The 54800-nt window shown below is 38.2% G+C and carries 55 protein-coding genes (1 of these 55 running past the window's edge); 32 read left to right on the top strand and 23 right to left on the bottom strand.

Going from position 1 to position 54800, the window contains the following annotated elements; translation table 11 throughout:
• The 4 genes in view from dmpG to AN161_RS05425 are tightly spaced (at most 17 nt apart) and all read left to right on the top strand, a layout consistent with a single transcriptional unit that may run on beyond the window.
• A protein-coding gene (dmpG, locus tag AN161_RS05410; protein ID WP_053593339.1) for a 4-hydroxy-2-oxovalerate aldolase crosses the window boundary here: on the top strand, positions 1-938 show its 3' portion. Its footprint begins 76 nt before the window's first position; the window shows 938 of its 1014 coding nt (coding positions 77-1014); its start codon lies off the left edge, out of view; it ends in the stop codon at positions 936-938.
• A gap of 17 nt (positions 939-955) precedes the next feature.
• Positions 956-1747: a fumarylacetoacetate hydrolase family protein gene (locus tag AN161_RS05415; protein WP_053593340.1), complete on the top strand. Its 792-nt coding sequence runs from the start codon at positions 956-958 to the stop codon at positions 1745-1747.
• A gap of 17 nt (positions 1748-1764) precedes the next feature.
• Positions 1765-1959, top strand: a complete 195-nt coding sequence (locus AN161_RS05420) for a 4-oxalocrotonate tautomerase (RefSeq protein ID WP_053593341.1) — start codon at positions 1765-1767, stop codon at positions 1957-1959.
• Positions 1960-1975: 16 nt separating this feature from the next.
• Positions 1976-3451: an aldehyde dehydrogenase gene (locus AN161_RS05425; RefSeq protein WP_053593342.1), complete on the top strand. Its 1476-nt coding sequence runs from the start codon at positions 1976-1978 to the stop codon at positions 3449-3451.
• 103 nt (positions 3452-3554) lie between these two features.
• Here the strand turns inward: AN161_RS05425 and AN161_RS05430 are convergent, their stop codons facing one another.
• The 8 genes from AN161_RS05430 to serA form a co-directional block, all read right to left on the bottom strand.
• Entirely contained in the window at positions 3555-4478 is a 924-nt protein-coding gene (locus tag AN161_RS05430) for a hypothetical protein (RefSeq protein ID WP_053593343.1), read from the bottom strand.
• On the bottom strand, positions 4465-4962 hold the full coding sequence (locus AN161_RS05435; protein ID WP_053593344.1) for an RNA polymerase sigma factor: 498 nt from the start codon (positions 4960-4962) through the stop codon (positions 4465-4467). The genes AN161_RS05430 and AN161_RS05435 overlap by 14 nt, the downstream gene beginning before the upstream one ends.
• 98 nt (positions 4963-5060) lie before the next feature.
• The gene (locus AN161_RS05440; RefSeq protein WP_053593345.1) at positions 5061-6191 is read right to left on the bottom strand and encodes an ABC transporter permease; all 1131 of its coding nucleotides are present in this window, start codon (positions 6189-6191) and stop codon (positions 5061-5063) included.
• Position 6192: 1 nt separating this feature from the next.
• Positions 6193-7428, bottom strand: a complete 1236-nt coding sequence (locus AN161_RS05445; protein WP_053593346.1) for an ABC transporter permease subunit — start codon at positions 7426-7428, stop codon at positions 6193-6195.
• Positions 7425-8306: an ABC transporter ATP-binding protein gene (locus tag AN161_RS05450; protein ID WP_053593347.1), complete on the bottom strand. Its 882-nt coding sequence runs from the start codon at positions 8304-8306 to the stop codon at positions 7425-7427. Before AN161_RS05450 ends, AN161_RS05445 begins: the two co-directional genes overlap by 4 nt.
• On the bottom strand, positions 8300-9058 hold the full coding sequence (locus tag AN161_RS05455) for a hypothetical protein (protein ID WP_053593348.1): 759 nt from the start codon (positions 9056-9058) through the stop codon (positions 8300-8302). The genes AN161_RS05450 and AN161_RS05455 overlap by 7 nt, the downstream gene beginning before the upstream one ends.
• Positions 9018-9605 carry an RNA polymerase sigma factor gene (locus AN161_RS05460; RefSeq protein WP_053593349.1) on the bottom strand — a complete coding sequence of 196 codons (588 nt, stop codon included), beginning with the start codon at positions 9603-9605 and terminating at the stop codon, positions 9018-9020. The genes AN161_RS05455 and AN161_RS05460 overlap by 41 nt, the downstream gene beginning before the upstream one ends.
• Before the next feature lie 154 nt (positions 9606-9759).
• Complete coding sequence (gene serA, locus AN161_RS05465; protein WP_053593350.1) at positions 9760-11367, bottom strand: phosphoglycerate dehydrogenase; 1608 nt, start codon at positions 11365-11367, stop codon at positions 9760-9762.
• A gap of 785 nt (positions 11368-12152) precedes the next feature.
• On the opposite strand from serA, the gene AN161_RS05470 reads away from it, so the two are divergent.
• Entirely contained in the window at positions 12153-13805 is a 1653-nt protein-coding gene (locus tag AN161_RS05470; protein WP_053593351.1) for an FAD-binding dehydrogenase, read from the top strand.
• A gap of 245 nt (positions 13806-14050) precedes the next feature.
• Here the strand turns inward: AN161_RS05470 and AN161_RS05475 are convergent, their stop codons facing one another.
• Positions 14051-15022, bottom strand: a complete 972-nt coding sequence (locus AN161_RS05475) for a rhodanese-related sulfurtransferase (protein ID WP_053593352.1) — start codon at positions 15020-15022, stop codon at positions 14051-14053.
• A 138-nt stretch (positions 15023-15160) separates the two neighbouring features.
• Between AN161_RS05475 and AN161_RS05480 the strand changes: the two genes are divergently transcribed.
• Positions 15161-15943, top strand: coding sequence for an enoyl-CoA hydratase (locus tag AN161_RS05480; protein ID WP_053593353.1), 783 nt, complete (start codon positions 15161-15163; stop codon positions 15941-15943).
• Between the two features lie 59 nt (positions 15944-16002).
• Here AN161_RS05480 and AN161_RS05485 read toward each other — a convergent pair whose 3' ends face one another.
• Positions 16003-16188: a YhzD family protein gene (locus AN161_RS05485; protein ID WP_053593354.1), complete on the bottom strand. Its 186-nt coding sequence runs from the start codon at positions 16186-16188 to the stop codon at positions 16003-16005.
• Between the two features lie 347 nt (positions 16189-16535).
• On the opposite strand from AN161_RS05485, the gene AN161_RS05490 reads away from it, so the two are divergent.
• The 3 genes from AN161_RS05490 to yhaM are packed head-to-tail and all read left to right on the top strand — an operon-like array spanning position 16536 to position 21584.
• Positions 16536-17750, top strand: coding sequence for a DNA repair exonuclease (locus AN161_RS05490; RefSeq protein WP_053593355.1), 1215 nt, complete (start codon positions 16536-16538; stop codon positions 17748-17750).
• A gap of 10 nt (positions 17751-17760) precedes the next feature.
• Positions 17761-20652 (top strand): AAA family ATPase, encoded by a 2892-nt coding sequence (locus AN161_RS05495; protein WP_053593356.1) that lies wholly within the window; start codon positions 17761-17763, stop codon positions 20650-20652.
• Positions 20649-21584, top strand: a complete 936-nt coding sequence (gene yhaM / locus AN161_RS05500) for a 3'-5' exoribonuclease YhaM (RefSeq protein WP_053593357.1) — start codon at positions 20649-20651, stop codon at positions 21582-21584. Before AN161_RS05495 ends, yhaM begins: the two co-directional genes overlap by 4 nt.
• Positions 21585-21758: 174 nt before the next feature.
• Here the strand turns inward: yhaM and AN161_RS05505 are convergent, their stop codons facing one another.
• Positions 21759-22739 carry a peptidylprolyl isomerase gene (locus AN161_RS05505; protein ID WP_053593358.1) on the bottom strand — a complete coding sequence of 327 codons (981 nt, stop codon included), beginning with the start codon at positions 22737-22739 and terminating at the stop codon, positions 21759-21761.
• Between the two features lie 143 nt (positions 22740-22882).
• Between AN161_RS05505 and AN161_RS27360 the strand changes: the two genes are divergently transcribed.
• Positions 22883-22993 (top strand): YjcZ family sporulation protein, encoded by a 111-nt coding sequence (locus AN161_RS27360; protein WP_075807180.1) that lies wholly within the window; start codon positions 22883-22885, stop codon positions 22991-22993.
• Between the two features lie 273 nt (positions 22994-23266).
• Here the strand turns inward: AN161_RS27360 and AN161_RS30505 are convergent, their stop codons facing one another.
• From AN161_RS30505 to AN161_RS05535, 6 genes are all read right to left on the bottom strand, one after another.
• Positions 23267-23452, bottom strand: a complete 186-nt coding sequence (locus tag AN161_RS30505) for a hypothetical protein (protein WP_008173337.1) — start codon at positions 23450-23452, stop codon at positions 23267-23269.
• 70 nt (positions 23453-23522) lie between these two features.
• The gene (locus tag AN161_RS05515) at positions 23523-24068 is read right to left on the bottom strand and encodes a DUF3267 domain-containing protein (protein WP_053593359.1); all 546 of its coding nucleotides are present in this window, start codon (positions 24066-24068) and stop codon (positions 23523-23525) included.
• 217 nt (positions 24069-24285) lie between these two features.
• Positions 24286-24846, bottom strand: a complete 561-nt coding sequence (locus AN161_RS05520) for an HTH-type transcriptional regulator Hpr (RefSeq protein WP_053593360.1) — start codon at positions 24844-24846, stop codon at positions 24286-24288.
• A gap of 156 nt (positions 24847-25002) precedes the next feature.
• Positions 25003-25398, bottom strand: a complete 396-nt coding sequence (locus tag AN161_RS05525) for a YtxH domain-containing protein (protein WP_053593361.1) — start codon at positions 25396-25398, stop codon at positions 25003-25005.
• A gap of 141 nt (positions 25399-25539) precedes the next feature.
• The gene (locus tag AN161_RS05530; RefSeq protein ID WP_053593362.1) at positions 25540-26070 is read right to left on the bottom strand and encodes a tryptophan transporter; all 531 of its coding nucleotides are present in this window, start codon (positions 26068-26070) and stop codon (positions 25540-25542) included.
• Positions 26071-26220: 150 nt separating this feature from the next.
• The gene (locus tag AN161_RS05535) at positions 26221-26634 is read right to left on the bottom strand and encodes an HIT family protein (protein WP_053593363.1); all 414 of its coding nucleotides are present in this window, start codon (positions 26632-26634) and stop codon (positions 26221-26223) included.
• Between the two features lie 104 nt (positions 26635-26738).
• On the opposite strand from AN161_RS05535, the gene AN161_RS05540 reads away from it, so the two are divergent.
• On the top strand, positions 26739-27488 hold the full coding sequence (locus AN161_RS05540; RefSeq protein WP_053593364.1) for an ABC transporter ATP-binding protein: 750 nt from the start codon (positions 26739-26741) through the stop codon (positions 27486-27488).
• The gene (locus tag AN161_RS05545; RefSeq protein WP_053593365.1) at positions 27472-28656 is read left to right on the top strand and encodes an ABC transporter permease; all 1185 of its coding nucleotides are present in this window, start codon (positions 27472-27474) and stop codon (positions 28654-28656) included. The genes AN161_RS05540 and AN161_RS05545 overlap by 17 nt, the downstream gene beginning before the upstream one ends.
• A gap of 122 nt (positions 28657-28778) precedes the next feature.
• Here AN161_RS05545 and AN161_RS28575 read toward each other — a convergent pair whose 3' ends face one another.
• Positions 28779-29015 (bottom strand): hypothetical protein, encoded by a 237-nt coding sequence (locus tag AN161_RS28575; RefSeq protein ID WP_143114616.1) that lies wholly within the window; start codon positions 29013-29015, stop codon positions 28779-28781.
• A 739-nt stretch (positions 29016-29754) separates the two neighbouring features.
• Between AN161_RS28575 and AN161_RS28580 the strand changes: the two genes are divergently transcribed.
• Positions 29755-30615 carry a hypothetical protein gene (locus AN161_RS28580; protein ID WP_053593367.1) on the top strand — a complete coding sequence of 287 codons (861 nt, stop codon included), beginning with the start codon at positions 29755-29757 and terminating at the stop codon, positions 30613-30615.
• 302 nt (positions 30616-30917) lie between these two features.
• On the opposite strand, the gene AN161_RS05560 is transcribed toward AN161_RS28580, so the two are convergent.
• The gene (locus AN161_RS05560) at positions 30918-32078 is read right to left on the bottom strand and encodes an amidohydrolase (protein WP_053593368.1); all 1161 of its coding nucleotides are present in this window, start codon (positions 32076-32078) and stop codon (positions 30918-30920) included.
• Between the two features lie 114 nt (positions 32079-32192).
• Here AN161_RS05560 and AN161_RS29465 point away from each other — a divergent pair, with 114 nt between their 5' ends.
• Together AN161_RS29465 and AN161_RS28590 are read left to right on the top strand one after the other, a co-directional pair.
• On the top strand, positions 32193-32420 hold the full coding sequence (locus AN161_RS29465; protein ID WP_158002979.1) for a hypothetical protein: 228 nt from the start codon (positions 32193-32195) through the stop codon (positions 32418-32420).
• Complete coding sequence (locus AN161_RS28590; RefSeq protein ID WP_143114620.1) at positions 32417-32647, top strand: hypothetical protein; 231 nt, start codon at positions 32417-32419, stop codon at positions 32645-32647. The genes AN161_RS29465 and AN161_RS28590 overlap by 4 nt, the downstream gene beginning before the upstream one ends.
• On the opposite strand, the gene AN161_RS05565 is transcribed toward AN161_RS28590, so the two are convergent.
• A complete protein-coding gene (locus tag AN161_RS05565; RefSeq protein WP_053593369.1) occupies positions 32607-33125 on the bottom strand; it encodes an antibiotic biosynthesis monooxygenase in 519 nt (172 codons plus the stop codon). The genes AN161_RS28590 and AN161_RS05565 overlap by 41 nt on opposite strands.
• 247 nt (positions 33126-33372) lie before the next feature.
• Here AN161_RS05565 and hemE point away from each other — a divergent pair, with 247 nt between their 5' ends.
• From hemE to hemY, 3 genes are all read left to right on the top strand, one after another.
• Complete coding sequence (hemE, locus tag AN161_RS05570) at positions 33373-34422, top strand: uroporphyrinogen decarboxylase (RefSeq protein ID WP_053593429.1); 1050 nt, start codon at positions 33373-33375, stop codon at positions 34420-34422.
• A 172-nt stretch (positions 34423-34594) separates the two neighbouring features.
• Positions 34595-35515, top strand: coding sequence for a ferrochelatase (gene hemH / locus AN161_RS05575; RefSeq protein ID WP_053593370.1), 921 nt, complete (start codon positions 34595-34597; stop codon positions 35513-35515).
• 14 nt (positions 35516-35529) lie between these two features.
• Positions 35530-36963: a protoporphyrinogen oxidase gene (gene hemY, locus AN161_RS05580; RefSeq protein ID WP_053593430.1), complete on the top strand. Its 1434-nt coding sequence runs from the start codon at positions 35530-35532 to the stop codon at positions 36961-36963.
• 154 nt (positions 36964-37117) lie between these two features.
• Here the strand turns inward: hemY and AN161_RS05585 are convergent, their stop codons facing one another.
• Both AN161_RS05585 and AN161_RS05590 read right to left on the bottom strand, forming a co-directional pair.
• Positions 37118-39253 carry a collagen-like protein gene (locus AN161_RS05585; RefSeq protein ID WP_143114622.1) on the bottom strand — a complete coding sequence of 712 codons (2136 nt, stop codon included), beginning with the start codon at positions 39251-39253 and terminating at the stop codon, positions 37118-37120.
• Positions 39254-39446: 193 nt separating this feature from the next.
• Positions 39447-40532: a glycosyltransferase family 2 protein gene (locus AN161_RS05590; RefSeq protein ID WP_053593371.1), complete on the bottom strand. Its 1086-nt coding sequence runs from the start codon at positions 40530-40532 to the stop codon at positions 39447-39449.
• A 190-nt stretch (positions 40533-40722) separates the two neighbouring features.
• On the opposite strand from AN161_RS05590, the gene AN161_RS05595 reads away from it, so the two are divergent.
• From AN161_RS05595 to AN161_RS05625, 7 genes are all read left to right on the top strand, one after another.
• Positions 40723-41691 (top strand): YncE family protein, encoded by a 969-nt coding sequence (locus tag AN161_RS05595; protein WP_241774507.1) that lies wholly within the window; start codon positions 40723-40725, stop codon positions 41689-41691.
• Positions 41688-42371: a response regulator transcription factor gene (locus AN161_RS05600; RefSeq protein ID WP_075807181.1), complete on the top strand. Its 684-nt coding sequence runs from the start codon at positions 41688-41690 to the stop codon at positions 42369-42371. The genes AN161_RS05595 and AN161_RS05600 overlap by 4 nt, the downstream gene beginning before the upstream one ends.
• A complete protein-coding gene (locus tag AN161_RS05605) occupies positions 42368-43756 on the top strand; it encodes a HAMP domain-containing sensor histidine kinase (RefSeq protein WP_053593372.1) in 1389 nt (462 codons plus the stop codon). Before AN161_RS05600 ends, AN161_RS05605 begins: the two co-directional genes overlap by 4 nt.
• Positions 43757-43760: 4 nt before the next feature.
• Positions 43761-44267 (top strand): FixH family protein, encoded by a 507-nt coding sequence (locus tag AN161_RS05610; RefSeq protein ID WP_053593373.1) that lies wholly within the window; start codon positions 43761-43763, stop codon positions 44265-44267.
• 144 nt (positions 44268-44411) lie between these two features.
• Positions 44412-44984, top strand: coding sequence for a TetR/AcrR family transcriptional regulator (locus tag AN161_RS05615; protein ID WP_053593374.1), 573 nt, complete (start codon positions 44412-44414; stop codon positions 44982-44984).
• Between the two features lie 124 nt (positions 44985-45108).
• On the top strand, positions 45109-47298 hold the full coding sequence (locus tag AN161_RS05620; protein WP_053593375.1) for a YhgE/Pip domain-containing protein: 2190 nt from the start codon (positions 45109-45111) through the stop codon (positions 47296-47298).
• A gap of 52 nt (positions 47299-47350) precedes the next feature.
• Positions 47351-47530 (top strand): hypothetical protein, encoded by a 180-nt coding sequence (locus AN161_RS05625; protein ID WP_053593376.1) that lies wholly within the window; start codon positions 47351-47353, stop codon positions 47528-47530.
• A 101-nt stretch (positions 47531-47631) separates the two neighbouring features.
• Here AN161_RS05625 and yhfH read toward each other — a convergent pair whose 3' ends face one another.
• Entirely contained in the window at positions 47632-47757 is a 126-nt protein-coding gene (yhfH, locus tag AN161_RS27365) for a protein YhfH (protein ID WP_012292204.1), read from the bottom strand.
• Between the two features lie 143 nt (positions 47758-47900).
• On the opposite strand from yhfH, the gene AN161_RS05630 reads away from it, so the two are divergent.
• The 7 genes from AN161_RS05630 (at position 47901) to AN161_RS05660 (ending at position 54233) form a co-directional block, all read left to right on the top strand.
• The gene (locus AN161_RS05630; RefSeq protein ID WP_053593377.1) at positions 47901-48893 is read left to right on the top strand and encodes a lipoate--protein ligase; all 993 of its coding nucleotides are present in this window, start codon (positions 47901-47903) and stop codon (positions 48891-48893) included.
• A gap of 183 nt (positions 48894-49076) precedes the next feature.
• Positions 49077-49310 carry a hypothetical protein gene (locus AN161_RS29470; RefSeq protein ID WP_158002980.1) on the top strand — a complete coding sequence of 78 codons (234 nt, stop codon included), beginning with the start codon at positions 49077-49079 and terminating at the stop codon, positions 49308-49310.
• A gap of 97 nt (positions 49311-49407) precedes the next feature.
• Positions 49408-50112 carry a response regulator transcription factor gene (locus AN161_RS05640; protein ID WP_053593379.1) on the top strand — a complete coding sequence of 235 codons (705 nt, stop codon included), beginning with the start codon at positions 49408-49410 and terminating at the stop codon, positions 50110-50112.
• The gene (locus tag AN161_RS05645) at positions 50112-51095 is read left to right on the top strand and encodes a sensor histidine kinase (RefSeq protein WP_053593380.1); all 984 of its coding nucleotides are present in this window, start codon (positions 50112-50114) and stop codon (positions 51093-51095) included. The genes AN161_RS05640 and AN161_RS05645 overlap by 1 nt, the downstream gene beginning before the upstream one ends.
• Positions 51096-51106: 11 nt before the next feature.
• A complete protein-coding gene (locus AN161_RS05650) occupies positions 51107-51541 on the top strand; it encodes a hypothetical protein (protein ID WP_053593381.1) in 435 nt (144 codons plus the stop codon).
• Between the two features lie 12 nt (positions 51542-51553).
• Entirely contained in the window at positions 51554-52330 is a 777-nt protein-coding gene (locus tag AN161_RS05655; RefSeq protein WP_053593382.1) for an ABC transporter ATP-binding protein, read from the top strand.
• On the top strand, positions 52302-54233 hold the full coding sequence (locus tag AN161_RS05660; protein ID WP_053593383.1) for an ABC transporter permease: 1932 nt from the start codon (positions 52302-52304) through the stop codon (positions 54231-54233). The genes AN161_RS05655 and AN161_RS05660 overlap by 29 nt, the downstream gene beginning before the upstream one ends.
• Positions 54234-54800: the final 567 nt, after the last annotated feature.

Below are 54800 nucleotides of genomic sequence, written 5' to 3' on the forward strand. Positions count from 1 at the left end.
AAGTGAGAGATGTAGCTCGTGGTTTAAAGAAGGCAAAGGTGAAATATTTTGAGGTATCCCATGGAGATGGATTAGGGGGCTCTTCTCTACAGTATGGCTTTTCGAAAGTAGATGAGCTGAAGTTAATTGAAGCGGCGCAAGAAGAATGTGGTGATTCGGCTATTTCTGTTTTAATTTTACCTGGCATTGGCGTAAAGGAAGATTTAAAAAATGCAGTGAAGGCTGGAGCAAAAATGGCCCGTGTGGCAACTCATGTAACCGAAGCAGATGTTGCTGGTCAACATATTTACTTAAGTCGAGAGCTAGGATTGAAAACAGTTGGATTTTTAATGATGGCGCATATGGCACCAACGTCTGTAATAGTAGAACAGGCGAAGTTATTTGAAAGTTACGGCGCTGAAATTATTTATGTGACGGATTCAGCAGGTGCCATGCTACCTCATGAGGTCAAGGAACGAGTAGCTGCATTAAAGTCGCATGTTTCTTGTGAAATTGGTTTCCATGCTCATAATAATTTATCACTTGCCATGGCAAATACGATAGCTGCTGTTGAAGCAGGTGCTACGTATGTGGATGGTAGTTTACGCTGTTTAGGTGCTGGTAGTGGTAATACACAAACTGAAGTAATGGTTGCTGTTTTCGATCGTCTTGGCTATGAAACAGGGATTGATTTATATAGTGCAATCGATGTTGCAAATGAAGTAGTTGCACCAATTATGCCACGTCCGCAAGAGATAACAGGCTCTAGTTTAATGATGGGCTACGCTGGTGTCTACTCTAGCTTTTTATTATTTACACAGGAAGCAGCGAAAAAATACAGCGTAGATGAACGTGAAATTTTAGTGGAACTTGGCAAAATGAAAGCGGTAGGTGGGCAAGAGGATTTAATAGCAGAAATTGCTCGTAAGATAGCCAATCATAATCAGACAGTATATTAGAAACGGAGGAACGAGCGATGATGAAAACCGATACGCTAGATCAAATTGCGTATGAGTTGTATAAAGCAGAGCGAGATGTGTCTGAGGTCACGAAATTTGTCGATCAATATCCAGAGCTGACGGTGGAAACAGCCTATAACATTCAAGACAAACTAATTGAACTAAAGTGCATGCATGAGCAAACAACCGTTTCAGGGTTAAAGCTTGGCTTAACGAGTAAGGCTAAACAACAAATGATGGGTGTACATGAGCCTTCTTACGGCGTGCTGTTAGCGAATATGGAGTTAAACGCACAACTGCCGATTTCCTTAAAATCTTTAATTCATCCGAAAATTGAGCCGGAGATTGCCTTTGTCTTTAAGCAGGATTTATTTGGTCCGATTGTGACCGTCGCACAAGTATTGGCAGCAACTGAGTATATTGCACCTGCAATGGAAATTATTGATAGTCGTTATTTAAATTTTAATTTTACTTTACCGGATGTAATTGCTGATAACTCTTCTTCTTCGCGTTACATAGTGAGTTCGGAAAAGTATGCGGTGAACGAAGTGGATCTTGTGAATATGGGCTGTATTTTCACGCAAAATGATGACATCTTTGCTACGAGTACAGCAGGTTCAGTTATGGGTCATCCAGCACGCGCCATCGCATGGATGGCAAATAAATTAATCGCTCGTGGACAATACGTTCGAGCTGGAGATATTGTGCTAAGTGGTGCGTTAACAGGCTCTGCAACAATGCATGCAGGGGATAATTTTTCGGTAAGCTTTGACGGAATGGAGTCGTTAATAATTCAAGTAGACCAATAGAGAAGGAGGAAGGTGAAATGCCATTTATTCAAGTAACATTTATTGAAGGTCGTACACCAGAACAAAAGGAACGGTTAATTGAAGAAGTAAGCAAAACCGTTTCTTCTGTATTCGACGCACCACTTGAATCGGTTCGTGTGTGCTTAAATGAAATCCCAAGCTCTCATTGGGGAATTGCAGGGAAGTCCATCCAACGTCGACAAAATGAATAATAAGGAGTGGTCTACTATGGGGAATACACAAGCGAAATTGAAAGAAGTTAAGCTATTTATTAATGGGGAATATGTAGAATCTTCTTCTCAAACATTGTTCGAGGTGAAAAATCCTGCGACCCAAGAGATTATTGCAAAAGTCCATGAAGCAAGCTTTGAAGACGTGGATCGGGCGTGTGAAGCAGCACGGCAAGCTTTTGAAGAAGGGCCATGGCGTACAATGCCTTTATCTGAGCGTTTGGCGAAAATTCGTCGGATGGCAGAAATTATTCTAGAACGCAAAGAGGAGTTAGCGCGCCTAGAAGCTTTAGATGTAGGTAAGCCCTATCAAGTAGCATTAGAACGTGAAATTCCACGGGCCGCAGAAAATTTGAAGTTTTTTGCTGATTTTATGGAACAGCAAGGCGGCGAAGTATACCCGATGGATGATGCTTATTTAAATTATACGCGCTATGAGCCAGTTGGGGTTGCTGCGTTAATTACCCCTTGGAATTTACCGTTTATGCTGACAACGTGGAAGCTTGGTCCATGCTTAGCTTCAGGGAATACAGCGGTCATAAAGCCAGCAGAAATTACACCATTAACCGTATCGTTACTTGGCGAGATTGCACAACAGGCGGGCATTCCAGACGGCGTGGTTAATGTTGTTCATGGCTTTGGAGTACAATCAGCGGGGGAATTTATGACGACACATCCTGAAGTCGATTTAATTTCCTTTACGGGGGAAACATCGACAGGGAAAGCAATAATGAAAAACGGTGCTGATTCATTGAAAAAAGTTTCCTTTGAATTAGGTGGTAAGGCGGCAAACATTATTTTTGAAGATGCGAATTTAGAAAAAGCCATCCCGGTATCGATTCAAGCAGCATTTATGAATTCCGGTCAAGTTTGTCTAGCGGGGTCACGCATTTTAGTGCAACGGACGATCTTGGATGAATTCCTTACGCGTTTTAAAGAAGCGGCTGCTGCATTAGTCGTTGGTGATCCGCAAAACGCAAAAACGAATATGGGGCCAGTTGTAAGTGAAACACATTATAACAAGGTAACAAGCTATTTAAGTATAGCTGAATATGAAAATTCTACGCTTATTTATGGCGGTGAACGTCCTGAATTACCAGCGCATTTAAGTACGGGTTATTATTTGCAACCGACAATTTATTTACAAGAAAATCCGCAAGCCCGCATTTGCCAAGAGGAGATTTTCGGCCCTATCGTGACAATTATCCCGTTTGATACGGAGGAAGAGGCACTTGCGATAGCAAACGGAACAGAGTACGGATTAAATGCAGTTGTCTGGACCGAAAACTTACAGCGTGCACACCGTATATCACATGATGTACGAGCAGGTACAATTTGGGTAAATTGCTGGTTTGTGCGCGACTTACGTGCTCCGTTTGGAGGCTTTAAAAAGAGTGGTATAGGACGTGAAGGAGGTCACCATAGCTTGGAATTTTTCACAGAAGCAAAAAATATATGTATTGCGTTGAAATGAAGGCTAGCAGTACCTGATTCGGAGGTGGTATCTCAGATTTTTTCTGGGATACTTTTTTTATTTGGTGTGAAAAAGCTGTCCAAGAACTTATTGGACAGCTTCTTTAATATAAGGAAATATATAGAAGTGTAAAGGCTGTTGCTATACATAGTTGAACAACGGCACTAGCTATTAGGTATCCTCGGGGTTCACCTGCTTTTTTACGATAGTAAATTTGCATAATAGAGTAGAGCGTAAATAAGCTGTATATACTTGTCGCGTGTATGGAATGCTTCAGTAAATAGATAGCAAATAAAATACCTGCAAATAATACTAACATAATAGCATTTGCGATGGCATGCTCAACTGTAGCTGCAAAAAAGCGTCGTTCAGTATGAGGCATTCTTTTTTTAGCCAGCCATAGTGTGAATTTTGTAAGTAATATAAAGATATTTGCTAAAATGATCTTGGTTGAACGTTTATCATCGTAGTAATACACTAGTGAATCAAATGAAGTGTCGAATTGAATTGCTTGCTCTGTTACGACATTAAAGAAGGTATCGTCATTTAGTTCCTTCCATTTCTCCTGAGTACCATCAGAATAGACAATCAACACGTCTTGAGGTGTAAAGTAACCATTAGCCTCCCACTGTTGAGCTGTTACTGAAACTGAAGATGCATGTTCCATTTGTTCTTGTAGCTGAGCTAAAAGTTGTTTTTTAGTATAGCATTGCTGAGGTACATAAAGGCATGAAGCTTTTGCTATAAACGTTTCTTTGTTTTCATTATTGTATACATAGACTTTAGTAATGGTTTTGTTTGTATCTACTGTGAGTGGAGAGTTCGCTGGCCCTTGGACAAAGGACAAAATTAAAATAGAAAGAACTGTGATAAAAAGCAGAGTCACTGCAGGTATTTTCCAAGCTTTTTTAATGGGTCGTTTTTCTACTGGATTAGGTGTAGTAATATGGTGCAGTATTTTTTCCTGCTGCTGCTTTGTTAACTTTAGGTCACGTAAATGTTGCCAGGATTCCTCATTGTTCTTCATCAAATTCACCTCCAAGCTGCTTTTTTAATGCAACAAGTGCACGTTTTAATGTGTTCTTTACCTTTCCTTCAGTCCAGCCGAGTACATCACATGTTTCCTGAATGGATAAGCCCTCGATTTTGCGTAAAATAATGACGTCTCGATAGGCGATCTTAAGTTTACTGATTGCAAGATAAAGCATCTTTGCATCCTCTTGCTGAATTAGCCATTGGTGTGGTGAGGTAGGCTCAAGCTCCTCATGATAGTTTAAAAACGGTACAAATTGAATAAGCCTTTTCCGACGGTAATGATCGTAGGCTAGATTGCGTGCAGTTCTCCTAAGCCAAGCGAGCTCTGCACCTTCTTTGATTGTCTGCTGATATTTGAAATAGCGGACAAATGTCTCCTGTGTGAAATCCTCCGCTAATTTCTCATCATTGAGTAAGTAATATAAGTATTTAAAAATGGTTTGATTATGTAAGTAAAATAGCTCTTCAAACGTCAAAATGTGCACCTCCTTTCTCTTAAAGACGAATAACTTGCCAAAAAGTATCGTTTTATCCAAAAAACGTACTTGCCAAAAATGGCTAAGTACGCAATTTTTTATAAAATATCTTTATGTGATTCACGTCGCCAAGCATAGAGCGTAAATATTACTGTAAGACTAATCAGAAGAATGTATCCAGCTGGTGCAAGCCATTTAGGATGCAAAACCCAAATAATGTCTGTAATCATATACTTTGTAACCCCAGCTATCATGCCAAACATAACAATAATTTGAATGCCAATCATTGCAATTGTATTGTGGACAAAAACCGAAATAGCCATCGATACTATTCCTAAAAGTACAGATACTATAAATATTGCTACAATTGTTAAAATGATGTATTGTAAAAATGTCATATCATACCAGTAATAGTACCAGCTAAATGAAGACAATGGTAAGTCGAAATGGGAATAAGTGTTATTTGTAGCATACATAGTTAAATAAATAATCATTAATACAATTGTTATAAATACTGCACTGACGAGCCCTGCAAGCCATTTTATCCAAAATGTTTTTCGTCCTTTTTTCGATGTATATTGCAATGGAATAATAGATGTTACCTTGTCTCTAAGAAAAATAGGAGATAGCAGAATAGCAATGCTGAATAATATAATAATAGCTAAATTTTCTGTAATACTCTGGAAATTGTCTAATACAATGCCAGAGTATATCGTATGCTTTCTGTCATTCAATAACTCCTTAAAGCGCTGCTGTTGTGCCCCAGATGTGTGTTCAATTTCTGATTGAAGTGCTTTTGATTGGTAACGTTCGATAAAACTTTCCCATGCTTGCAATACCCAAGGGAAATCTTCTTTGCTATGAAAAACTAGATAACTATAATATTCCCACTGCAATTCATTTTCATGATCAACATTACTAAATTCCTCATATGTTGTTAAACCAACCTCTTGGGCTTTAGGGTCATGAGCTAAAAAATCATTAGCTTTTTTTACTTCCTGTTCGTACATAGAGACCAAATCTTTATACTCTTCTTCATCTATATCTGCCCCGTATTTTGGAATAAGCTGTTGCTCAATCGCAAATATATCTCCCGAAGGCCGACCATTCGGAAAGTAGGTTATATTAAACTCTAACAATGCCCAATAGAGAAGTACATTCACAAAAACAATTAACGCTACAATCTTCCACGAAAATATTTTTCTCATTTCCATCCAAAATAGCTGCATATTACACAAGATCCTTTCTATTAAATCGTCTGAAAACGTATGTAACACAAAGTAAACTAATGAGCCCCCATAAAACTAATGTCCAAACCTCGTGGTATTCAAACATCATCAAATTGGACACACCTGAAAAATACTGATGGGGGTTGAGTAAAAGTAGTGTTAAATTAAAATGCATAAGTAGCAATAGTGTAGGCATACCATTGAAGAACATAGGTACAACAAACATGCTTACGAGAATTGATATACAAAGTATCCAAGTGAGATAACTATTTCTTAAAAATGTACTAACGCAAAATGTAAGAAGCGATATAATAAGTAAAGCGATAACAAGTATAGTAATTGTTAAAAATAAATACTTCCACAGCTCGATTGGCCACCATGTTATATAGGGCCACTTATATTCCCAGTTCAAGCCACTGGTAATAGGTGCTGTCCATACGCCAGAATAATCATATACCGTGAAAAAGGTTACTAATGATATTCCAAACAACGGCAATAAGATAAGGAGAGTCGTTAAAACGCTTGCAATTAGTTTATGCCGCATCAATAGACGTCCTTTTTTCGTTGCGTATGTTACAAGCTGTGTCCGATGTTCGAATTCATAATTTGTAATAAGTGCTGTGAGAAGTACGACTAGTAGTACACCTTCCATAGCGACTTTTCTTATAAGATTCTGAAATAATTCACTATGCATTCGATAGGCACTTGCGAAAAACCACTTTTTATACTCCTTAGTTTCCTTCATTTCTGTGAAGCGATCATTTAATTTATCGAACTCCTTTGTGATAACGTCAGCCGACCAGTTTGTTAAGCCGAAATCAGCAATTGTCCCTTCCTTTAGTGTCTCGATATTAAGCTTAGCGTAACGTTCATCTAAACTCTTTCCAAGATTAATATATAATTGCATCAAATGTATTCCATCAATTTCATGTTGCTCAGCTAAAGTAGAATTTTGATATTTTTCATCATTCATGGAATTGATAAAAGCATTTACATCTTGAAACTGTGGATTAAGTTTTTTAACGTCTACATTCAAGTCTTCCTGCATCTTACCCAAAATATCATCATTAAAGGTTTCACCGTACTTTTCAATAATGTCATTTGCTATTTTTAATTCGTCTCTTACATAAGAATTACTAATAATCGTGAAAATATTAAAAATAGAAAACAACACGAGTAGTATTAGAATGGTTGGTGAATATAATGCTTTTTTCATTTCAAGCCAAGTAATGTTCATTTGTTACCACCACTCGTATTTTCATGTGCATATTCCACTAGAAATACATCCTCGAGCTGTGGTTCAACTGACTTCCAGAATGACTCTGCTATTTCATCAGCGACAAAGCGCACAATCATCTTTCCTTGCTCTTGCTTTTCTGCCAGTGTCACATAACTCTTGCGGAATTCGATAAAGTCTTCGTATGTCATTGTTGTTTCAAACACTTTTCCAGAAAGTGTTGCACAAATATTAGTCACAGAATCTTTATAAGAAATAACGTTATTTTTTATCATGATAATTTCATTCGCGATAGATTCGATGTCTGATACAATATGAGTCGAAATGATGATAATTCGGTTACGCGCAAGCTCTGAAAGCATATGTCTAAAGCGAGCACGCTCCTTTGGATCAAGTCCTGCTGTCGGTTCATCGAGTACAATAATTTTTGGATCACTTAAAAGTGCTTGTGCAATGCCAACACGTTGAATCATCCCTCCTGAAAATTTCCGCATTTTTTTATTTTTCACATCACTAAGTGCTACCATATCGAGTACTTCATCAATTCGACTGGCTACGGTTTGCTTGTCCATCCCTTCTAATGCTGCCAAATAACTTAAATATTGTTTAGGAGTAGAATGTTTGTAATAACCAAAATGCTGAGGTAAATAGCCAACCTGCTCACGATATGATTGACCAAGCATTTTAATAGGTTGTCCTTGATAAAAAATGTCGCCAGTTGTTGGACTAATCAATGTTACAAGCATTTTGATAAGAGTTGTCTTGCCAGCCCCATTTGGAGCGAGTAAACCGAATATACCGTTGCCAAACTGTAAATTAATATTATGCAATGCTGTAAAATCCCCGTACTTTTTTCCTACATCTTGTACGACTAACATTCAAAAACTCCTTCCTGATTTTTTGTCATTAAACGTTTAAATGAATAAAGGTATAGTGCTAGTACACCAATAAGTAAGACACTGTACACTGCAATTGGTAAGTTGTCTAAAATTCGTGCATATTGTTGACCTACTGTTATAAGTAAAAGTGTATTTCCAAATATCCAAGCTATGATAAATACCATACTACGTTTGAAGACCTGTCCATTGTAAAGTGATAATAGTAAACCTGCTGAGAATAAAAATAACCCTGTTAAAGATATAAGTAATAGTCGGAATATATCAATCTCGACCTTAAGTGATAAGATTAAGATAAATGACATATTAACTAAAATAGCTATTCCACTAAAGAAAAGCATACGGCATATGAGTAACTGAAAGACTGTATATTTCATCGTCATTTCTAATTCAAACGTATTATTCGACCGTTTTTGATAATATGCATATGCTGTTAGGCTTAGGAAAACAAGTGGTGAGAGCATAAAAAACATACCATTAAACATAAAAGACTCCGTTGTTATGTCATCAGCTATTAGCCATATATAGCTGAAGATAATTAATGTTATAAGTCCACTAAATAATGCCTCACCATAGCTAAGGAAGACATATTTCCAGCCAATTTGACGCTTTAAGTCAAGCAGTAAATGTATGAAGCTTTGTTTTACTGGTAGCCCTTGCTTGATAATAAAAGCTACGTGCTGTTCAATCTCTTCATCTGTTGGATACGGAATCTCCCATTTTTCGTTTTCCATTTAAGTTAGCCTCCATTTCCTCTCTTAGTTTTTTTAACACTGCATAATATCTTGTCTTGACCGTCGATTCTGACAAATTTAAAAGCCCTGCAATCTCTTGAAAAGTCAGCTCTAAAAACAGTTTGTAACGAAGAATTTGCTGGATCTGTACTTCATACTTATAAAGTAAAAGATTTACTTCCTCTAAATCTTCCTTTTTAATAAGGTAACTTACTATATCTACTGCATCAATAAGTTCAAGATCCTCTACATAGTTTGTTAGCTGGCCAGCTTGATACGATTTCGAGCGAAAATAATCGATGCAATGATTGGAAGCTATACGATAAAGCCACGTGCGAAAAGCTGCTTTCTTCTTATTAAAATTAGTAATAGCCTGCAGCATGCGTATAAAAATTTCCTGTGTCAAATCTAAAGCTAATTGTTCGTCTAAAACTTGCTTATAAACAAAAGAGAAAATTTCTTTATAATATTTTTTAACAAGTAAATTAGCACTTTCTTCATGAGCTGATTGCTGCACACGCCTAATCCATCGGCTTTCAAAATCCATCCATTATCACATCACTTTCATCGCCTCATTTATATATTCGAAAAGTTCTTTTAAATAGTTTTGATTTTCATAAAATTTTTTTGCGAGGTGAATAAAAAATGACCTGAGCTGTTGAACTCAGGTCATGTAAATACAATATATCAAATTATCAATATTATAGGTTAATCGCTCTTACTTCATCAATATTTTCAAGCTGTGCAACGAATGTCAGATCTTCTTCTGTTACAGCATTGTCGATTGTTAGCATCATGACAGCTGTTCCACCAACTTGTGCACGACCAACTTGCATTGTTGCGATGTTGATATCTTTTTCTGCTAGCTTTGTTGCTACGCGGCCGATTGCACCTGGTTTGTCAGTATTTTTAATGTAAAGAAGGTGACCTTGTGGAATAACGTCAACAACATAGTCCTCTACTTTGACAATACGTGCACCTAGACCATTTAATAATGTACCAGCCACAGTGTGTGTTTCGTTTGCTGTTTTAATTTCAATCGTAATTAAGCTAGTGAAGCCTTTGGCAGTTGTTGTTTTATGCTCATTAATTTTCATGCCGATACGTTCAGCTAAGTAGCGAGCATTTACGTCATTTACATGATTACCGTGGTTTTTAGATAATAGGCCTTTTAACGCGTTTGATGTTAATGGACGTACATCATAATTTGCTACATCACCCGCATAAGATAAGTTGATTTCTTTCACAGGCTCAGTTGTAAGTTGAGATAAGAATGAACCAAGTTTTTCAGCTAATTCGAAGAAAGGTTCAACTTGTGCAAGCAACTCTTTTGGAATAGATGGCATGTTCACTGGGTTAGTTACAGTACCTGTTTTATAGAATTTAATGATATCGTTTGATACGTCAACAGCTACAGACTCTTGTGCTTCAATAGTAGATGCACCTAGGTGAGGTGTTGCGATTACTTGTGGTAAAGTAAGTAGCTTATGATCTGTTGCAGGCTCAGATACGAATACATCTAGTGCAGCACCTGCTACTTTACCTTCTACGATTGCATCATATAAATCATCCTCATTGATAATACCACCACGTGCACAGTTAATGATACGAACGCCATCTTTCATCATAGCGAATTTTTCTTTGTTAATAAGATTGCGTGTTTCAGGAAGAAGCGGTGTGTGTACTGTAATGAAATCTGCAGCTGCACAAATTTCTTCAACTGTTGATTTTGTTACCCCTAACTCTTTAGCACGTTCATCCGTTAGGAATGGATCGTATGCCATAACGTTCATGCGTTGACCTTTTGCACGATAAGCAACTTCAACACCGATACGACCGAAGCCTACAACACCTAAAGTTTTATTTTTAAGCTCAACCCCAACATAAGATTTACGGTCCCATTTACCATTTTTTAGCGTATTGAATGCTTGTGGGATGTGACGAGCAAGTGAAGTCATCATGGCAATAGTGTGCTCAGCAGCAGAGTTCGTGTTACCGTCTGGTGCATTCACAACGATAATACCATGTTCAGTTGCAGCAGTTAGATCAATGTTGTCTACACCTACACCAGCACGTCCGATAAGTTTTAAGTTTTTAGCCGCTTCAATTACTTCGCGTGTTACCGTTGTTTGAGAACGTACTAGTAAAACATCTACATCCGCAATTTTTGCGATTAATTCTTCTGGTGCAAGACCAGTATCAACAATGATATTTAGGTCTAAATCTTGTTCTTGTCGTAGTGGGAAAATACCATCTTCACTTAGTGGATCAGCGATAAATACGTTAATTGTTTTTGTTGCAGTAGTCATTTGTAATTAGCTCCTTTTAATTTAAATTGTTAGTGGCCTCTATATACGGCAGTCTGAAATTTGTAAAACGAGTACATCTTACAGACGAAAAAAATATAAAAAGCCTTCCGCGCCTTACAAACACAGATATTGTGTTGTAAGGGGCGAAAGGCTGAAATAAACAATTGGTTCGCGGTACCACCCTTAATCACTGCTTGAAAGATTTCTTGCAGTCTTAGCTATATGCGTAACGTGCATGTGACGGATAAGCTTACTTTGGAGATGTTCGGCTTATCTATTCAGGAGTGGAACTATTATCGTAGAAATCACTGATTTACACCAACCATCAGCTCTCTTTGGATTTTCTTACGACTAGCGTGTCTCCGTCGATATATTTTTGTGTGATTAAATTTGTTAACATCATAATCCTTATTGTTCACCTTTGTCAATGATATTTCTGAAAAAGATTAAAAATGTTGACTTCAGAAGTCTGGAAAATAGCTAAATACGAATATTTAAATGTTTTATCGGTAAAATAGTTCGTGTTTTTAGAGAGGACAATGAAAGCGCTATCGATATGTGTTAAGTCAGAATACATGGGCGTTTAATAAATATTAGAGGTCGGAAATTATATGGGAGTTAATTGGGATTAAATAGATAATCTGAATAAAACTTTCCTTGTTTAGAGGAGGAAAGCGAACATTTTTTTCTTGTCACATTTTCGTCAAGAATACGATGTGTAGAAGGTAAACTATCAATTAAAGAAGAATCTAAGTAAAGTAAGATTGATTTTTAGGGGGTGCAGAATGATGTATGATGTAGCAATTGTCGGTGCAGGGCTTGCAGGTTTAGTAGCAGCCTGTGAGTTAGCGGATGCAAAGAAAAAAATTCTTTTAGTAGATCAAGAACCTGAAAATTCAATGGGGGGACAGGCATTTTGGTCTTTTGGTGGTATATTTTTAGTGAATTCACCAGAGCAAAGAAGGCTTGGTATTAAGGATAGTAAAGAGCTTGCATGGCAGGATTGGCAAGGGACGGCTGGCTTCGATCGCTTGGAGGATGAGGATTCTTGGGCGTATAAATGGGCCAGAGCTTATGTAGATTTTGCAGCTGGTGAAAAATATGAATGGTTAAAGTCTATAGGTATTAAGTTTTTTCCTGTCGTCGGTTGGGCAGAACGTGGGGGCTCATTAGCGGGTGGCCATGGAAATTCGGTACCTAGATTTCATATTGTTTGGGGAACGGGACCAGGCATTGTAAAGCCTTTTGCTGAAAAAGTGAAAAAGGCCATAAAGGATGGATATATAGATTTTAAGCCAAGACATCGTGTGGATGAGTTTATTCAACAAGATGGAAGAATTACAGGGATTAGTGGGACAGTTTTGGCCCAAAGCTATGCAAATCGAGGTGAGAAAAGCTCCAGGCTTGGCATTGGCGAATTTTCATATGAAGCTGGAGCCGTTATTGTGGCCAGTGGTGGAATAGGTGCAAATTTTGATTTAGTTAGAGAAAATTGGCCAGCGCGACTTGGTACACCACCAGAAAATATGGTTAGTGGTGTACCTGCTTATGTAGATGGCAGAATGTTAGAAATTACTGAGCATGCGGGGGGACGTATCGTTAATCGAGACCGCATGTGGCATTATACGGAAGGCTTGAAAAATTGGGACCCTATTTGGCCAAATCATGGTATTCGAATTTTGCCTGGCCCTTCATCATTATGGTTTGATGCGGAAGGTAATCGATTTGGTGCGCCGAATTTTCCAGGTTTTGATACGTTAAGTACATTAGAAGCAATTCAAAAAACAGGCTATGATTACTCGTGGTTTATTTTAACTGAAAAAATTATTGAAAAAGAATTTGCATTATCTGGCTCTGAGCAAAATCCTGATTTAACAAATAGAAGCATTAGTGATGTTATGAAACGTGTTTTGCCAGGTCCACCAGCTCCAATCCAGGCATTTAAAAATCATGGTGAAGATTTTGTTATTGCGAATGATTTAAAGGAGCTAGTTGATGGAATGAACAAATTAGCTGGCAATGAGCTCCTTGATTTTATGAAAATAAAGGAGCAAATTTTAGCAAGGGATCGTGAAATGGACAATAAGTTTACAAAGGACTTACAGGTCAATGCTATTCATGGTGCAAGAAACTATATTGGTGATAAATTTGTGCGCGTTGCAAAGCCCCATAAAATATTAGATCCCAAAAATTGGCCACTTATTGCGGTACGATTAAATATTTTAACGCGTAAAACATTAGGAGGCTTACAGACAAATTTGGATGGTGCTGTGTTGGGAATGGATGGTCAGCCTATACCGGGTTTATTTGCCGCTGGGGAAGTTAGTGGTTTTGGCGGTGGGGGTGTGCATGGTTACCGTGCTTTAGAAGGGACATTTGTTGGAGGCTGTTTATTTAGTGGACGGCAGGTAGGGCGTTACTTGGCAAAAGGAGAATGAAGAAAAATTAAGGCGGGATTTAGAAAGCCCTAGTGAGAGGGGAAATGCTCGGTTTAGATGTGAAACCGCTCAGGTAAGCCGAGAAAGTGATCGTGTACCATGGAAAACTGCTCAGGTACCAAAATATCTGCTCAGGTAAACGTGCAATCACTCAGGTGAAAAAGAGAACCCCGTTACAGACAAGGAAGAGATACTCAACAAATATGAAAGAGCATCACCACAAAATGGATGATGCTCCTTTTTTCTTATAAAGAAGAATTTTGAACCTGAGCGATTTTAGCGATTTGTTCCTCGATTTGCTCTTCTGTCCAACCATTTTCCTCAACAAAGAAGTTACGTTTTGCGCGGCGGCATTCGTCAGAACAGCTACGCATATAAAAGGCCTCATGCTTTTCCTCGCAAAGCATTAACTTATGACATTCAGGGTTTGCGCAGTTTGTATAACGTTCTGTCGGTTCACCAGTGAAGAAATCCTTACCAACAATCACATGCTCAACCTGATTAATAGGTACACTGCGACGACGATCAAAGACGAACATTTGTCCATCCCATAGTTGACCTTTTACCTCAGGGTCTTTAGCATACGTGGCAATTCCACCATGTAATTGACCAACACTTTCTCCATAGCCTTCACGTTTTAACCAGCCAGAGAATTTTTCGCAGCGGATACCACCTGTGCAGTAAGTTAAAACTTTCTTGCCAGCAAAATCTTCTTTATGGTCTTCCATCCAAGCTGGTAGGTCACGGAAGCTTTCAATATCTGGACGAATAGCGCCACGGAAATGTCCGAGGTCATATTCATAATCATTACGTGCATCAATAACTACCGTATTGTCCTCCTGCATACGTTCCATAAATTCCTTTGGTGATAGATAATCTCCTGTTATTTCTAAAGGATTAATATCATCTTCTAAACCAAGGTGTACAATTTCTCGACGAGGGCGTACATGCATTTTTTTAAAGGTATGTCTTTCTGCTTCATCTATTTTCCACATAATATCACTAAAACGAGGGTCTGCCTTCATATGATTCATGTAAGCCTCGGTTTGCTCGATTGTACCAGAAACGGTTCCATTAATTCCCTCGTATCCAACTAAAATACGACCAAGAAGCCCGATTTCTTTACAAATTGCTAAATGCTCTTCTGCAAATGCCACAGGATCCTCAATAGAGATATATTTATAATAAAGTAATACACGATAGTCTTGCTGTGTCACAATACTTAACCACCTTTAAATCAATATTCGTCATTAAATATAGCATATCAAGGGCAAAATTGCGTAGGATAGAAGGAGTTTTCTAAAAAAACACGAATAGTACATAATGAATGACTATTCATATATGGGGGTGTTAGGATGGAATTTTCAACGATTACATTAGAAAAATTAGAACGTCGTGCAACATTAACATTAAATCGACCTCAAGCCATGAATGCTATGGATGATGTTATGATGCGTGAACTAGCAGAATGTTTTGAGGCACTACAGCAGGAACAAGAAATACAAGTTCTTGTTATTCGTGGGGAAGGAAAAGTCTTTTCAGCAGGTGGCGATATTAAAGCGATGCTAGATCCAAACAAGCCACTTAATATTAATGAGGCAATGGTCTATTTAACACGTATTGTTAAGGCATATTACCAGCTACCGATGATCGTCATTGCAGCGGTTCATGGAGCATCTGCTGGATTAGGCTTTAGTCTGGCTCTAGGGGCAGACATAGTTGTGGCATGTGAAAATAGTAAGCTCGCTATGAATTTCATAGGCATAGGACTGATCCCTGATGGTGGCGGTCATTTCTTTATGAAGGAACGTGTGGGTACCGTCAAAGCTAAACAAATGATTTGGGAAGGAAAGGTGCTTACTGCATCGGAAGCACATGATGCAGGATTAATTGACTACGTTGCACCAGATGGGACTGCTTTTGCGATTACTGACCAACTAGTAGGAAAAATGCTTGCGTCTCCAATTGCCTCGATGATTACGACTAAAAAAATTCTACATGCTCAAAATTTACCGCAATTAGAGAGTATTTTATCAATGGAAGCAGCAGGGCAAACAGCAATGCGTAAAACGGCTGACCATTTAGAGGGAATTCATGCATTTGTAGAGAAAAGAGCACCTGCTTTTGTAGGAAAATAAACGATAAAAAGAGTAAAGGCGCGTAGTAAAGTTTACTACGTGCCTTTTATTAGCTATTTTTAGACATGAAATAAAATTAATTTACCTGAGGAGTTAACAAGGCGATGAGTTTTGTTGGCAACACCTTTTTCTTCGATTTGCTGTTGACCGTTGATTTTTGCAGCCTCATCGTTTTCGAACGTCCATGTTTCATCAAATAATGTTTCTCCGGTTTTTTCAAAAGCTGTAAAACGATAATTATTCATACAAACCCCACCCTTTACTTGAATATAATTCTATTATACATAGAAGATTTAGAAACTTCACGGTAAAACTAGCGAATATTTTGATAAATTGCGAAAGTTGTGGAAAAAATAAGGCAATACTATTGATGAATATTCTATGAATACATTTCTCATCTAATGTGAAGTATGATAAAATAGAACAAATATTCGGTTTGACGTAATTCACGCAAAAAGCGATTAGTAAAATTATTTAGTAGCAACTCCGATATGCTGAATCATGTTACTGCTTTGCGAGTGATAAAAGAATGTACCAGTAATCTGGACATTGTGACGTCAAGGTGCAAATTATCTATTACTGAGGTGATTGGATGTCAGCAATTCGTTTTTTCCATATGGCGGATTTACATTTAGATAGTCCATTTAAGGGCTTATTTGGTTTACCTGAACATAATTTCAAAAAAGTGCGAACAAGTACTTTTGAAGCTTTTGATAAAATTATTCAGAAAGCCATTCAGGAGAAACCTGATTTTTTACTGATTGTCGGTGATATATATGATGGTGAAAATCGTAGCTTACAGGCACAAAGACGATTTCAAGAGGCGATGGAAAAACTCTTTCAGCACAATATTCCTGTGATTTTAAGCTATGGGAATCATGATCACTTAAATGGTGCTTGGACTCGCTTTGCCTTACCGAGCAATGTTTATGAGTTACCAGCTGAGACTAGTGTTGTACAGTTAACAATACGTGGTCAGCAAGTCAATATTTATGGCTTCAGCTATAGTGAACGTCATATAAAGAAATCAATGATTGATAGTTATCCTGTTGCACAAGACCAGCATGTTATTCATATTGGTATGCTTCATGGTAGTGAGGCAAGCGATACTACACATGCTGTTTATGCCCCTTTCACAAAAGATCAACTCCTTGAAAAGAACTATCATTACTGGGCTTTAGGGCATATTCATAAACGGCAATTTTTACATCAAAATCCACCAATCGTTTATCCAGGTAATATTCAAAGTCGACATCGGAAAGAGCAGGGGATAAAAGGTTTCTATGATGTAACCTTGTCACAAACCTCTACTGACCTGGAGTTTGTACCGACATCTGCTGTAGTTTATAACACGGTAGAGGTGGATTGCGCGAACGTGTTTCATGCAAATGAACTACTAAAAAAATGTGAAGAAGCACTAACGCTCAATCGTCTAGAGTATGGGGCATCTGTTGTTGAGCTCCATTTAAAAAATATAGATGAACAATCACAATCTTTATTTGAACATGCCACAGTAGATGCATGGCTAGAAACCATTCGAGAAGCAGAGGATGGGATCGAACCGATGTGCTGGGTACAAAAGCTTGTGTTACATCAATCGTCAGTATTGTATGAGCATACTGCGGCAACTGAATCAGTAATGAATTTAATGGAGCAATGGGATATTTCTGAATGGAAGGATATTTTAAAGGATCTGTACCAACATGCTGGTGGTGCAAGACTGATCGAGCCTTTAACAGAACAGGACATTAAAAATTTAATGCACAACGCACAAGAGTTACTAGCAGAAGAAATTCAAAGGGCGTGAATAACATAACATGCTAACGATACAAAAAATCCAAATTTATGGCTTTGGCAAGCATGAAAACATCACAATCTCCTTACATGAAGGTGTTACCATTTTTTATGGTATGAATGAAGCGGGCAAAACGACTATTCAACAGTTTATTTTACAAATGCTTTTTGGTTTTCCCACGAGGCAGCAAACACAACGTAAGTATGAGCCAAAGGTATCGACTAAATTTGGTGGTCAGCTTACGATTTGTCATCCGACGTATGGGCAATGCACCATAGAACGTGTTAAAGGGAAGGCAGCAGGAGATGTCACAGTTTATCTAGGAGACGGAACAACGGGGCATGAGGAGCTTTTAGCAAAACTATTATATGGTTATTCAAGGGCCTCCTTTGAGTCGATTTTTTCCTTTTCATTACATGAGTTACAGGGCATTGAAAAAATGTCAGAGGAAGAGCTGACGCATTTATTGCTTGCCTCTGGGACGACAGGGATTCAACAGTTATCGTCTCTAGAAAAGAAATTGGACAAAGATGCTAGTGAGCTTTTTAAAAAATCAGGCAAAGTGCCACTCATTAATCAAAAATTGGAGCATTTAAAAAAGCTAGAACGCACAATTAAACAAGAACAAGGCAATATTCAGACCTTTGAGGATAAATTATTGCAATTACAACAGCTCGACCAAAGGCTAGAAGGATTATATAGTCAGCAAAAAACACAGCAGCAAGATTGGCAGCAGTTAACTATCCTCAAGCAGGCAATGCCACTTCTGAAACAGCAAAAGGCTTTTGAACAGACGCTAAAAAACTATGAACATGTGCAGTTTCCACCAGAAGGGATACGTCGTTATGAGCAATTAAAGGATCGGCTTATGCATGAAACACTGCAAATGGAGCAGCTGAAGGGGCAGTATCAGGCACTACAAAATAAGCTACAGTTAATAGTGGACGAGCAAGCTATTACAGAAATGGCTCAACTTTTGAATAAGGAAGCAACATGGAATCAGGTAGTTGTGAAGGAACAGAACTTAATGGATGAGCTGTATTTACTTGAACAGGAAATAGAAGCACAGTTTCGTTTATTAGGTGTACAGGAAAAAGCAGCACAGGATATTTTGCTTGAGGAAACAGTTTCATTACAGCAAGAAGAACAATTTCAACGGCAGTTAAGCCTTTTAGAGGAAGCTGAGGAAGACCTAAAATTTCATTTGCGTTCGCTAGAGCAAATACATGCAGAATTAGATACAATCGCTCAACAGAAACAACAGCTTAAACAAGAGTCATTATCCGCTGAGGAAGAACATATTTTAGCACAGTGGCCTCAACGTAAGCGAAAACTTGAACAATTGCATTATGGAAAGTCACAACGCTCGAAACAGCAACAACCAAGTATTTTTATATTTATTGTGTTAGCAATAAGTGTACTTTCGTTTATCTATGGTGTTTTGGAAAAAAATATAGCTGTAATCGTCATAGGAGCGGTTATGTCGCTGTTCATTATTTTATATTTAAAATTTGTTAGACAAGCACATGAAGCCCCGAGTAAACAACATAATCAGCAAATACGTGAGTTAGAGCAAGAGGAAAATATCGTTCAAGCCATACTGCTAAAAAAACAACGACTTGAGGATCGTTGGTTACATGTAAATGAGCAACAGCAAGAAAAAGAACAGCAATATGTGAAATTTGAATATAAGATTCAGCAGGCTGAGCTGGTGAATGAAGAAGCCACTCAGTCGCTTCAACAGTTTTTAGGGCGTTACCGGCTAGAGGGGAATGTACCAAAAACATTATTACCAGAGCTGTTTATGCGCATTCGTGGTGTCCAAGAATTGGCGGCAAAAAAGAAGAGTGCATTTACTCTTTTACAAACGATTCAAGCGGAGAAAAATGAACTATTAGAACAAGCACAGCGAGTCTTAAAGGCAGAATATAGTGAGCAGGAAATCTTTATGCATTTACGTACTGCATTCCTTACTTTACAACAGGAGCAGCAGATGTCCGAGCAAACAAAAGAGCAGCTGACTAGCCTTCAAACCAAAATCCAAGGAGTACAATCTCATATAGACAACTATGAGTCTGAAGTTACTCAGTTATTTGATACTGCGAATGTTCAATCAGAGAAAATTTATTATGAGACGCATGAACAATTTGAGCAACAGCAAAAAATAAAGACAGAGCTTCAAGCAATTCAGAGCCAGCTAGCCTCACTGGATGTGGACAACAAAGAGTCATTGATAAACGAAGAACAGCTTCATGAAAAATTGCTTGCTTTGGAAGAGGAGCGAGGAGCTATGCAGGTAGCAATAGATCATTGCTTAGAACAACGAGCGACATTACAAATTCAAAAGGAGAATCTTCTAAATGACGAGAAATATGGCCAGTTGCTTCAACAGTTTGAACAAGAGAAATCAGTGTTACAGCAGCTGATAGGGCAATGGGCTTCACAAAAGGCATTGGCTACTGCTATACACGAAACATTGTTCCGCCTAAGAGAAGAAAAACTACCTCATGTCCTGACAGAGGTTAACGCAATGTTTAATATGTTAACAGGTGGACGTTACGATAAGCTTTTAATTAATGATGAAGGCTATTTTGTTGCACAGGCTGTTTCTGGATTACGTTATCAAATGGCAGAATTATCACAGGCGACGAAGGAACAAGCTTATATTTCGTTGCGCATGGCACTAGCAAAAACACTGACAACTTCTGCTCCATTTCCGTTTATTATGGACGATCCTTTTGTCCATTTTGATCGAAACCGTACAGACAAAATGGTACAATTAATAAAAGAAGTAGGATATGAGCGTCAAGTTTTATATTTTACTTGCCATGACGCGATGCTCGGACATTGGCAGAAAGACCAAATTGTCGATGTAGGAGCACTAGCAAATGAAAGGGGAGTGGCGTCAACATGAAGGGAATTACGACGCTCCAGGTTGGAGAATCAGTTGATCAATTTTTATTAATTAAACAAGCGACAAAAGGGGTTACCACAGTTGGAAAGCCATTTATGTCACTGTTACTACAAGATAAAAGTGGAGATATTGAAGCAAAGCTATGGGATACAAATGAAGAGCATGAAAAAATGTACCACGCTGAGGCAATAGTGCGTGTAGGTGGAGAAATTCATGACTACCGCGGCAAAAATCAATTGCGTATAAAATCAATCCGTGTAGCAAAACCAGAGGAGGGAATTGCAATTAATGATTTAGTTCCTTCCGCAGCAACCCCAAAAGAACAATTATATGAAGAATTGACGCAATTCTTCTTTGATATTAAAAATCCGAGTATTTCACGTATTACGCGTGCAGCTATTAAAAAACATCAGGATGCTATTTTAGTATTCCCAGCTGCAACGAAAAATCATCATGATTATGCATCAGGTTTGCTAGATCATATGGTGTCAATGTTGAGACTCGGAAAAGCGATTGCTGATTTATATCCAACGTTAAATCGAGATCTGTTATATGCAGGGATTATTTTGCATGATATTGGTAAAGTAGTTGAGCTATCAGGACCTGTCGCAACAATGTATACTATTGAAGGGAATTTACTTGGTCATATTACCATTATGGTCAATGAAATTGCCAAGATTGCTAGTGAACTAGAAATCGAGGGCGAAGAAGTCATGCTATTGCAACATATGGTGCTATCCCACCATGGTAAAGAAGAATGGGGCAGCCCGAAAAAACCGATGATTCAGGAAGCGGAAATTTTGCATTATATTGATAATATTGATGCAAAGATGAACATGCTAACACGAGCACTTGGTAAAACAACGCCAGGTGAATTTACTGAGAGATTATTCCCGCTTGATAATCGTTCGTTTTATAAGCCGACTATTTAGTAAATGTAGAGTTGAACTAAACAAAAATTGAAATAACATTTAAAAAGGAATCATTTTGATTAAACTACATTCAAAATGATTCCTTTTCATTTGCTTTACATACATACTTTTGGTTGAACACGAAAAGGGTTACTACTGTAACAGCGTAACCCTTTTTCATTTGAACTATAATGACTATTTAGATTCTTTTTCTTCAGTGTTGTCTTTGTCGTCTTTATTTTCTTTAGTTGCTTTCTCTTCAGCTTTTTTAGCGGCTTCTTCAGCAGCTTTAGCTTGTTCCTCACTTGTTGTTGTAAGGGCTTCTATTGCTGGTTTTAATTCCTTATCGGATGTTTTTACATCAGCATCTTTCGCCATTTTTGCAATAATGTCTTTTAGGATAGTTTCTGCTTCAGGTGATTGGCTTAGTTTCATCATCATTGTTTTACGGATATTTTCTTCTTCATCTTTGAATGAGCCAACATCTTTTACATCACGCTTGTCCGTAATTTCAATAATGTGGTAACCAAAGCTTGATTGTACTGGTTCACTTAATGTATTTAAAGGAAGGGCATAAGCAGCATCATTAAATTCATCTACCATTGCGCCAACAGAGAACCATCCTAGCTCTCCGCCTTTTTCAGCAGAGCCAGTATCAATTGAGTATTCTTTTGCTACATCCGCAAAAGAAGCGCCGCCTTTAATTTTGTCAGTGACCTCTTTAGCAGTTTTCTCATCTGCCACTAAAATATGACGACCATTTAATTCTTTTTTCATTTGCTCATAATGTTTTTTAATATCTTCTTCTTTAAAAGCTTTATCTTCTAAAGCCTTTTCTGAAAGAAGCTGAATACGTATAGCTTCTTTATAGCCTTCTTCTGTTAAGCCGCTTTCAGCAAGTGCTTGAGCAAAGGTATCACCGAATTGTGAAGCAGTTGCGTCATAAGCCTCTTTGATTTCTTTATCTGATACTTCATATTTGTCAGCTAATATTTTTTCAGTCAACATTTGTTGAAGTACATGAGAACCTGCTAAAGTTTTTGCCTTTTCATTAAAGTCAGCAACTGAAATATCTCCCGCTTTTGAAGTTGCAATCGTTTTGTTGTCTCCTCCGCTACAAGCACCAAGTGCTAATACAGAAGCAGCTAATGTTAAAGATAAAACTGTCTTTTTCATAGTGGATATTCTCTCCTAACATGGTTTCGTCCATTTTTTACTATAACATAAACGTATTAAAAACAAAATGGTTCCCCCTTGAGTATAGCCTATATGTCAAATTTTGAAGCGCATAGGATATAGAAAAGAAAGGGGGTGAAGTTATGAGCAGCGGAGGATACGGTGGCGGTGGCTATGGTTCAGGCTCAGGCTTTGCTTTATTAGTTGTGCTCTTTATTTTATTAATTATTGTTGGTGCAGCGTTCCTATACTAATTAATAAAAATGCGAAAAGCTAAGGGTATAATGTCCTTAGCTTTTCTTAACAATGTAAGGTATTCGCGCCGCACGCTTGAGGTTACGCCCACAAAAATATGATTGATCAGACCGAGTTGTCACATAGGGTGTCCAACTAGATGCACTTTCTTTTTAACTTCTTTCAGCAGAAATAAGTTAAAGCCTCCGGCGGATGCCGGAATCGGAAAGGATTTCTTTGTGCAAGCACAAAGCCGATTCCGGACGCAATTATGCCGAGGCATAATGGATCTACTATACGGCATATAAAATTTCAATATAAAATGAGACAAGTAAAATTGTAATAAGTATATTTATAGTTCGGAATATTTTTGGTTGGTTTTCTTCGGGAATTTCACGTCGCATGCACAGTGCATAAGTCATGCGGTTTATTTGAAATAAATAGAATACCGAGAATAGAACTACAATCATTAATAGCAAGTCTATTCCTCCCCTCTTTCAGTATTAATAGCATAACAAATAACGTTAATAAAACACAAGTACAAGCAATTTAGTGAATAGTAGGCGGCACTAAAATTTCATAGCCCTTTGGTGTCTCCTCAATCTGGGAGTCTTTAGGTGAATTCAATAAATATTTCACATACAGAATATCAATTAAACATAGACTACAATGGTAAGCTAAAAGCAATGTGCCGTAATGGGTATATGCAGGGAATAGTAGTGTACCTAATAAAATGCTTGTATTTAAAATAATAAATGGCGTGAGTAAAGCTAAAATATAACGATTTTTCGATAAAGGTTCACGAATACGCATGTGTAGAACAGGAATAACATAGAATTGGGTACGTACACGCAATTTTAAATGCTGACGTAAATCATACAGTGCTAGAAAGTGTAAGCATTTATGAATTGGATAGAGTGCTAATACAGCAATGGCAAATAACCAAAACAAATGATCTGTATAGTGCTCGTCATTAAATAAATTAAATGTCACATAGGAAAGAGAAAAGACGGTTAAAAAAATAAGTACAGACATTATAATAATACGCGTTGTTCCGTAATGATGTTCTAAGTTTAAAATTTTCCAACAATGCAAGGTTTATCAACTCCTTAATAGGAAGGGTCCTATTTAATGTAAATTGATTTATGATAGAATGCAAGAAAAAGGAGGTATCTCAGAAAATATTTCTGAAATACCTCCTTTAGCATGTTTTTACCCCGCGTTAACGGTCTGTAAGCACCACCAGATAAAAGGTGAGAATATGCAGTTTAGATAACGATTAACTGACCATAAACGCCCGATTGTTTCACTGTCAACCTTTTACAGTTGGACGTTCTTCTACCTTGTCAAAGGAATCACGGAAGTGCTGGAAGGAACGCTCGAAAATATCGATGAAATCCTCTCCATAGATATTGCGAATAACAGCCATAACATCTAAAAATTCTGGGAAGCGACCGTATAAATCTTTTAAAGCTAACGAGCCTTCAAGCACAGAATGATACGTATTATGGTAATTACTATTCATTTCAACAATAAGTTCTGTACCTGCTTCTGTTAATTCGACGTACGTATTACGTTTGTCGTCATCCCGCTTTGAAAACTTAAGGAATCCACGCTCTTCTAATTTTTTTGAGAAATTAAACGCTGTGGAAACGTGCATCACCCCAAATTTTGCCACATCGGAAATCGAAGCCCCTTTTAAATGATAAGAAATCCATAAAATATGATGTTCGTTAATATTTAAATCGTAGGGCTTAATCCATTGCTGCCAATCCTTTTCAACTGCTTTCCATAAGGCTTTTGATAATTGTGCAATTCTTTGACTATAAAGCATTGCTTCTTTTTGAGTGTATAATTCCTCTGACAAAGCCATCACCTACTGCTTTCTTTAACATTTTAAAAATATTATAGCAATAAAGGAAAAAAGTTTAAAGTTAGAAAAATTAAAAAATTGAAAAGTGGTTAAAAGATAATATTATAACGCTTAAATTTAATAAAAATATAGATTTTTTATCGCTGTATAAGGACTTTAGTCGCTAACTTTTTCTTGCGATTTTTTCTTTTTTTCTGTAAATTGTGCAACGTTTTTCTCGATTTCGCTTATTGAATTCTGTAATGCATCTATTTCTTGTTGTAAGTTATTTTTGGATGGTTCTATTTCTTCTGTAAAAGTAGTAATTGTTTGTTTTAAATCATTTACTATTTTAGGTATATTATTTTTCACTTCATTTGTTAGTGAATTAACGGATTGTTTCACTATATCTACTTGCTGTTTTACATCTGAGATTTTGTCCTTTGTGCTTTCAGCATTTGCTTGCAAATTAGCACGTAATTGTTGTCCTGATTGAGGAGTTGAAAAAAGTACAGCGAAAGTCCCGCCTACGATTCCAGCTGCTAGTCCAAATAAAAATGGTTTTGCTTTCATATCGAATACCTCATTTCTTTAATTGTCATGCGTTATTTACTATTAAACCATGAAATGTACATATACCAAAAGAAAAAAGAAACTAAACGAGTGATTTTGTATCACGGTTTAGCTTCCTTTGTTAGGTTATGCACCTTTTTATTAAATTGAAATAGCTGTGTTGAATTTAGAACGCTTCACTAATTTTGCAACTATAGGATAAATAATTGCAAAAGCAATGACATTAAATACTACAGCAGGTAATACAACGCCTACAAACAGAACAGCGAATGTTGCACCAACATTTGCGTTGAACACAAAAAGTGCTACTGCTAAAAAGACAGTTCCAGATAAAATTGTTCCTAAACCAACTAAGCCAGCTGATACTACAAAATTGCTTGTCAATTTTTTTATCACAATTAAAGCAGCTAAAAAGACAAAGCCCGTAACTGCTTTATCGATAATATTTGGAACAAGACCAGCCGGAAACGTTGTAAACAATCCTGAAAGTACACCTGTTGCTAAAGAAAGTAAGAACGTTTCTTTAATAGTAGGGAACAGTAAAATGCCAATAAACATCATTGTTAACATGAAATCAGGCTTCATGCCGTTTACCATACCTGGTGTAACCACATAAAGGGTAGCACCGACACCAACTAAAAGTGCCATTAATACTAAATTTTTTGTATTCATTTCTAATCTCTCCTCGACTATGCTAATCTAATTTGTCTCCTAACGTGTCCTCATGACCGTTAGCGAAACTTATTTGTGATTGTACGACAAATATTTATAAATTGCAATACACTATTCTGATAATTCAAGTGTACCAAAGTTGTCATTTAATTAAAGATGAGCTTTAATGCTTTCCGCAACGTCACTTAATTGCTCTGGTGTATATTTTTGAGTTTGCCAAATTAAACCCAAGCCTTCTTTTTCATCGTAACGCGGAATAAAATGTAAGTGGTAGTGGAAAACAGTTTGTCCAGCTGCAGCACCGTTATTATTAATTGTATTAAGTCCAATTGGATTGAAAGCAGTTTTAATAGCATTTGCAATTTTCGGTGCTACTGCATATAAATTGCGAGCCACATCTTCAGGCATTTCGAATAGATCTTTACAGTGATGTTTTGGTATTAATAGTGTATGACCTTTTGCGACAGGTGAAATGTCTGTAAATGCATAGACATGTTCATCTTCATAAATTTTTGTACTTGGAATGGATCCATCAATGATTTTGCAAAATAGGCAATCGCTCATTCGAAAATTCCCCCTTATTATATATGTAAGTACATTCTATCATACTCATAACTGTATCATTTGCTAATTTTTGATAAAATATAAACAAGAAGAGGAGTGAGGGCATGTCGGTATTAGAGGTACAACACGTGACGGGTGGTTATACGAGAAAGCCTGTTATTAAAGATTTATCATTTACGATTGAAAAAGGGGAGCTTGTTGGCTTAATCGGCTTGAATGGTGCTGGTAAAAGTACAACGATTAAGCATATCATTGGAACGATGCTTCCGAAAGAAGGAGACATTCGTTTAAATGGGGTGACGTTAAAGGGAAATACGGACAAGTATCGTACAGCATTTTCCTACATTCCAGAAACACCTGTATTATACGATGAGCTAACATTACGTGAACATTTAGAATTAACAGCAATGGCTTACGGGCTAGATGAAGCAACACTTGCAGCACGTTCGGAAGTATTATTAAAGGAATTTCGAATGGAAAAACGACTTAATTGGTTCCCATCGCATTTCTCAAAGGGTATGCGTCAAAAGGTTATGATTATGTGTGCTTTTTTAGTCAATCCAAGCCTTTATATTATTGATGAGCCCTTTGTGGGACTCGACCCACTTGGAATTCAATCATTGCTTGATCAGATGGATGAAAAGAAAAAAGAGGGCGCTTCTATATTAATGTCCACGCACATTTTATCAACCGCTGAAAAGCATTGTGACCGCATCATTTTATTGCATGAAGGACGAGTGCGAGCACAAGGAACGATGGAGGATTTACGTAAATCGTTTGCTATGCCAAATGCGACACTAGATGACTTATATATTGCCATGACAAAGGAGCGCGACCATGAAGAACTTGCGTGATGTATGGTCCTCTCGCTTCATGCATTATATAGGTGAAGTGCAAAAATATATGCGATTTATTTTTACAGGGCATATAGCAATTGTACTTGTATTTCTTATTGGAGCAGGGGGCTATCAATATAGTGAATGGCTGAAAATTATACAGCCCGATTTTCCAGCAGAAGTATTAATTGCAGTGATAGTAGGGATTTTACTAGCATTTAGTCGTCCAACTTCACTTTTAAGAGAGCCAGACCAAGTGTATTTATTACCGTTAGAATCAAAAATGCCCCAGTATTTTAAAAAGGCGTTAGCGTGGACGTTTTGGTCACAGGTTTGGATTGTGGCAATTGTCTATATCGTAAGCATCCCTTTACTAAAGGCTGTTACTGAATTAACAACATTTGAAATTTGGTCAATGTTTCTACTTATTATTATATTGAAGTATTTGAGCGTTCAAGGTGAATTTAGTTATCGTTATAGTGAACGTGGTCAAATAATTTGGATGGACAGGCTAATTCGAGCTGTTATCTTTAGTGTTACTGTGTACATGGGGCTTCATATGCAGCTAATTTTAGCAATTGTTGCTGCTGCAGTTGGGTGTGTGTATATTGTAATATTTAGAAAAAAATGTGCGGGTGAGCCTGTACCGTACGAGCATTTTGTGAAGCTGGAACAAAATCGCATGATGAGCTTCTATCGTTTTGCAAATTACTTCACAGACGTTCCACATTTACGTGGTAGCATTCGTCGTCGAGGTTGGCTTGACTGGCTTTACAAATTTGTGCCATACAAGAAGGACAATGCTCAAAAGTACTTAGTGTTCCGTACATTCATCCGAACAGATGATCATTTTTATTTATGGCTCCGATTAACAGTTATTTCAGCTGTAATTGCAGCCTTTGTAGATATCCCAGTCGTTACATGGATTGTTGCAGGTGCATTAAGCTTTGCAACAACTATTCAATTAAAGCAGGCTTTATTATCAAGCGGTGAATTTCGCATGGACATGCTTTATCCTTTACCTGATGAAGCGCGCAAAGCAGCAGTGAAACAAATTGTACGTCTTGCAATGGTCACTCAAGCTATTATAGTTGGTCTATGTAGTATTACACAGCCGATGTTTTATGTAACCTTTATTATCATTTTGGTTGTAAGTGAATTGACGGCTAGGGGCTCAAAATCTTAAATTTAAAAAGCTCATTTCTCCAATTCTTTTATTGGAAAAATGAGCTTTATTTTTATAAAGAAACATGCGTGTTTATTAACCATTTTTATCCACTCTAATTAATTAGAAGGCTCTGATATCCGCTACGAGCTACTCGCTTTGTCGCTGACGCTTCGCTTTCGCACAGATAAAACATTTGTTGCTGACGCTTCGCTTTCGCACAGATAAAACATTTGTTGCTGACGCTTCGCTTTCGCGCAGAAAACATTTGTCGCTGATGCTTCGCTTTCGCACAGAGCAAGGCTTCCTGCGGGCGGGCGCCGAGCTGCTTCCTCCGCTGCGCTCCGTGCAGGGTCTCGGGCCAACACGATGTTGGTCACGAAGGCGTTATCACAGGATGTGATGGTTTTAGACTTCGTTCCTCTATCGCTTCCTTTGCGGGAGTCGAGTTGCCCTACGCTACAATCAGTTAAAATGGGCATATATTAGCAAAATATCAACAAAAAAATCCTTTTATCAGCCAATAATAAAACTATATTTTCCTAATCAGCACGCCTGATAAAGAAACTAAGAACCTGAGCGAATGTTGGCCAAGTTACAAAATAGCTAATCAAACGAGGAATGGCAAAAACCATACATCTAGTTTGCTACGCTTAAAAATTAGAGATTCCATTTACCTCCATTCTTTGTGTTACTTCATATACTATATGTTTGGGCTGGAATCGAATTGTTTTCTTTTCGCCCGTTTTAAGTTCCTGAATGAAGCGTACAAACTACTTAGTTTTAATTCTGTTTCTTAATTCTGTTTTTATTTCTGATGCATGTAAATTGATATTTTCTTTATTTTTCAAAGTTTTTTTGAGCTCTAAAAATCCCAAGATTAGCATTGCTATAGCTAGAGGTATAAATAAGAGTAAAAATACCTCTTGGCTTATTTTATTTGTAGTAAATAAAAGTAGTACAAGGATTGTTATTACAGTAATAAAGCTTACATATTTATTGGATATCCGACTCATCCTCCTCTTTTATTTTTCAGAACAATCTTATTTATCTGTCATTTTAGTCTGGTATGTAAATCGTAACATAATTGGGAGGTGCAAGATATGAGAATAGAAAAAAATGACTAGTTTAATTGCAACTTTTCTTTTATTGAGTGCAACTTTGTTAGGGAGTACTGCAAATGCAGATTCGTTGGTTCCTTCAGGGGCTATAATGACGGAAGAAATCACTGGTACTAATGATATAATTAAAGCTAACGAAAATGGTGTTGCGGAAAATGATTTTAATATTGTAAATCTACCTAGTCAGTTTGATGATGGGATTCTTGTGAAAAATAAGGAAACTGGAGAAGATTTAAAAATTGGTGTCCCGAATAATATGAATTTAAGTAAACCTACAATTACAAAATCAAGGAGCTCTGAGTATAAAAATGACGGTCCAGTAGATTTGATTTTACAACCGACGGAGTTTGGTGTTAGAAGTACTGTGAATATTAAAGACTCTAGTGCACCAAAGGAATATAAATTTGAGTTGGATATACCTGAAGGACACAAGGTTATTTCGTCTGCAGATTATTTTGGAGATGTTCCTGGAAGTGAGTTAGATACAGAAGAAGTCTTTATTGTAGATGAAAATAATATTGTTCAAAGTGTTTTTGGGAAAGCTTGGGCAGTTGATGCTAATGGTGCAGATGTCCCGACTTATTATGAAGTAGTTGATAATACTTTAATTCAAATCGTGAATTTTAATGAAAATACTGCATTTCCTGTATTGGCAGATCCAGATTGGGTTGCGATAGGAGCATGTAGTGCAGCTTTGGTATGGTTTGTTGGTTCAAATTTATTTGTAGTAGCTAAAATTATCAAAGTGAAAAAGTATGTTCAAGCTTTAGATGGTTTTAAAGAAACTGCAAAATTAATTGCGGTGCTACATCTTGGGAAGAAAAATTACGTGTGGGTGGATCAGCTTTACGTAGTTTAGCAGCAGAAATTACAGGTGTTACAGGTATGTATGCGTGCACTAAATTCTTTAATTAAGAAATGATGAAAATATTTTAACTGTAAGAGCACCATCTTCAGGTTACTATTTCCTTTATGCTCTTTGTCAGGGCGGTGGAGATGATAGATGTGAAGGTGGAGGAAGAATCAGTATCAATAATAAATAGACAAGACCGAAGAAGGAGTGGCAATTTACCATTCCTTCTCCGGTTTTAGTAGAACATCCCGCAGACAAAAGTGGTGGATTGCATACTTTTACTTCGGGCTCTCCAGCGCATTTGTTCTTTATTCTACAAATTGGTAGTCTAGTACTGCTGTTAATAATACCTTTGCAGCAATGAGCATACCTTTTTCATCTATATCGAATTTAGGATGATGGTGTGGTGCATATTTAGCTGGCTTGGCTCCAGTAAAGAAGAATGTGCCTGGCTTTTCTTCTAAGTAGTAAGAGAAATCCTCGCCGCCCATAGTTGCTTCAATTTCAAGCGCGTCGCAAATGTCCTCTGCTATATCACGAACAAATAGCGTTTCCTTTTCATGATTTACGATTGCTGGATAACCACGTCTGTAGTCCAATTCAATTGTACAATCATGGGCAATTTCAGTACCGTTGACAACACGTCTAAATTCACGTTCCATCATTTCACGAACATCCTTATCAAATGTTCGAATTGTTCCATTTAAATAGGCTGTATCGGCAATAATATTGTCGGCATTAGATGCTACGAATGAACCAACTGTCAAAACAGCCGATTCGGTTGGAGCAACTCGACGTGCGACTAGCTGCTGTAAATTCATAACGAGCTGAGAGCCAATAACAATAGCGTCCTTAGTTTGATGTGGATGAGCGCCGTGACCACCCTTACCTTGAATTTTCATTTCAAAACTATCAACAGCAGCCATCATTGGACCCACGCGGTAGCCAATCATGCCCGTTGGATGGTTGGAAGATAGATGTGTACCAAAAATAGCATCAACGCCATTCAAAGCTCCAGCCTGTACCATACCAATCGCTCCACCTGGATCGGCCTCTTCTGCATGTTGATGAATTAGTACGTATTCTCCTGCTAATTCACCACGCATTTCCCACAATAGCTTACCGACAATTAATAAAGTAGCTGTATGACCATCATGCCCGCAAGCATGCATAACACCAGGTACAGTTGATTTATAGGGCACATCTTTTTCATCTTGTATAGGAAGTGCATCAAAGTCTGCTCGTAAGGCAATCGTTTTGCCAGGCTTGCTTCCTTTAATCCGCGCAATAAGCCCATAGCCACTGACATTAGCTTCGACCGGTACGCCCAGTTTTTTATAAAATTGAATAATATAATTTGCAGTTTCTTGCTCTTGGAAGCTTAGCTCTGGATGCATATGTAGATGCCGACGAATCGCCACCATTTCATCAAAATGAGTATCAATCTTTTCAAGTAGTTGTTGGTTCATAGTAAACCTCCTTAAACAGATTATCCTAGATTTTTATTAATAACATAATAGTTTCACTAACAAGATAAACAGGGGGTCAGCGCTTCTAATAAAAGAATATCCTTGGGAAGCGCAGTGTATATCCGCGTGTCCTGGGAGAATACCCGCGGAAGCGCAGCGAAACCCGCGCGCCGGGAGAAAACCCGCGGAAGCGAAGTAAATACCCGCGGAAGAACAGCAAATACCCGCGGAAGAACAGCAAATACCCGCGGAAGCGCAACGAATACCCGCGCGCCGGGAGAAAACCCGCGGAAGCGAAGTAAATACCCGCGCGGCAGGAGAAAACCCGTGGAAGTGCAGTGAAAATCCGCGCACTCGGGGAGAATACCCGCGGAAGCGCAACGAATACCCGCGGAAGAACAGCAAATACCCGCGGAAGCGCAGCAAATACCCGCGCGCCGGGAGAAAACCCGTGGAAGTGCAGTGAAAATCCGCGCACTCGGGGCGAATACCCGCGGAAGCGAAGCGAAACCCGCGCACTTCATAAATCTATGCTTCGTCGTCTTCTTTCGGTGCAACGCTATAGGTAGTGACGTAAGAAGCGGCTGAGAAAATGTTTTGCTGATTCACACCCGTTGGCTCTTTACGTTCAGCATGTGCTGATGTAAAGGCCTTTGAGCTTTTCCATGCCTCGAACGAATGAGGACCGTTCCATTGTGTCATAACAATATATGTTTCACTTTTTATTGGACGAAGTAGTCGAAATGCTACAAAGCCTGGCTCATCTTCTATAGCACGTGCACGATTTAAAAAGCGATGTTCAAAAACTGGTCGACCTTCATCTATAACGGGAATATTGTTGAAGACAAAGAAGCCACGTTCTTCTAAATCATTAACTGAATCTAATACCTCAAACTTACGTGGTGTGGCAAATACAGTTTTTCCTTCAGTTTCATGTATAAGCACAGAGTTTCCTTCTCCGTGTATTAAAATCATATCCTCGTTTGGATATTTATTTTTTACTTGCTCCAAAAAATCACCTGTACCAGAAGTTAAATAAATATACATAAACTTGCCCTCCTTATGAATGTTCATAATATAGAATATTATCTCCATTCGTGATTATCTCCATTTAAGTGTAAGTCTAAAACTTTGTCAAAAAAGAAATCCTTTAGAAAGAACAATTTTATGACATTTCTCTAGGAAAACTATACAATTACAGAGGAAGCGTTTACTATTGAAAACGGATATCAATAATAACGAATAAACAAGAGAATTTTACGATATGAATATTATCGAGGGGAAGGAACTATTCATGACAACTTTTAATGATACACTTCTACGTGCTGCACGGGGAGAAAGAACAGAACATACACCAGTTTGGTATATGCGACAAGCAGGACGCTCTCAGGCAGAATATCGTGCGATTAAAGAAAAGTATTCCTTAGAGGAAATTACACATCAACCTGAACTTTGCGCATATGTAACGCGTTTACCAGTAGAAAATTACAATGTGGATGCGGCAATTTTATATAAAGATATTGTAACTCCACTCCCTGGTATTGGTATAGATGTGAAAATCAAAGCAGGTGTAGGTCCTGTCATTTCAAATCCTATTCGCTCAGTCGCTGATATAGAAAAATTAGGTGAATTCAATGCGAAAGAACATACACCATTCGTTTTAGAAACGATCAAATTGTTAACAGAAGAGCAGCTGAATGTACCACTAATCTGCTTTGCAGGGGCACCATTCACTCTCGCAAGCTATATGATTGAAGGTGGGCCTTCAAAAAACTATAATAAAACAAAGTCATTTATGGTATCAGAGCCTCAAGCTTGGTTTGCATTAATGGATAAATTAGCTGATATGATTATTTCTGATGTTACTGCCCAAGTCGAAGCGGGAGCAAAGGCAATCCAAATATTTGACTCTTGGGTTGGTGCTCTAAATGTTGAAGACTATCGTGTTTTCATTAAACCAGTTATGACACGTATTTTTGCCGAGTTGAAAAAAGAAAATGTGCCACTTATTCAGTTCGGTGTCGGTGCAAGTCATTTAGCGAAAGAATGGAATGATTTACCGATTGATGTTGTTGGCTTAGACTGGCGTTTACCAATTAAAGAAGCGCGTGCAAACGGTATTACTAAACCAGTACAAGGTAACTTAGATCCATCGCTATTACTTGCTGATTGGTCAGTTATTGAAAAGCGTGCGAAAGATATTATCGATCAAGGCTTAGAAATGCCGGGACATATTTTTAACTTAGGTCATGGTGTATTCCCAGAGGTAGACCCAGAAGTGTTAAAACGTTTAACGGCTTTTATTCATGAATATAGTGCTCAACAAATCCAAGCACGTTCTTAAATAGTGTAGAAGTGACCAAGATTTTAAATCTTATATCCTTTTCTATGAATGATATTCCGATTTCATCATAAGAAAGGGTGCTGTCCAACAAGATGAATTGGACAGCTTCTTTTTGTCACATTATGTACGAGAAAAGATATAATTTTAACTATTATTTAGAGGTGAAAAGGTAATGAAAAAAGTTAAAGGCTTATTAGTAATGGCATACGGAACACCCTATAAAGAAGAAGATATCGAACCTTACTATACACATATTCGCCACGGTCGCAAACCGTCAGAAGAGCATTTAGAAGATTTACGCAGTCGTTATGAAGCAATCGGTGGTTTATCGCCACTTGCTGCTGCTACAAAAGCACAGGCTGAAGCTTTATGTGCACGCTTAAATGAAGTACAAGATGATGTGGAATACAAATTATTTATCGGTTTAAAACATATCCATCCATTTATTGAAGATGCTGTAGAAGGAATGGTAGCAGAAGGCATTAAAGAAGCGGTTTCTATCGTATTAGCGCCTCATTTCTCTACGTTCTCCATTAAATCATATAATGGCCGTGCAGCAGAAGCAGCTGGAGATCGTTTAACCATTACTTCTGTAGAATCTTGGTATGATGAACCAAATTTCATTGAGTATTGGAAAATCAAAGTGAATGAAACGTTTAATGCAATGTCTGAGGAAGAACGTGAAAAAGCATGTTTAATCGTGTCTGCGCATTCACTTCCGGAGAAAATTAAAGCGTTGGGCGATCCATATGAAGATCAATTAATCGAGACAGCTCGACTAATCCAAGAAGCGACAGATGTAAAAAATGTAGAAGTTGGCTGGCAATCAGCAGGACAAACACCAGAGCCATGGATTGGTCCAGATGTTCAGGATTTAACGCGTGAACTTTACGAGCAAAAGGGCTTCCGTTCGTTTGTTTACACACCAGTTGGCTTTGTAACAGAACATTTAGAAGTTTTATATGACAACGATTTTGAATGTAAAGTTGTTTGTGATGAACTTGGCGCGAAATATTATCGTCCAGCAATGCCAAATACACACCCATTATTTATTGATGCAATGGTTGAGGCCATTCATAAAAAACTAAGCTAAGCGAAAAGAAAGTGATGATGTTGGTGACTCAGAAAAGACGAAAGGTAGTTGTTGTAGGCGGTGGCATTACTGGCCTCACAGCTGCATTCTATTTGCAAAAAGAAGCAAGCGCAAAAGAATTGCCGTTAGATATCGTACTTGTCGAGTCGTCATTACGTCTTGGCGGAAAAATTCAAACACTGAGAAAAGATGGCTTTATTATCGAACGCGGTCCAGAATCTTTTTTTGATCGTGAGAACCATGTACATGCTTTGGCAAAGGATCTAGGCATTGAACAGGAAATGATTACAAGCAATACAGGACCGACTTATGTTGCTGTTGGTAGTCAATTGTATCCAATCCCTAGCAGTCTTTTGTCTGGGGCAACACCACATGTCTCGTCATTTATTACATCAGGTTTGTTTTCACTTAGCGGGAAAGTTCGTGCAGCGGGGGATTTTTTCATCCCTCGCTCTGCACAGGATGATGACCAACCTTTAGGGCAGTTTTTTAGAAGAAGATTCGGTGCTGAAATTGTGGAAAATCTAGTAGAGCCATTACTCGCAGGAACATTCGCTGGTGATATTGAACAGTTAAGCATGCGCTCAACATTCCCGCAGCTCTATGGATTAGAACAAAAATATCGTAGCCTACTTATTGGTATGAAAAAGGCGGGTACGAATTTTTTAAGTAACGACCTCACTACGAAAGATAAGGGGATTTTTCAAACATTTAATAATGGTCTAGAGACACTTATTGAAAAACTTGAAGAATCACTACTTCCTGGGACAGTTATGAAAGGTGTTAAAGTTGAAGAGATTGACCATGGTAAGGATGGTACTGTCCAAGTTGTGCTAAATAATTTTACACAATTAAAAGCAGATGCAGTTATTATTGCTACACCATTTAATGTGGCAGAAAAAATGTTCAGCAAACACCAGTTATTAACTGAATTGAGTACGATGAAGGCAGCAACTATTGCTACTGTGACAATGGCCTTTAAAAAAGACCAGTTAGGTGATCTAGATGCATTATCATTTTTTGTCTCACGAAATAGTGATTTTTCAATAACTTCTTGTACTTGGATGAATCGAAAGTGGCCTGGCACAACACCAGATGATTACGTGCTGTTACGCAGTTATATTGGCCGAGTGGGCGACGAGGCAATTGTAGCGTTATCTGATACTGAAATTGAAAAAACCGTACTACAGGATTTAATGAAAACAATTGGTGTAGATGGAGCACCGTTGATGACTGTAGTATCTCGTTGGAAAAATGCTATGCCGCAGTATACTGTAGGACATGAGGCGAAGGTAGAGCGTGTAAAGCAAGAATTACGAGAACATTTTCCAACGATTAAGCTCTCAGGGAGTTCCTTCGAAGGAATATCTATACCGGAGTGTGTTGAGCAAGGTAGAAACGTTGCTGATGAAATATTAAAGGAAATGTTTGCGAATTGTAATGAATAAAGGTTACCAGTAAGTAGTACAAACTTGAAGATCAATGTTTGTACTACTTTTTTTATTTTGAAATTTGATAGGGCAAAGTACAAATTGCACAAGTTAGATGTCTCATATTAAAAACCGGGAAAGTAGCTTCACTTTCCCAGTAAAGATCTTAATGCTATGAAATTCGGTGACATGACCATACAATACCGCCGGAGTTAGCTCCTCCAAGAGTAAGTCCTAGCGTTAAACCGTTAGCATTGTAGAATAAATCAATGACATCACCTGCATTTAAATCGGCTTCTCCTGCTAATGTTACTGTCCCATTACCAAGGACAGCACGTAAGGTTAACAGGGTTACAGCTATATTTAATACAGGGAATAAACCACTTATTAAATTTGTTGTAGTGTTTTGACGAATAGCAAATGATGGGTTGATGCCAGCCCCTAAGGTTACGGAAATTGCAGCAGCCGTTGAATAGTTGATTGTAGCTTCAAAAGCATATCTTCCAGTCGTTGGAACAGTGAAAATTCCGGTCGTTGGATTGAATGCTGGTGTTGTGAAATATGGAGCTGCCACACTCCAGTTAGTGATTGTAGTAGAAGCGCTTACTGCTATAGCATTATTAAATGCTGAGAAACCTTCTGTAAATGCTGGTCCAGTAACGCCAGTAGCGCCAGTAGCGCCAGTAGCGCCAGTAGCGCCAGTAGCGCCAGTAGCCCCAGTAGATCCAGTAACACCAGTAGAGCCGGTAGCGCCAGTTTCACCGGTAGCCCCAGTAACGCCAGTAGAGCCGGTAGCGCCAGTAGCCCCAGTAACGCCAGTAGAGCCGGTAGCGCCAGTAGCCCCAGTAATGCCAGTAGAGCCAGTCACTCCAGTCACCCCAGTAGAGCCAGTCACCCCAGTAGAGCCAGTCACCCCAGTAGCGCCAGTTTCACCAGTAGTCCCAGTCGCGCCGGTAACGCCAGTAGCCCCAGTAACACCAGTAGAACCGGTAGCGCTAGTAGAGCCAGTCACCCCAGTCGCGCCAGTAGCCCCGGTAACGCCGGTAGCTCCAGTTTCACCAGTAATGCCAGTAGAGCCAGTAGCCCCGGTAACACCAGTAGAACCGGTAGCTCCAGTAGCCCCAGTAACACCAGTAGAACCGGTAGCCCCAGTAGCCCCAGTAGCCCCAGTAACACCAGTAGAACCGGTAGCCCCAGTAGCCCCAGTTTCACCAGTAGTCCCAGTCGCGCCAGTCGCGCCAGTAGCCCCAGTAGATCCAGTCACCCCAGTAACACCAGTAGAACCGGTAGCTCCAGTTTCACCAGTAGTCCCAGTCGCGCCAGTAGAACCGGTAGCTCCAGTTTCACCAGTAGTTCCAGTCGCGCCAGTAACGCCAGTAGCCCCAGTAGATCCAGTCTCACCAGTAGTCCCAGTCGCGCCGGTAACGCCAGTAGCTCCAGTAGTCCCAGTAACACCAGTAGTCCCAGTAGCGCCAGTAACGCCAGTATCCCCAGTAGTTCCAGTATCCCCAGTAACACCAGTAGCCCCGGTAGCTCCAGTTTCACCAGTAGTCCCAGTCGCGCCAGTAACGCCAGTAGCCCCAGTCACCCCAGTCACCCCAGTCACCCCAGTCACCCCAGTAACACCAGTAGCCCCGGTAGCTCCAGTTTCACCAGTAGTCCCAGTCGCGCCAGTAACGCCAGTAACGCCAGTAGCCCCAGTAGCCCCAGTAGATCCAGTCACCCCAGTAGCCCCAGTAGATCCAGTCACCCCAGTAACACCAGTAGCCCCGGTAGCTCCAGTAACACCAGTAGCCCCGGTAGCTCCAGTAACACCAGTAGCCCCGGTAGCTCCAGTAACACCAGTAGTCCCAGTAGCGCCGGTAACGCCGGTAACGCCGGTAGCTCCAGTTTCACCAGTAATGCCAGTCGCGCCAGTAGAACCGGTAGCTCCAGTAGCCCCAGTAACACCAGTAGAACCGGTAGCTCCAGTAACACCAGTAGTCCCAGTCGCGCCAGTAACGCCAGTAGCCCCAGTAACACCAGTAGAACCGGTAGCGCCAGTCGCGCCAGTAACGCCAGTAGCCCCAGTAACACCAGTAGAACCGGTAGCCCCAGTAGCTCCAGTAGCGCCAGTAGCGCCAGTAGCGCCAGTCGCCCCTGTAGCGCCAGTCACCCCAGTAGCCCCAGTAGCTCCGGTACTTCCTGTTGGGCCAGTTCTTCCAGGTTTAACAGGCCAAATGGGACAGCTTGGAGCACAAGGATTACAACAACACGGGAATGTATTGCATTTGCTGCAAATTCTATCATTAAATTTTCCGAAATGCATTGTTTCACCTCCTTTCTCAAATATCGTATTCATAGAGAGAGAAGGTGAAATAGACAGTTAACTACTTGGTTATTCTAAAATATCAATAGCGATAAAAGTATTTTTCTTCAATGTATAGTTAAAACCTATTACTAGAAATCGAAAATTACCCAATGCTCCAATGTACTAACTAATCCATTAATATAGAAGAAAATTAAGATTCTTCATTACCCTTATTTAAAATACGATCGAAGTATGTTTTATTGTGCAGTATTTTTTCATCATTTGGTAAAAAGGATCCGGCTAATTCATTATGTGCGTTGGCAGTTTCATATTGTTGTAACCGATCGAAGAGGACACAAAGTTGTAAGTGGGGCAACCATGTCGTAAAGGTTTTATTTTGAAAAGGAGTGTTAGGATTTTGCTTGATGAGAAGCGCTTGTTCATACCAAAATATTGCTTCATAATTTTTGGTTTGTTCCATGAAATGAAAACCAAGTCTACAACAAGCTTCCGGGCGTGGAATGTCATATTCAAAGCTTCTTAAAATGGAAGTCAACTTGTTTTCTGTATCATTTAAATAAGAATAACAATCCGCTAATTTGTAGCAGGCTCGAATATTATCTTCTACCCAACCCAATTTAGAAGTTAAAAATGTTTCGTAGTAAAATATTGCATCCTCAAATTGGCCATGATCTAGTAATTCATTTGCGTAATAAAATGTGTCTCTGGGAGAGAGTGGTTCTCCTGATTCAATTAGTTGTTTATAGATGTTAATATTCCGCGAATGATCATGACTGAGTGGTAAATGGCTGACAGCGATATTACTATCCAAAAGTTTGCCCCCGATTTCTAAATATTCGTGTACGGCACCTATCCATTGAAATTGTTTATCCCTTCTTACTAAACGATATCTTTTTAATAGAGAGCTGACATTTCCCACATTATCAAAGCTTAAATTATAATTCATCGAAACGGCATCTATATCGGAGGTTAAGGATTCTTTTAGTGCTTTCAATTTTTCCTGATCCTCCTCTAATACTACGTCGTCTGCATCTAACCATAAAATGTATTCCTTCGTAGCCTGTTGAAATGAAAAATTTCTTGCAGCTGCAAAATGATGTATCCATTCAAAATCAAAAATACGATCTGTAAACTGTCTCACAATTTGCTTTGTATTGTCGGTAGATCCAGTATCTATAATATTAATCTCGTCGACTAAGCCTTTTACAGATGCTAGACATCTACCGATGACATCTTCTTCATTTTTCACAATCATACATAAGCTAATTGACACCATAAAGTTGATTCCTCCTTACCATAATCTATGTAGTATATGTGCTACTATAATTCTTGCTTGGATAAATGCTCGTTGATGTAGCATAAAATAATATTAATCATGAAATTTGCTTGTTTTGTTTGTCATAAATTTACCTCTCAAGTTTCACTCGGATTTCACAATTGTGAAGTATAGTTAAGAAACAGAGGTGATGATGTTGAAAAAATGGGCATTCTTCATTTTTTCTTTAGTGCAGCTTGTATGGTTAGCAGGGTGTACGGAGAAATCGTTTGAGCCTATTGAACGCGATCGGGATTTTATTGCGTCCTTAAATATACAAGAACCTTCGCTAGATTTTATAGATGAACAAGGTAATATGATGGCGACATGGTTATTAGACAAAGCTTACTCAGGGGCAGTTCTGCTCGGAAAGGATCGTGTGTTATTGTATGGTCATCAATTAAATGAAATTGACGTCTATACATTATCAACCGGGAAGAAGATCTATTCAAAAAAAGTACAGGTTGGTACAACTAATGCGTATTATGCTGAAAATAGAAAACAATTTTTTATTACGAATAGTAAAACAAATACAGTGACAAGCTTTGATGAAAAGGGCAAAGAGCTTGCAACACAGAAGCTTGGTAATTATCCTATGTCAATGGCAGCTCATAAAGATAAGTTATATGTGATTAATTATAAAGACACGAAATTATCAGTGTTAAATATTGAGAATCTAAAGGTTGAGCAAGAGTGGCCGATTCAAAAATCATCACATGGCATAGCAATTCTTGAAGAGACGAATGAGCTATGGATTGGTGGTCATGGAGAAGGAAGTAAGCCGAATAGCTCTGTTAAAAAATATGATCTTACGACAGGAGAGGAGCATGGGAAGATAGAAATGCCTTTAATGCCTGTTGGATTAACCAAAACAAGGGATGCTGTCCTCGTTGTTAGTCATGGCCATAATGAATTATATGTTGCCGATTTTGATGGAAATGTGAAATGGCAGCAAGAGGTAGGAGCGAATCCATTTGTCGTAAATCAGTTTAAAGATTATATTGTTGTCGCTGGCTATGATGACCATACTTTGTATTTCATAAAAGAAGGTCAGGTGAAAAAAACAATTGATGTGGGGAAAGGTGCATTTCAACTGTTAGTGAGGGAGGAAAAAATGTGACAACTGTATTAATTGTTGATGATGAGCAAGATATGCGTAATTTAATAGAAATGATGCTCAATAATTCAAAAATTGAGACCTTTACAGCATCAAGTGGTACAGAAGCTTATGATATTATTGTGCGCGAAAAAATTGATTTAGTTTTACTCGATGTGATGATGCCACATGAAGATGGCTTTGTGGTTTGTCAAAGCATACGTGTGATGTCGAATATACCAATTATCTTCCTGACAGCACGTGATGCAAATGAGGATAAAGTTAAAGGCCTAACGCTTGGCGGTGATGATTATATTGTAAAACCCTTTACAAATGATGAACTAGTTGCGCGAATCCATGCTGTGTTGAGAAGAAGTGGTACTAATATTGAAGATTTGCAGCAAAAATATGTGGTGATAGGACCTATTAAAATAGATGAGATTTCACGTAAGGTATCTGTAGATGGAAAGAGTATTCCGCTTACTTTAAAGGAATTTGAACTACTGCATTTATTTATGAATAATCCAGGAAATGCGTATACAAGGGAGCAATTACTAGAACGCATTTGGGATATTGATTATGTAGGGGGAACAAGAACAGTTGACACTCATATAAAAACCTTACGTATAAAGCTTGGAAAGGAAGCCGCGGGGCATATTCAAACCGTCTGGGGAGTGGGCTACCGCTTTGATCCTGGCGAATGAAAAAGATTTCAACACGCATTTGGCTATTAATCTTTGCATTTTTAATCATTACCGTTTTCTTTATGTATGTCCTGACAGATTATTTATATGAACGACTTTATGTAGAAGATACGGAAGAGATGATGATAGAAGTTGGAACAAAACTACAAACTATGTATACCAGTGGTAAGGTAACGGATGAATTTATTGCAGATGTTGAACATTATACCAATTACTCTAACTTGAATATTTTTGCAGTAAGAAATCCACGAGAACTAAGTGCCTGTGTACCATTTGATATTGATTTCGAAACATTAATTGGTCCTGAGGAGCGACAACAATTACTTGCAGGTGAATATGTGCAAAAAATTGGGTACGAGCCTCGATTTGATAGACAGCTAATTTCTGTAGTACTTCCACTAGTAGATCAAAATAGGCTTGAAGGAATTATTTATATTTACTTTCCTCTAGCAAAAATTAGTGAGTTAGCAAATAATGAGGTCATTTTCCTGTTTGTCAGCGCTTTCATATTTTTAATTGTAATTAGCTTTTTAATTTATAAAGGTATTCGCCATATTATGCGACCATTAAGCAATTTGCAAAGAGCTGTTGAACAAATGTCATATGGAAACTATGGAACACGTGTGCCAGTTAAATCGAAAGATGAAATTGGAAAATTATCTAGTACCTTTAATAAAATGGCAGAGGCTATACAACAAGAGGATGAAGCTCAAAAAACGTTTCTAGCAACAGTTTCACATGAGTTAAGGACACCCATTAGCTATGTGAAAGGGTATAGTGAGGCAATGCAGAATAGCATTATTCCAGAAAGTCAAAAAGAGGAAACGATCCAGCTTATTGTGCGCGAGGCGAATCGTATGGAACGTTTGACAAATGAATTACTTCAACTTGCTCGAATGGAAAATGAACAAACAGAAATTACCTTATATCCAATTCCTCTTGCCGAAACATTACGTGAGGTACAAAAAATATTAACTCATCAAGCAGAGAAGAAGAGTATTGCACTCCATTTGGATGCTGATGATGCATTAATCATCAAAGCTGATGAAGTAAAGCTGAAACAAATTTTTATTAATATTATTGAAAATGCCATTAATTACTCGTATGAGCAGTCAAAGGTTGAAATCACTGCTATTGAAAATAATGGTAGTGCACAAATTACCATCAAGGATTATGGAATTGGTATTCCACAGGAGGATTTATCGCATGTAACCGAGCGCTTTTATCGTGTTAACAAAGCACGAAGTCGAGCAGATGGTGGCAGTGGACTAGGCTTGTCCATTGTTGAACAATTGTTAAAGCAATTACATGGCAAAATTGAAATTGCAAGTGAAGTTGAAAAAGGCACAGTTGTAAAAATTACGTTGCCGTTAATGGAGGAATAAAAAGATGAAAAAATGGTTATTGGCATTAATAGCAGTACCTGTATTGTTAGTTGGATGTGGAGATAAGAAAGAGCAAGCAACTTTGAAGGAGCCAGCAGAGCCACAAATGTTGAATGTTAAAATTTTAACACCAAAAGAAGTAGCGATCAATGAAACGATTGAACTTGCTGCACATGTTGAACAAGGTGGCAAAAATATTGATGAGGCAATTGTAGAATTTGAGGTGTGGGAATCTGGTAAACGTGATGAAGGACAAATGATTGATGGTGAATTAGAAAAAGATGGAGTTTATAAAGCGACGACTACATTTGACCATGATGGTATATATTATATGTATGCTCATACAACTGCTCATACTATTCACAATATGCCGAAGCAACAAATTACAGCTGGTAGCCCTGATATGACGCAAGTTTTACCAGAGGATAAAAAAGCAAATAACAGCATGGATAATAACATGATGAATCACGGTAATGATTCATCAGAGGATACTGAGCATAGTAATCACTAAAAAAATAAAAAAATGATCATTTAATGCTTGCATTATTTTTAAAATAGGAATATGATAATGACCAGATGACCGAAATGGTTTTCTGGTCATTATCATTTTCGTGTACAAAGCATGTACATAACATAACAAGAAAGGATGTTACTAATGGATCGTAGGCAGGAAATTCTTGAAGCAGCTGCAAAGTCTTTTACATTGTTTGGTTACAAGGCGACAACGATGGAGCAAGTAGCGAAAATTGCTAATGTCGGTAAAGGGACGATTTATACATTCTTTGCAAATAAAGAAATTTTATTTCAAGAGATAGCTATGTCACTTGTACTAGAGATGAAGGCTGAGGCAGATGCGGTGTTGGATGCATCAGCTAGCTTTATGGACAATGCACACAATGCTTTAATGAAAATGCTACAGTTCCGTGAAAAACATCTTTTATTTGCGAAGTTATTAGAGGAGGAAAAGGAATTACGAACGCCGGCAGTTAAACAAGTTTTAGTTCGCATTGAGACTGAAATTTTATCCTATGTTACTGAATTAATTCAAAGACGTATCGTTAAAGGAGAAATTAGAGACTGTGATGCAGAATTAGTAAGCTATCTGTTGTTAAAGGCGTATTTAGCATTTGTCGTTGATTGGCATGAGCTACATGGCGACATTATTCCAGAAGAAAAGATACTGAATCTTTTCAAGGAAACAATCTTTCGTGGGCTAATTTTAACTTGATTCGGCTGAGCTAAGAGGCGAACAAATACTGAATAGAGTGACCCTGTGAAGATTTAGAATTTTTTTTGAATAAAAATGACCGACTGACGTTTTTGGTCAAATATTATAGGAGTGAAGAAAATTTATGATTAAAGCTGAGTGGCTGAAAATCCTTAAAACAAGAAAAATGCTTGTTTCGATTATCGCCGTATTATTCATCCCAGTCATGTACGCGGGCATGTTTTTATGGGCGTTCTGGGATCCATATAAAGGCCTACCTAATTTGCCAGTAGCTGTTGTCAATGAAGATAAGGGTGCTGAAATGGAGGGAGTTAAATTAGATCTCGGGAACGACTTAGTCGATAATCTCGTCGATAGTAATGAATTTAACTTTATTAAAGTATCCAAAGAAGAAGCTGAAAAAGGCTTAAATGGCCGAGACTATTATATGATTCTAGAAATTCCAACAAATTTCTCTGAGCATGCTACGACTTTATTAGATGACAAACCTTCTAAATTAGTCATTAATTATATTCCGAATGAAGGATTGAACTTCCTTGGTGCACAAATTGGTGAAACAGCAATGGACCGTGTACGTGCGGAAGTGAATTCACAAGTTTCTGCTACTTATGCAGAAAAATTATTTGATTCTATTACAACACTTGGAGATGGCTTTACAGAGGCTGCTGATGGCTCGAATAAGCTAGATGAAGGTGCTCAAACTTTAGCCAATGGTGCGAAAGATTTAAAAGGTTATCTTGAACAACTAGCATCAAGTACAGTTGAATTGTCAAATGGTGCAGATAAAATCACTAAAGGTGCTGGAGACGCTGCAAAAGGCGCGAATGACTTAACTACTGGCTTAGTACAATTACAAGACGGTACTGTACAGTTACAACAAGGTGCACAGCAAGCAGCAACTGGAGCAACAACACTTGGGCAAGGTTTATCGCAATATACACAAGGTGTAGCGAAGGTGCAAGCAGGTTTATCTACAATAAACGAAAAACAACAACAAATTAGTTCAGGTGCAGCTTCAATTGCTGACAATGCAGGCGCATTAAATGGTGCAGCAGGTCAATTAACAGCTGGTTCTGCAAAAGTAGAAGCAGGTATCACTGCTTTATCCGATCAATTACAAGGTATGATGGCTTCATTGCCTGAAGAGCAAGCAGCAGTATTAAAGCAAACTTTAGCAGAGCTACAAGCAGGAAGTGCAAGTGTGCATAATGGCTTAAGTTCTTTATCTGCTGGTACAGAAAAATTACAAGCAGGTGCTAATCAAGTAAGTTCTGGTGCGACTCAAATTGCAGCAGGTCAAGCAGAAGTGTTAGCAGGTGCTAATGCATTAACATCAAAAAGCGGTGCATTAATCGAAGGAGCAAAAGGTCTCCAAGCTGGTAATGCAACACTTGCACAAAAATTAGGTGAATTAAATGCTGGCGTTAATACAGCTGTAACAGGTTCTAAAACATTAGCTTCAGGCTTAAATGAGCTAGCAAGTGGTTCAACAACATTGAATCAGGGAACATCAACGCTTGCATCTAAATCAGGTGAGCTAGTAGAAGGTTCCGCAACACTTGCTGATGGTTCAACTGAACTTGCAGATGGTACATCAACTTTATCTGGCAAATTAGATGAAGCAAGTGAAAAAGCAAACGAAGTTCATGCAAATCAAGACACATATGATATGGTAGGTAGCCCAGTTGATGTTGATAAAGAATCTGTTAACCATGTACCTAACTATGGAACAGGTTTCTCACCATACTTTATTTCTCTTGGCTTATTCGTTGGGGCATTATTAATCTCTATCGTATTCCCACTTGTGGAACCAGCGATTCGTCCAAAAAATGGGGCAACTTGGTTTACAAGTAAAGTTTCAGTTTTAGCAATAGTCGGCTTAGTTCAAACTATATTAACAGTGATTATTGTAAAATGGGGCTTAGGCCTTGAAGTATACAGTTTCGGACACTTTATACTAACAGCATTATTAACAAGCTATGTTTTCTTAGCTCTAATCCAAATGTTAGTGTCTATTTTCGGTGATCCAGGACGCTTCATGGCGATTGTTGTATTAATTTTACAACTTACAACAAGTGCTGGTACATTCCCACTTGAGTTAATCCCAGAACCATTACAAGTATTCAATAAACTATTACCAATGACATATACTGTTCAAGCATTTAAATCAAGTATCTCTACTGGTGATATGACATTCTTAATGCAAAACTACGGAATTCTAGCAGGCTTCCTAGTAGCATTCTTAGCTATTACATTCGGTTATTTCATGTTACTACACACAAAACGTTACTCAAAAGTAGCCGAAGAAAACTAAAAATAGGAATTTTTACACCCGCCAATACTGGTGGGTGTTTTTTGGTGGTTGAATGATTGCCTTAAATAGAGGCAAGGAAAAGCTGCCGAAAACTGATCAGGTAGAGAGTAGAACTGCTCGGGTGGCCCCAAAAACTAATCAGGTGCTCGGCTCCAACGAAAAATCGCTCATATGCAAAAAAATTACACAAAAAACAGCAGCTGATATGAGCGTATCAGCTGCTGTTTCGTAAGTGTAAGAGATTTAATTAAGGGTTCATCAAAAATATGATGAGGGATGTCATTTTTAGTACGTGTGGGGCACGTATATGACAATTACAGAATAGGCAAATGCTTATAGGTGGTTACATTTTTCACAAGTGTTGCTGTAGCATTCACTTTGTTCTTCAATTTTTTCACCGCATTCTGTGCATTGCTTTGCAGGTAGGTTCTTGAAAAATTCAACTACGTTTTCTAACATTGTGGACTCCTCCTTTAAGTTCATCTGTACTATTACTGTTTTGATATTTCTTAGTGTATTATAACAGATGCTTTTCGTCAACACAAAATGCCTAATTTAAGTTAAAATAAATATGGATATTTTGTGAAGGAGGAAACGTAATTATGATATTCGTTGATAATAAAGGGATTCATGATCCGCGCATTAACCTTGCCATTGAGGAGTATTTATTAAAAACAATGGATGTTGAGAAAGAGCCAGTGTTACTTTTTTATATCAATCAGCCTTCCATCATCATTGGTAAAAATCAAAATACTATCGAAGAGATTAATACAGATTATGTGGAGGATAATGGCATTATCGTTGTACGACGTCTTTCTGGTGGAGGCGCAGTGTATCATGATTTAGGGAACCTTAACTACAGTTTTATAACTAAAGACGATGGCGATAGCTTTATGAATTATAAAAAATTCACACAGCCTGTTGTAGATGCACTTGCAAAAATGGGCGTTCATGCGGAGCTTTCAGGTCGCAACGACATTTTAGCGGAAGGACGTAAAGTTTCTGGAAACGCACAGTTTTCTACAAAGGGCCGTATGTATAGCCACGGTACTTTAATGTTTGATACAGAAATTGATGCTGTTGTATCCGCATTAAAGGTGAAAAAAGATAAAATTGAATCAAAGGGCATTAAATCAATTCGTTCACGAGTAGCTAATATTTCTGAGTTTTTAAAGGATAAGATGACAGTTGAAGAATTCCGTCTAGAAATTTTAAAATCTATTTTCGAAGGTGAGGAAAATATTCGCTACTATGAGCTAACTGAGGAAGATTGGGCAAATATCCACAAGCTATCTGCTGAGCGTTATCAAACTTGGGAGTGGAACTATGGTAAATCACCACGCTTCAATATTCAAAAAACACATCGTTTCCCAACAGGGGGCATTGATATTCGCTTAGAAGTGAATCACGGGATTATTGAAGAAGCACATATTTTTGGTGATTTCTTTGGTGTAGGCGACATGGCAGATGTTGAACAACGATTAGTTGGGACAAACTATGATCGAACTGCAATTGCTGAGACGTTAGCGAATATTGATATTCCAACATACTTTGGTGGAATCACGACAGAAGAGTTTTTACAATTAATTTATTAAGAAAAGCTTGTGTAGAAATGGGCAAATGTCCTTATTAAAGGTTCAATACCAAAATTTAGGCATGATATTAGTTGAAACGTTTGCCGTGCATATAAGTTGATTGGAGTGGAGGCTAGGCGACTCCTGGGGATTAGCGATAGAGGAACGAAGGCTAAAACCATCACATCCTGTGATAACGCCTTCGTGACCAACATCCTGTTGCCCCGACGCCCCCAGGAAGCTCTGCTCTGTGCGAAAGCGAAGCGACAGCAACATTGTTTTATCTGCGCGAAAGCGAAGCGTCAGCGGCAAATGTTTTATCTGTGCGAAAGCGAAGCGACAGCAACAACAAAGCGCCTAGCCGGAACGGAAATCAACCCCCACGTTATGGTGATGCCCCTTATTAAGGCAGAGGCATTTTGGAACAAAAATCTATAGCTAATGATTCGTGTTAACTTTTGCTACAAAAGGTTCGCTGACAGTTATGTCGTCGGACCTTTTTTTGATACAATATAAGATAGAAAGGAGTGTTGGTATGGAGAAGCATCGAATATTTATTGTCGAAGATGATATAAAGATTGCGTCATTGCTCGCAGAAACGCTTAGAAAATATCAATATGAAGTTGAAACAATCAAAGAATTTGATCATCTCATTGAAGAATTCACAGCATTTAATCCACATATGGTGTTGCTTGATATAAATTTACCTTCGTACGATGGCTACTATTGGTGTCGCCAACTACGTCAACATACAACTTGTCCAATTATTTTCATTTCCGCTCGTTCTGGGGAAATGGATCAAATTTTCGCGCTTGAAAATGGGGGCGATGATTTTATTACGAAGCCTTTTAATTATGAGATTGTACTGGCTAAAATCCGTAGTCACTTGCGTCGTACATATGGTGAATATGCAGCAAGACAAGAGGAACGGACAATTAAACAAGGACAGCTAATTCTTCATTTAGAAAGAATGGAGCTTCATAAAAATGATTTAGAGATTCCCCTTCAGAAAAAAGAATGTATCATTTTAGAACTGCTAATGGGAAATGCACCAAAAGTAGTGACGCGTGAGCAGCTTTTAGAAGAGCTGTGGGACGATCAGGCATTTGTCGATGAGAATACTTTGAACGTCAATATGACACGAGTGCGGAAGAAGCTAGCAGATTATCATATTGCGTCATCTATCGAGACGGTACGCGGGGCAGGCTATCGCTTTATTTTAAGTGCAGGTGAGTTATAGTGGGCTGGAAATTATTTTTGCGTGATTACGCATCGTTCATTGTATTCCAGTTCTTATTAGTCGGCTTCATCATGGTTTTATATTGGCTGGACGGCTTTCGAAATGTCGATACGGCTATTTATTCCTTCTGCATTAGTTTAGTGTTATTAGCTTCGTTTTTACTTATCCGCTATTTAATGCGCCAACGTTATTTATTAAAAATATCGCAACTTCCTAAAACAATGGAGGATGTGTTACAAAAAAATGCTAAAACACCTGAAGCGATACAGGCTGAGAAATATATGCATGAACTTTATCGACTATACCAGCATGAGCTTCAATCATTATATGCAGGCCAAAAACGACATGATCAGTTTATCAATCAATGGGTGCATCAAATGAAAACACCAATTTCTGTTATTGAGCTCTTATTACAGGATGAGCGTCCTCTCGATAAAAAAAATGTGCAGGAGGAAATTGACCGCTTGCGTAGAGGGTTGGATATGGTGCTTGTGAATGCTCGATTAGAAAATTTTGAAGATGATATGCAAGTAGAACAGATTGCTTTAAAAACGATTGTTACTGCAACTGTTAATGAAAATAAACGTTTATTTATAACAAAGCGAGTTTTCCCGGAAATTCATATTGAGGATGACATCATCGTAGCGAGTGATTCAAAATGGCTTCGTTTTATTATCGGGCAATTCGTAACAAATGCGGTTAAATATACATTTGAAGCAAATAAAAAAATAGTGATTTCTGCCATTAAAAAGGATGACTATGTACAGTTAGCCATTTGTGACGAAGGTATTGGTATTCCAGTTTCTGATCTTTCTCGTGTCACTAAAGCCTTTTTTACTGGTGAGAATGGACGTAAAACTGGGGAATCCACAGGGATGGGCTTATATTTGGCTAAGGAAATCTGTGAAAAACTCGGTCATGAATTAAACATTTCATCAGAGGTAGGAAAAGGAACAATTGTTACAGTGACATTTACGAATTAGGGGGAGCAGAGATGAAAGAAGTATGTTTTGATGAGTGGGTTTTAAATGTCGAAACTGAAAAAACAGAGGCATTATACGAATCTCATAGCGATGTTTGTGAGTGTTTAGCCTGCAAAAATTTCCGTAAAGCTAGTCTTTTGCTTAATGAAGACGTCATGCATTTTTCGAATAAGCTTGGGCTAGACTTACATAAACCAACTTTACTTAACGCTTTTCCTGTAGAAGGTGAACAAGTGATGTACAGCGGGCAATATACGATTTGTGGTGAAATAATTGAAGGTGAAATTGATGCATGGGATGTAATTGTTGGTGAGCATTGCTTTAGTCTAGTGGAGGAGGAAGGTAAGGAGTCGGCTGACTCATTAACTGAGCCACATTTTCAAATAGGCTTTGAGGTAGTTTTGCAGTGGCTTTTACCGGAATCCGTGGAATTAATCAAGAAATAAGGTGAATAAGATATGCCTATTTTACAAATAAAAGACGTGACGAAGGTGTATGAAGGCAAAGTAACTCATCGTGCGCTAAATCAACTAAGCTTTGAAGTTGAGGAAGGTGAGTTTTTAGCAGTCATGGGTCCATCGGGTAGTGGAAAAACAACATTATTGAATATCATTTCGACGATTGATGAACCAACTAGTGGAGAAATCATTTTAGATGGCATGAATCCTCATAAGTTGAATGCAACAGAGCTGGCCTACTTTAGAAGACGACAACTTGGTTTCATTTTTCAGGATTTTAATCTTTTGCATATGCTGACAGTGGAAGAGAATATTGTGCTACCACTAACATTAGATCAACAGCCATTAGATGTAATGGAGGAGCGTCTTGCAAGCATTGTGGAAAAGCTTGATTTAACCTCTTTCTTGCATAAACGCCCAAATGAAATATCAGGTGGGCAGGCACAGAGAACAGCCATTGGTCGCGCACTTATTCATAATCCAAGTCTCATTTTAGCAGATGAGCCAACTGGAAATTTGGATTCGAATTCTTCACGTGATGTGCTTGAACTTTTAACACAAATCAATCAGGATAAACAAACGACAATCGTCATGGTAACACATGATCCAATTGCAGCTAGCTACTGTGATCGTGTGTTATTTATTAAAGATGGAGAATTTTTCAATGAAATTCACAAAGATGACCGTCGTCAAATGTTTTTCCAGCGAATATTAAATGTTTTGAGCTTACTAGGAGGAGGACAAGTAGGTGACCTTTCGACAATTCGCTTACCGTAATGTCGTACGGAACAGCCGTATATACGGTGCCTTTTTCATGGCAAGCTTTTTTTCTGTAGCTGTGTTTTTTATCTATTCAATGCTCATGTTTCATCCGGATATTGAACGAGGAATTTTAGGAGAGGTATCGTTAATTGGGATGGTTGGTGCGGAAATCGTCCTTGTCCTTTTTACATTATTCTTTTTATATTATTCGATGAGTGCCTTTTTAGAGGCTAGATCACATGAGTTTGCTATTTTATTACAACTAGGAATGGAAAGACGCCAGATGAATAAGCTTGTCTTTTTGGAGACAATGATTATTGGATCGGGCTCTATTATTGTTGGAATTATATTTGGTTTCTCATTCTCAAAATTCTTCTTCATGATTGTTCGAGAAATTTTACATTTAGATGAGTTACCACTATATGTTTCCTGGCAGCCATTTTTACTAACAATTGGTGTCTTTACAAGTGCTTTTGTGGTCATTTCCTTTATCAGTGTGTATTTTACACGTGAAAGAAAATTACGCGACCTCCTTATGGGGAGTGAGTATTTAAATGGTGTTACAACCTATTCGAAAATCCGTGCAGTATATGGCATTGCCCTCATTTTATCAACATACGTACTAGCATTTATCGTGTCGAATACATCATTAATTGGTTTAACATTATTAATCCCGTTTTCAGCAACCTTTGGAACATATTATTTTTTTAGTGATTCTTTACCATGCTTTTTAGATATTGCACGAGGCAAACGTAAATTTCATTGGCAACGCTATCGCCTCCTTTCGCTAGCTGAGCAAACTCATATTATGATGGATAATGTGAAAATGTTTTTTGTTGTAACGATGGTATCAACAATGGCGTTTTTATCGGTCGGTGTTTTAGCAACAATGTCTTCGTATACAATACAATATGATCGTTTAAATCCACTAGGACTTGTCTATAAGGGCGATGTCGACAATCCATATGAGCGAAATCATATTGACTCTTTACGAATTCAATTAGAGGAAAAGGGCCTGTCCTATCATCTATCTCGCTTTGTTGTGATCAAGCAAACATCTTCTTATACTCACAATGAGGTTGAGGTCTTTAGAGAATCAGATATGAATGTATTGCTGTCGTCCTTTAGTTACCCATTACTTAATTTGGCTTCAGGAGAGGCAGTGTTTATACCATATTCAGAAGATGCCCTAAAAAAACTAAAAAATAGAGTTGTGCATACTGTATTGGAGGAAAATTCTATCCCGATAACTATTGATAGCGTATATCCTAAAATAGTATTCCCGGGCTCTATTGTTAGCGTCAATTCTATAGTGATAAGCGATGAGGATTTTGTAAAGCTCATTAAGCCGATTACTAAAGACGTTGTGCAGCCAAGCTATCATTTATTTACCTTCTATATTCCTCAATGGATGGAAACGAAAGATATTGGTCAGAACATAGACGACATAGCAGCATCTCAATATTTTAATAAGCAGGGTAGATTTAGCCCATTTTACTTTGAAAATGCAGGATTAAATTATTCTTATATATTAGCTACTTACTCATTATTCACATTAGTAGGTGTCTTAGTAGCAACGGTATTTTTATTAGCAGCAGGTAGTTTCGTTTACTTTAAACTGCATGCTTCTCTTGAAAGAGAAAAGCGTAAATTCGACGTCTTAAAACGAATGGGCTTAACAGATACGGAGCTCAAAAAGCTTGTGAACCGTCATTTATTCCCACAATTTTTCTTACCGTGGGGGATTGCAATGATGCATAGCGCCTTTGCTTTTCTTATGGTTCAAGGCATCTTGAAAGATATTGCTAATATTTCCATTGTAAAAGAAGTTTTCTTTGCTTTTGGGTTTTTTGTTTTAATCCAAGTAATCTATTTTTATTTAATTCGTTGGCGATACATCTCACATATTCGTTCGTAATAAAGATGTATAAAAGAGAAAAAAATGAATTATTTGACGTAATTTTCGACATGAAATAAAAAGTTTCATTGTCTTTTAGATATATTTCTTATATAATATTACTGAATAACGATTCATTTTATCTTCATTCAGTAGAAGACTCCCACCTCTGAGGTGGTGAAATGGATGCGGGTGTAATTCCTTTTCAAGGGATATCCAAACATCTACTGAAATAGAGGAACTCAGTCTAAGAACGCCACATCCTGTGGCAACGACTAAGTGACCAACATCATGTTGCTGCCGCTGCGTTAGCACTACGCTTTCGCACAAAAAACATCATGTTACTGCCGCTGCGTTAGCACTACGCTTTCGCACAAAAAACAACTGTTGGCCTAAAGCCTCCGGCGGATGTCATGGATTTTGAAAGGAATGCTTAAAGGATGTTAGCCTAAAACCTTCGCATCCTGCGAAAACGGCTAACTGACCTGCATCGGTAAAAACGCCACGTCCTGTGGCATTACCGAAATGACCGACATCGTGTCGGCCCTCGGTAAAAACGCCACGTCCTGTGGCATTACCGAAATGACC

The organism is Lysinibacillus sp. FJAT-14222, assembly GCF_001278875.1.
GTDB classification, from domain to species: Bacteria; Bacillota; Bacilli; order Bacillales_A; family Planococcaceae; genus Lysinibacillus; species Lysinibacillus agricola.

Coding starts and splice junctions, on each gene's coding strand:
- AN161_RS05415 (WP_053593340.1), top strand. CDS start 956: ATGATGAAAACCGATACGCTAGATCAAATTGCGTATGAGTTGTATAAA.
- AN161_RS05420 (WP_053593341.1), top strand. CDS start 1,765: ATGCCATTTATTCAAGTAACATTTATTGAAGGTCGTACACCAGAACAA.
- AN161_RS05425 (WP_053593342.1), top strand. CDS start 1,976: ATGGGGAATACACAAGCGAAATTGAAAGAAGTTAAGCTATTTATTAAT.
- AN161_RS05430 (WP_053593343.1), bottom strand. CDS start 4,478: ATGAAGAACAATGAGGAATCCTGGCAACATTTACGTGACCTAAAGTTA.
- AN161_RS05440 (WP_053593345.1), bottom strand. CDS start 6,191: ATGCAGCTATTTTGGATGGAAATGAGAAAAATATTTTCGTGGAAGATT.
- AN161_RS05445 (WP_053593346.1), bottom strand. CDS start 7,428: ATGAACATTACTTGGCTTGAAATGAAAAAAGCATTATATTCACCAACC.
- AN161_RS05450 (WP_053593347.1), bottom strand. CDS start 8,306: ATGTTAGTCGTACAAGATGTAGGAAAAAAGTACGGGGATTTTACAGCA.
- AN161_RS05455 (WP_053593348.1), bottom strand. CDS start 9,058: ATGGAAAACGAAAAATGGGAGATTCCGTATCCAACAGATGAAGAGATT.
- AN161_RS05460 (WP_053593349.1), bottom strand. CDS start 9,605: ATGGATTTTGAAAGCCGATGGATTAGGCGTGTGCAGCAATCAGCTCAT.
- serA (WP_053593350.1), bottom strand. CDS start 11,367: ATGACTACTGCAACAAAAACAATTAACGTATTTATCGCTGATCCACTA.
- AN161_RS05470 (WP_053593351.1), top strand. CDS start 12,153: ATGATGTATGATGTAGCAATTGTCGGTGCAGGGCTTGCAGGTTTAGTA.
- AN161_RS05480 (WP_053593353.1), top strand. CDS start 15,161: ATGGAATTTTCAACGATTACATTAGAAAAATTAGAACGTCGTGCAACA.
- AN161_RS05485 (WP_053593354.1), bottom strand. CDS start 16,188: ATGAATAATTATCGTTTTACAGCTTTTGAAAAAACCGGAGAAACATTA.
- AN161_RS05490 (WP_053593355.1), top strand. CDS start 16,536: ATGTCAGCAATTCGTTTTTTCCATATGGCGGATTTACATTTAGATAGT.
- AN161_RS05495 (WP_053593356.1), top strand. CDS start 17,761: ATGCTAACGATACAAAAAATCCAAATTTATGGCTTTGGCAAGCATGAA.
- yhaM (WP_053593357.1), top strand. CDS start 20,649: ATGAAGGGAATTACGACGCTCCAGGTTGGAGAATCAGTTGATCAATTT.
- AN161_RS05505 (WP_053593358.1), bottom strand. CDS start 22,739: ATGAAAAAGACAGTTTTATCTTTAACATTAGCTGCTTCTGTATTAGCA.
- AN161_RS27360 (WP_075807180.1), top strand. CDS start 22,883: ATGAGCAGCGGAGGATACGGTGGCGGTGGCTATGGTTCAGGCTCAGGC.
- AN161_RS05520 (WP_053593360.1), bottom strand. CDS start 24,846: ATGGCTTTGTCAGAGGAATTATACACTCAAAAAGAAGCAATGCTTTAT.
- AN161_RS05525 (WP_053593361.1), bottom strand. CDS start 25,398: ATGAAAGCAAAACCATTTTTATTTGGACTAGCAGCTGGAATCGTAGGC.
- AN161_RS05530 (WP_053593362.1), bottom strand. CDS start 26,070: ATGAATACAAAAAATTTAGTATTAATGGCACTTTTAGTTGGTGTCGGT.
- AN161_RS05535 (WP_053593363.1), bottom strand. CDS start 26,634: ATGAGCGATTGCCTATTTTGCAAAATCATTGATGGATCCATTCCAAGT.
- AN161_RS05540 (WP_053593364.1), top strand. CDS start 26,739: ATGTCGGTATTAGAGGTACAACACGTGACGGGTGGTTATACGAGAAAG.
- AN161_RS05545 (WP_053593365.1), top strand. CDS start 27,472: ATGAAGAACTTGCGTGATGTATGGTCCTCTCGCTTCATGCATTATATA.
- AN161_RS28580 (WP_053593367.1), top strand. CDS start 29,755: ATGACTAGTTTAATTGCAACTTTTCTTTTATTGAGTGCAACTTTGTTA.
- AN161_RS05560 (WP_053593368.1), bottom strand. CDS start 32,078: ATGAACCAACAACTACTTGAAAAGATTGATACTCATTTTGATGAAATG.
- AN161_RS05565 (WP_053593369.1), bottom strand. CDS start 33,125: ATGTATATTTATTTAACTTCTGGTACAGGTGATTTTTTGGAGCAAGTA.
- hemE (WP_053593429.1), top strand. CDS start 33,373: ATGACAACTTTTAATGATACACTTCTACGTGCTGCACGGGGAGAAAGA.
- hemH (WP_053593370.1), top strand. CDS start 34,595: ATGAAAAAAGTTAAAGGCTTATTAGTAATGGCATACGGAACACCCTAT.
- hemY (WP_053593430.1), top strand. CDS start 35,530: ATGATGTTGGTGACTCAGAAAAGACGAAAGGTAGTTGTTGTAGGCGGT.
- AN161_RS05585 (WP_143114622.1), bottom strand. CDS start 39,253: ATGCATTTCGGAAAATTTAATGATAGAATTTGCAGCAAATGCAATACA.
- AN161_RS05590 (WP_053593371.1), bottom strand. CDS start 40,532: ATGGTGTCAATTAGCTTATGTATGATTGTGAAAAATGAAGAAGATGTC.
- AN161_RS05595 (WP_241774507.1), top strand. CDS start 40,723: ATGATGTTGAAAAAATGGGCATTCTTCATTTTTTCTTTAGTGCAGCTT.
- AN161_RS05605 (WP_053593372.1), top strand. CDS start 42,368: ATGAAAAAGATTTCAACACGCATTTGGCTATTAATCTTTGCATTTTTA.
- AN161_RS05610 (WP_053593373.1), top strand. CDS start 43,761: ATGAAAAAATGGTTATTGGCATTAATAGCAGTACCTGTATTGTTAGTT.
- AN161_RS05615 (WP_053593374.1), top strand. CDS start 44,412: ATGGATCGTAGGCAGGAAATTCTTGAAGCAGCTGCAAAGTCTTTTACA.
- AN161_RS05620 (WP_053593375.1), top strand. CDS start 45,109: ATGATTAAAGCTGAGTGGCTGAAAATCCTTAAAACAAGAAAAATGCTT.
- AN161_RS05625 (WP_053593376.1), top strand. CDS start 47,351: ATGATTGCCTTAAATAGAGGCAAGGAAAAGCTGCCGAAAACTGATCAG.
- yhfH (WP_012292204.1), bottom strand. CDS start 47,757: ATGTTAGAAAACGTAGTTGAATTTTTCAAGAACCTACCTGCAAAGCAA.
- AN161_RS05630 (WP_053593377.1), top strand. CDS start 47,901: ATGATATTCGTTGATAATAAAGGGATTCATGATCCGCGCATTAACCTT.
- AN161_RS05640 (WP_053593379.1), top strand. CDS start 49,408: ATGGAGAAGCATCGAATATTTATTGTCGAAGATGATATAAAGATTGCG.
- AN161_RS05650 (WP_053593381.1), top strand. CDS start 51,107: ATGAAAGAAGTATGTTTTGATGAGTGGGTTTTAAATGTCGAAACTGAA.
- AN161_RS05655 (WP_053593382.1), top strand. CDS start 51,554: ATGCCTATTTTACAAATAAAAGACGTGACGAAGGTGTATGAAGGCAAA.